Origin of the sequence: Streptomyces sp. CC224B, from assembly GCF_030010595.1 — a bacterium.
GTDB classification, from domain to species: Bacteria; Actinomycetota; Actinomycetes; order Streptomycetales; family Streptomycetaceae; genus Streptomyces; species Streptomyces longispororuber.
The window spans coordinates 57,672-115,342 of the sequence record NZ_JASCXL010000002.1 but is presented as its reverse complement, the minus strand read 5'-3'; the positions used below and the strand labels follow the sequence as shown (position 1 = coordinate 115,342).

Sequence of the window (57,671 nt, the reverse complement as noted above, 5' to 3'; positions counted from 1 at the left end):
TTGGGTTGCGGGGTGACCAGCCAACGGTCGAGGTTGAGCACGAACAGCATCCAGATGACCGTCGGGACCAGGGCCACCGCGGAAACCCTGCCCAGCGCCTCGGTGGCGAAGTTCCACATGGAGAACGCCGCGATGACGGAGGTACCGAGCACCACTCCGCCGAGGGCCGTGTACTTGCTTCGCTCGTACCCGACCCTGGCCAGCAGTTCCTCGTCGACACCGGTCAGGGTGCGCAGCCGCCGCGCGGCGTCGAAGTGGAACGGTCGGCGGGTCGTAGGGGTGTGGATTCCGGCATTCCTGGGGCGGGCAGTCGGCTCGCTCACGCCGGTGCGGGCCGGCTGCCCGTCGTCGTAGGGGTGGTCACCGGGCCCGTCCTTTGGAGTGCGGGCGGCGGTCCCGTCCACGGGAGTGCGGGCCGCGGCCCGGCTCCTCGCCGTGCGCGGCGCCGCGTCTCCGCCGCCTTGGCCGCCCCCCGTACCGGAAGCCCTCACCTGGTCCGTCAAGAAGTCAGTCAACGAGATCGTCCTCGTCCTTGACGAAGTCACCCCGCGAGTCACGCCCACCGTCCCGGCCCGGTTCCCCGAAGCGGGAGCGCGCCGGGCCCGGCTCCACCATGCGGGTGGTGCCCGCGGCGCTTTCGGTGTCCGATCCGGACCGACCGCCCATCTCCCGCAGGACCTGCTCGAAAATCGGGTGGTAGTCGACGTACTCGCTTCCGGCCATCTGCCGGAGCAGTGTCAGCAGCATGTCGCGGCGCATCTGCGCCTCCGCCGTCTCCCGCGCCTGGGCGTGGGCCCGGTCCGCCGTCTCGGCGGCGTGGCGGCGTGTCGACTCCTCGTCGGCGATCCGGTGGATGCGGTCCGCCGCCTCGCTGACGTCGATCTCCTTGCGGGCGATCCCGAAGGCGTCCACGTGGTCGGACCCCTGGGAGAGGAGTTCCGCGATCCGCAGCGCGTCCTGGGTCTCGAAGTCGCGCTGTCCCCGCTGCAGTTCCCAGGAGCGCCGCTCGTCGCGCAGTCTCTGCTCCCAGTCCCGCAGGTCGTCCGACGCGTGCACCTCGGCGCTGACGAACTCCACGCTCATGCCCGCGACCCGCGGCGGCACGATCGCGCTGTAGGCGGTCATACGGTGACTGGCCTCGGTGCGTACCGCGTTGACCTCCTCCACGCGGTGCCCGGCGCTCACCCGCGGCAGATCACCGTCGCCCATCAGATACGCGCGCAGCGCGACGGTCACGTCGATGATCCCCTGCCGGGCGATGACGGCCGGGTCGGTCACCTGGCAGGTGAAGGACGCCCGCAACGTGAAGTTGTCCGCCTCGCTCACCGACGGCAGGGTGCGCTCGACCTCGACCAGGCGCGCCCGGGTGTCGACCAGGCTGACCGAGGAGGCGTCGAGTACGTCGGGGTGGGACGGGTCGAACACCATGCCTTCGGGGAACGAGCGGTAGTTGCCGCCCACCCTGAAGACGTACACGGCTCCGGGCGGCAGTTGCGGCACGTCGTCCCGGCGGCGGCGTCTGGACCACCAGGTGCCCTGGACCGTGGCCAGGACGTGCTCGGCGATGACCGGGTAGTTCACTTGCTTCGGCCTCCTCGGGCGGTTGTGCGGGTAGGCGGACGGGTGAAGGACGCGGGCACGTGCCGGGAGTCCGCCGGCGGTCGGCCGCGCAGCGATCCGAGCAGCACTCGCGCCAGTTGGCGGGTGCCGGGGATCGCGAAGTCGGGGTGCTTGAGGGCGACGGTCAGGCGGTGGCTGAGCGCGGCCCACTGGTGTCGGCTCATGGCGCCGCGCATGGACTCGCCGAGTTCGCGTACGGCGCCGGTGACGGAGGGGTCGTCCCGCAACTGCACCAGCGTCCGGCACAGGGCGCTGACCGCTCGGCTCCGGTTGGCGCTGTGCAGGACGTCCGCCCACAGGACCCCGAGGTGACGGGCGCTGTCCGGGACGGTACGCAGAAGGGCCGCGGTGACGGGTTCGGCGGTCTCCAGCCGGGTGGCCTCAAGGAGATGGACAGCCGTGCGCAGCGCGACGGACCGCTCCCTGGAACGAGGCGCCTCCTGGGCGAGCACGGTGCGGACGAACCGCAGAATGATCACCGCGCTGCGCGGGTCGTGTTCGGCGTTCTGCAGCAGCAGGGCCAGCGAACGACGGGCCGAGAAGGCGATCCGCTCCCCCCGGAGCGTGAGGGCCCAGAGCGAGTTGAGCGCCTGCAGCCGGTAGAGGGAGCCGAGGCGGCCCGTCAGCGCCATGGCCGCCGTGACGGCACGGTTCGGGCCGCTGCGCTCGGTCCAGCCCAGGACGATGGTCAGCGCCTGTGGTGCGAGGTGCTCGACGTCGCACATGAACTGCAACGTCAGCGCGGCCGTCACCCGCTGGTTGGTGAGGCCGTCGGACCACGCCTTCAGCATGTACTCGTCGACCTCGACGAGCGCGTGCCGTCCGAGGATCGCGACGCCGCGGGCCACCTCCATACGCGTGTCCAGGTCGCCCGCCAGGGCCAGGTCGGCCAGCCACCGGCGCAGCGGGTACCAGAGCTCGTAGCCGTACAGGTCGTGCAGCTCCGCGATGACGAACTCGCGGACACGGGGTTCGGTGAAGACCAGGCACCGCTCGCTGCGCCCCTCGTCCCCGCCCGGCCCCGGGCGGTACTCGGTCGTCACGAGCCCCACCGCCCGCTCCTTCCACCTGGCCCGGGACTGCTGGGCCACCGCACCGCCCGGCACGGGCCCGGCCTCCTCGTCCGGTTCCGCGGCCGGTGCCTCGCCGGTCCGCTCCCAGTCGCGCACGTGGCCGGTGAGCGCGGCGCACTCCTTCTCGAACGTCCGCTCCGGTATGCCCTCCAGGAAGGCCAGGGCCGCGAGCGGGATCAGGTCGTCCGCGGACGGCCGCTTGCGGAACAGCTCCCGCACCAGGTCCCGGCACCGGTCGCGGAGGGTCTCCAAAGCCTTCTCCGCGCCCTGCTCGCTCAGGGCCACGGCCGCAGCCACCACGTCCGCCGGCCGCTGCCGCTCGCCGATCCGCGCCAGGAGCTCCCTCTCGGCGTCCGGTGCCGGTTCGACGTACGGCAGCTTCTCCCGGCAGTGCGCGAACAGTTCCACGGGGTCCGGGGCCTGCCACAGCACGCAGTGGTCCCGCAGTGCCAGCCGCCGCCGGGTCGTGTCACCCGCCGTGATGACCAGGTACGACCCTTTGCGGCGCAGGCGTTCACTCAGCCGCCGGATCTCGTAGGCCTGGACGGCCTGCTGGGCCAGTTCGCCGACGTAGTCGAGGATGACGTACCCCTGACCCGGCTTCAGGTCCCGCGACGCGGCCAGTTCGGCGAGCGCGTTGGCGGGCGACAGGCTGCGCAGCTTGGCCCCCTCGCCCAGGATCTCCCTGAGCAGAGCGAGGGAGCCGGCTCCCCGGCCCCGGTTCTCCTGGCCGATCAGGACGACGAGGGCGTCCTCGCGCAGCTTGCGGAGCGCCTCGTCGAAACAGGGCCGCGGCGGGACGTAGAAGCGCAGGGCGCGGTCCGTCTCCTCGGGCTCGATGCTGCCGGGGGCGAGGCCCGGAGACGACGTGCCACCGAAGCCGAAGGCCGCTCCCGAGGCGTCGACGACACCGTAGAAGTTGTTGTTGACCAGTTGGTGGACACGGCGCAGGTCGTCGTAGCCCCGGTCGTCCTCCTCGCGTTCGTCCGGCTCCGGCCGCGGCTCGGACGCCGTGCCGGGGCCCACGTCCGGGGCTCGGGCCCCATCCCCGGCTTCCGGTACGCCGTCGGGCGCCTCGGGTACGGGCGTCTCGTCGTACCCGTCAGCGGTGGGTACGGGCGGGACGGCCGGCCCGATGTCCTGGTCCGGGTCAGCCACCGGCGCTCCCGAAGCCGAAGACGGCGCCCCGGGCGTCCACGGCGCCGGCGACGTTGGTGACGTTGATGTTCTCGGCGCTGTACGCGTTGCTGATCCCGACCCTGTCGGTTCCGCCCGCGGCCGGCCCCCGCCGGCCGGCCGCGGGCTCCCCCGGTGCCGGGACCGCGGGGCTCCCCGTGTCCGCGGTCCCGGGTTCTTGTGGAGCGGCGGTCGCCGTGCCGTGCGCGGGCACGTGCAACCACGCCGTCGCCTCGTACTCCTTCACCTGGACGGCGACGCGGGTGAAGTCCCCGGGACTCATCGCGGTGTGGCCGCCCGCGACCGTGGAGCGGTAGACGTCGTCGGACAGCAGCACCGCCAGGTCGGCTCCGGGGTGCGCCGCCAGCGCCTCGTACAGGGGTGGCGCGTTCAGCAGGCGCGCCGTGGCCACCACGGCCGTGCCGGCGAAGCCGTTGTCGGCCAGCTCCACCAGTCCCTGGTGGAGCGCGGCCCGTAGGCGCATGCGAGCCTGCGGGACGCGCTGGGCGTTGTACTCGCGCAGTTCGGCGACGAGATGGCGGACGTAGTCGTCGACCAGACGGGGTTCCCCGCCGTCGAGGGGCCGCACCGCCAGTTGTTCGTCGCCCTTGCACTGGATCTGCCATTGCGTGCGGTCCATGCCCGCGCGCCTGGCGGCGCGGTCGAGAAGCCGCGGCAGGTCGTGCTGGATTTCTGACTGCCTACGGTCGTTGTTGCTCCCATAGGCCTGTGCGTCCACGGCTATGCAGGTGCAGGGATGGAAATCAGGCCACGCAGCCAACTGATCTTTCCTCTCCGAGCGGACAGGGGGCGGAGTACGCCCGCGAAGTGCTGCCCGAGAGGCTAGGAGAGAGTTCCCGAGGTGATTCCGTATCAGTACGGGTTGTCGGCGACGACTCTGGCGAATTCGAAGAGTTTCGGAACGTCACAGATGGTGATGTTTCTGTAGCTGCGTTCCACGAGGCCCTGCGCCGTCAGCTCGGCCAGCTTCTTCTCGGCCGTGTTGAGCTTGAGTCCGGCCAACGACGCGAGTTCCCTCTGGGTCAGCGTCACGCCGAGGTCGCACCGCCTGCCGTCGCCGTCCGGGGCGGGCTGGGCGTAGGCCTGGCACAGCTCGGCGAGGACCCGGGCCAGCCGGGTCAGCGAGTCGTAGGCCTGGAAGTCGATGCGACGCCGGTTGGCCCAGCGGAGCCGGGCGCAGAGCATGTGGAGGATGGCTCGCATGGCGTCCGGGTGGCGGGAGAGGAAGGTCTCCAGTGTCCGCATCTGGATGATCCGCGCGGTCACGTCACCGCATGCGATCACTGTGCCGGACCGGGGGCGCTCCTCGAAGGCCGCCATCTCTCCGACCAGGTCACCGGCTATACGGACGGCGAGCAGCATCTCGTAGCCGCACTCCGCGCTGGCGACGACCTTCACGACACCGCCCGTGAGCAGCAGGACGTGCCGGCTCTCGTCGCCCTGCTGGAGCAGGGCCCGGTTCGGCGGGTAGGTCATCGGGGTGCCCTGGTGCAGGAGTTCCTCCCGTGTCGCGGGCTGCAACCGGCCGAGAAATGAGGACGGCGGCCACACGCGTTTCATCAGCACCCCCAGGCTTGCTCCCCACGGCGCGGCGCGCCCTGCGAGCCGACCATGGTGGCGCCGGGTCGGGTACCGGAGAACAGACGGGACCGGATGTGGCCTGTTTCGCTGCCTCTCGGCCGGAGTTGACCGAATACGCATGACGCGGAGAGTTCCTGGGAACGTTGTGTCGTCTCTCGTCGTCTCGCGTCGTCTCTCGTTTCCGGCGCAGTTCCACGGGGTGGAGAGGCATGGGTCGAGGGGTGGGCCGGTGGCCGTTCGCGCCGCGCGTCGGGGCGGTGCCGGTCCCTCCCCTCGTGAGGACCGGTACCGGCCGACGCGGGCGGCGGCCCGTGCTCCCGGAGGAGCGCGGGCGGTCCGTGCCCCGGGAGCGCGGACGACCCGCCCCGGGGAGCCCGTGTCCCAGGGAGCCCCGTGTCCCAGGAACCCCGGGCAGCCCGAGCCCCGGAAGCCCCGGGAGACGCGGGCAGCCCGTCCCAGGCGGGAGCACGGACAAGCCCCAGCCCGTGCGGGCACCAGGTGGAGGTGGCCCGGAGCCGCGCCGTGGGGGTGCGGTCCGGGCCTGGCCGGTCTTGGGGGATCGCCGGGTGCGCGCGAGGAGGGGTGCCTCGCCGCCACTGCGTCACTCCGGCGAAAACCAGCCGAGAAGGCGCGGGGTCGGCAGCCGCCTCTCCGGGCCTCGGCCCGGCGGCCTGCTCCGACACCGCTCGGTGCCATCGCTACTGCGCCGCGATCCTGCCATTCTTGGGCTGCCGCGAGGAGGTTCCGGGGTCGTCCAGCCCTCGTCCCCGCAGGTCAGGCAGATAGAGTGAGTTTTCCGGTCCGGACGGTCAGGCTCGGCGGCAGGGAGGGGAGGAGGCCTTGAGCTCCGACTCAGGGGCACGCACAGCCTTCGCGGAACGACTCGCCCTGCTGTACCAGGAAGCCGGCAACCCTCCCCTCAAGCGCGTGTCCGACTCGGTCGCGCGGCTGCAGCGCGCCGACGAGCGCGGGCGGCCCGTGCGCGTCTCCGCCCAGCGGATCAGCGACTGGCGGCGGGCCAAGAACGTGCCCGCCCAGTTCGCCGCCCTCGCCGCGGTCCTGCACGTCCTGATCCCCGAGGCGCGGCGCGAGCGGCCGGTGCCCGTCTCCACCGGCCTGTACGACCTCACCCACTGGCAGCGCCTGTGGGCCAGCGCCGTCGCCGACCCCGTCGGCGACACCGCCGCCGCGCCCCCGGACGGCGAGGAGCGGTCCGCCGACGCGGCCGCCGCGCCCACCGTGTGTCCGTACCGCGGCCTCGCCTCGTACCGCAGGCAGGACGCCCAGTGGTTCTTCGGCCGGGAGCGGAGCACCGAGGCCCTCGTCGCCCAGCTCCGCGCGGCCGGCAGGACCGGTGGCCTGGTCATGCTCGTGGGCGCCTCCGGCGCGGGGAAGTCCTCGCTGCTGCACGCCGGTCTGGTGCCCGCCCTGCAGAGCGGCGCCCTCGGCGACGACCTCCCGGTCGGGCCGGTGGTCCCCCTCGTCCCCGGCACCGAGCCCGTCGCGGAGCTGGCGCGGCTCATACCCGGGCTCGATCACCCGACTCCCCCGTCCCGTAGCTCCCCCGCGGACCGCGTGCGGGAGGCCGTCGCCGCCTGGGCGGGGCGGGTGGCGCCGGCCGGGGGGCGGCCCGTCGTCATCGTGGACCAGTTCGAGGAGGCGTTCACCCTCTGCCCGGACGAGGCCGAGCGGCGGGACTTCGTACAGCTGCTGCACGCCCTGTGCTCGCCCGGCGAGGCGGGCGCGTCCGCCTCCGCGCTCGTCGTCCTCGGGGTGCGCGCCGACTTCTACGAGGCCTGCCTCGGGTACCCGGAGCTGGCCGACGCGCTGCAGCACCGGCACATGGTGCTCGGGCCGCTGACCACCGCCGAGCTGCGGCAGGCGGTGACCGGGCCCGCCAAGGCCGTGGGGCTCGAACTGGAGCCGGGGCTCGCGGAGCTCATCGTCCGGGAGGTGAGCACGGACGAGCCCCGCGGCGCCCACGACGCGGGCGTGCTGCCGCTCCTGTCGCACGCGCTGCTCGCCACCTGGCAGCGGCGCAAGACCGGCAAGCTCACGGTGGCGGGCTACCGCGCGGCCGGCGGCATCCAGGGCGCGGTGGCCGCGACCGCCGAGCGCGCCTGGTCCGGGCTCGACCCGGCGGCCCGCGCGGCCGCCCGGCTGCTGCTGCTCCGCCTGGTCCGGCTCGGCGAGGACACCCACGCCACCCGCCGGCGCGGCACCCGGCGCCAGCTCGCGGAGGAGTCGGCGAACCCCGGCAAGACCGAGGAGTCGCTGGAGGCCCTGGTCCGGGCCCGCCTGGTGACGCTCGACGCGGACACCGTGGAGATCACCCACGAGGCCCTGCTGCACGCCTGGCCCCGGCTGCGGGACTGGATCGACGAGGGCCGCAGCGACCACCTGCTCCGCCAGCGCCTGGAGGAGGACAGCCGGACCTGGGAGGACTCCGGCCGCGACCCGTCCCTGCTCTACCGCGGCTCCCGCCTCGAACAGGCCCGCGCCTGGGCCGAGTCCGCCGACGCCACCCTGCTGACGCGGGGCGCGGCGCAGTTCCTGGCCGCGTCGGCCGGGCTGCGCAGGCGCACGCTGTGGATCAGCCGGGGCGCAGTGGCGGCGCTGGTCGTGCTCGCGCTGCTCGCCGTCGTCTCGGCGGTGGTGGCGGGGCAGCAGCGCAACGACGCGGTGTCGGAGCGCAACGACGCGGTGTTCGCGCAGGTGGTCGCCGAGGCCGATCGGGCCGAGGACACCGACCCGTCCCTGTCCGCCCAGCTCGCGCTGGTGGCGCACCGGCTGCGGCCCCGGGACGAGGGCACGCGCAACCGCCTGGTCTCCATCGTGAACGCGCCCCTGGCCACGCCGCTGCTCGGCCACACCGGCGCCGTCTACCTCACCTCGTTCCGCCCGGACGGACAGCTGCTGGCCTCCGCCAGCTACGACCGGACCGTCCGGCTGTGGGACGTGTCCGACCCCGGCCGCCCCAAGCCCCTCGGCAAGGCGCTGACCGGCCACCGGAGCTGGGTGAGCACCGCCGTGTTCAGCCCGGACGGCACCCTGCTCGCCAGCGCCTCCGACGACGGCACCGTACGGCTGTGGGACGTGCGCGACCCGCGCCGGCCGCGGCCGCTTGGCGCGCCGGTGCCCGGTCGCGGCGGCACCGTCTACCTGCTGGCCTTCTCCCCGGACGGGCGGACGCTGGTCTCCGCCAACGACAACCACACCGTAGGGCTGTGGAACGTGGCCGACCCGCGCCGCCCGCGGGCGCTCGGCGCCCTGAAGGGCCATACGGCCGCGGTGCGTTCGGTGGCGTTCCGGCCCGACGGGCGGACGCTCGCGGCCGGGGGCGACGACGGCACCATCCGGCTGTGGGACATGGCGGACCGGGACCGCCCGCGCCCGGCCGGCACCGTGCTGAGAGGCCACAAGAGCACCGTGCACTCCGTGGACTTCAGCCCCGACGGCCGGACGCTCGCCAGCGGCGGCGTCGACAACACCATCCGGCTCTGGAACGTCGCCGACCCCCGCCGCGGCAGGCCCCTCGGCTCGCCGCTCACCGGGCACACCGGCCCCCTGTGGTCGGTGGACTTCAACGCGGCCGGGACGATGCTGGCGGCCGCCAGCGCCGACTCCACGGCGAGTCTGTGGAACGTCAGCGACCCGGCGCGCCCCTCGCAGGTCGGCGAGCACCTGACCGGCGGCAGCGGCGAGATGTACGCCCTCGGCTTCAGCCCCGACGGGAGGACGCTCGCCACCGGGAGCGGCGACGCCAAGGTGCGCCTGTGGTCCATCCCGACGTCGGACATGATCGGCCGGACCGGTACGTTCCGCCCCGACGGGAAGGTGCTGGCCACGGCCGGGCGCGACGACCGGGTCCGGCTGTGGGACGTGCGGCGGCCCAACCGGCCGGTGGCGATCGGGCGTTCGTTCAAGCCGGGCGAGGAGTACGTCCGTACGCTGGTGTTCTCGCCCGACGGGCGCACGCTCGCGGTGCTGACCGGGGACCGCACGGTGCGGCTGTGGAACGTCTCCGACCCGGCGCGCCCGGTCCCGTACGGGAGGTCCGTGACGCTGCGGACGCGGTTCGCGGCGGCGCTGGCCTTCAGTCCGGACGGGCGCACGCTGGCCACTCCCTACGTCGACCGGACGGTGCAGCTCTGGGACGTGCGCGACTTCTCCCGCGTCCGCCGCCTCGGCACCCCGCTCACCGGCCACAAGGGCTACGTCAACTCCCTCGCCTTCGCCGCGGACGGCGCCACCCTCGCCAGCGGCAGCTCCGACGGCACGGTCCGGCTGTGGGACGTGGCGGACCCGGCGCGCCCCGGCCGGCGGGGCGCGCCCCTCGAGGGGCACCTCGGGCCGGTCAACAAGCTGGCCTACGGGCCGGACGGCCGCACCCTGGCCAGTGGCAGCGACGACGGCACGGTCCGGCTCTGGCGGGTGGGCGGCCCGCCCGGCGGGGCCCGTTTCGAGGCGTCCCTGACGGGTCACACGGACGCGATCGTGTCGCTGACGTTCAGCCAGGACGGCCGCACCCTGGCGACCGGCAGCCACGACAACACCGTCCGGCTCTGGGACGTCGCCCACGCCGCCAGGGCCTCGCCCATCGGGCAGTCGATGAGCCCCAATGCCAAGACGGGCGGGTTTTTGTCGTTCAGCCCGCAAAGCCACATGCTCGGCGTCGCCAGCGGCACCGATACCGTCCGGCTGTGGAACTTGGACGCCAAGGCGGCGATTCGGCGTATCTGCTCGACCACGCGCGGTGTTCTGATACGCAAGAACTGGCGTGAATATATGCCACGCCTCCCCTACGCGCCCCCGTGCGAGAAGTGACCCCTATGGGATACGCCCCGTCCGGCCGGCCCGCCGGGCCCGTTCGGCCCGTACGTGATCCCGGTCACAACTCTCCCGTTGAGCCAGGCAGTTCGCTTGTGGCGCGGGCGGCCTTGGTACGGTGGGGCAGAGCCCGATCGCTGGTGCATCCCCCGTCGCCAGCGATCGGGCCGTTCCATGTGCCGAAAAGGCCGTTTCGCCACACACATACCGGCTGGTCGGGCAATATCGCGGCCCCCTCGGCGAACCCGTCGGCGACCCCATCGGTGACCCTCTCGACGAACCCCCTGGCGAACCCCTCGGCGAACCCGCCCGGATTACCGCCGGGGAAACCGGTCCGAAACTCCGGGAAGCGGCCCGACTTTCCTCCGAGGCAAAAACGGAACGGGGAAACGCGGTGAGCGCCGCGCGCCGGCGCGTCGTCGTGGTCACGGCCGTGCACGCGCCCTCCGCCCGCTATCTGCCGGACGCCTATGCGTCCCTGTGCCGGCAGGAGTTACCGCGGGGCTGGCAGTGGCACTGGGTGGTCCAGGAGGACGGGCAGGGCGACGAGGTCCGCCGCCACGTGCCCCGGGACAGCCGGGTGACCTTCCTCCAGGGCCGGGCGGGCGGCCCCGGCGTGGCCCGCACCATGGCCCTCGCCCACGCCGACGGCGCGTACGTGAAGGTCCTGGACGCCGACGACCAGCTCACGCCGGGCGCGCTCGCCCGCGACCTGGCGGCGCTGGAGGGCGACCCGACTCTCGGCTGGGCGACGTCGCGGGTGCTCGACCTGCTGCCCGACGGGTCGACGGCCGGCTTCCCCGGCGACCCCTGCCACGGCCCGGTCGAGCGCGAGACCCTGCTGCGCTGCTGGAAGGCGAACGGCTACCGCGCCCCGGTGCACCCGGCGACGCTGTGCGTGCGCCGCGAGCTGCTCGTGGCCGTCGGCGGCTGGATGGCGCTGCCCGCCTCGGAGGACACCGGCCTGCTCCTGGCCCTCAACATGGTGGCGCGCGGCTGGTTCTCCGCCGAGGCCGGGCTGCTCTACCGCAAGTGGGAGGGCCAGGTCACCGGCCAGGCCGCGCACACCGACACCGCGGAGCGCACCGCGCGCATGGCCGTGGTGGAGTCCCGGGCCCGGGCCCTGGCGGACCTGCGGTGGCACTACCCGGGCCACCTCGGCTGATCGGGGCCACCTCGGCTGATCCGGATCGCCCCGGCTGACCCCGGTCACCTCGGCTGACCCCGGCCGGGCCCCGGAGCACCGCCCGGGTGCGGCCGCGTCACCCCAGCGTCTCTGCGTCCACCCGCGAGAAGACCAGGTCGCTCTCGCCGCGCACGGGTTCGCGCCAGCGGACCGGCACGCACCGCGCGTGGCGGACGGCCGCCGGGTAGCTGCCGGGCGCGTAGTCGTTGGCCAGGCGGTACGTGTGGAAGCCGTGCGCGCGCATCGTCGCCAGGAGCTCGTCGACGCTGTCGCCGAGCCGCGCCATCCGGTCCGGGGTGACCTCCACGGCGATCTCCACGTCCGGCCGCAGCCGGCCGAGGGCGGGGGCGAGGCCGCGGACGACGCCGCCCTCGGCGCCCTCGACGTCCACCTTGATCACCCGGGCACGGGCCAGTTCGCCGGGCTCCAGGAGGTCGGGCAGCGGGACGGCGCGCGTCTCGAAGCGGGACTCCACCGGCCCGTCCCACGGGACGACGCTGTTCGCGCCGCGGTTGCACGCGCTGGCCAGGACGAAGGTGAGCGTCTCGGGGCGGTCGGAGACGGCGGCGTTGACCGCGCGGAGGTTGGCGCAGCCGTTGAGCTCCCGGTGGCGAAGCACCTGCCGGTGGAGGTCGGGCGAGGCCTCGACGGCGACCACCCGGCCCGCCGGGCCGACCAGGCGCGAGGCGAGCACGCTGAGGTAGCCGATGTTCGCGCCGACGTCCACGAAGACGTCGCCGGGGCGCAGCCGGTCGCGGAGCCAGCGCGTCAGGTGCGGCTCCCAGACGCCGAAGAGGTAGATGTAGCGCTGGATGAGGTCCTGGGTGTCGACGGCGAACCGGGCGCCGAAGACCGTCTCGACGACCCTGCGGCGCGGGTGGTCCCGCAGCCAGGGGTTGAGGAACCGGGTGGCGAGCACGGCCTTGCCGAGGGTGCCGGGGGCGTCGCGCACGTACCGCCGGCCCAGCGTGGCCAGGGCCCCTGTCACCGCGCCGCCCATCCGCTCCCCGCCCCCTCCGCCTCGCGTGCGCGGACCGCGGCGCCGGGGCCCGGCGGGAACCGGGGGCCCGGGTCAGGCGGTGGCCGCGGCCGTCCGGTCCCGGTCGAACGGCAGGTCCAGCATACGAATCGCGTTGCCGCGGAGCAGCTTGTACGCCACCTCGTCCGGCAGCCCGGCCACGTGCTCGGCGGCCACCTGCTTGGTGTGCGGCCAGGTCGAGTCGACGTGCGGGTAGTCGGTCTCGAAGGTGGCGTTGTCCACGCCGACGGTGTCGATGGCCTCGATGCCGTGCTTGTCGCGGAAGAAGCAGCAGAAGACCTGCCGGTAGTAGTACGTCGACGGCGGCTCGGGGATCAGGTCCCGCACCCCGCCCCAGGCGCGGTGCTCCTCCCACACGTCGTCGGCGCGCTCAAGGGCGTACGGAATCCAGCCCATCTGCCCCTCGCTGTACGCCAGTTTCAGCCGCGGGAAGCGCACCAGGACCCCGGAGAACAGGAAGTCCGTCATCGACGCCATGGCGTTGTTGAAGGAGAGCGTGGCCTGCACGGCCGGCGGGGCGTCGGGCGAGGCGGCGGGCATCTGGGAGCTGCTGCCGATGTGCATGTTCACGACGGTGCCCGTCTCCTCGCACGCGGCGAAGAACGGGTCCCAGTACCCGCAGTGGATGGACGGCAGCCCCAGGTACGTCGGGATCTCGGAGAACGTCACCGCCCGCACGCCGCGCGCGGCGTTGCGCCGGATCTCCGCGACGGCCAGCTCCACGTCCCACAGCGGGACGAGGCACAGCGGGATCAGCCGCCCGCCGCTGTCCCCGCACCACTCCTCGACCATCCAGTCGTTGTACGCCCGCACGCAGGCAAGGGCGACCTCCTTGTCCTCGGCCTCGGCGAACGTCTGCCCGCAGAAGCGCGGGAACGTCGGGAAGCACAGCGAGGCCTCGACGTGGTTGAGGTCCATGTCCGCCAGGCGCGCCTTCGGGTCCCAGCAGCCGGGCCGCATCTGCTCGCGGGTGATGCCGTCGAGGGTCATCTCGTCGCGCGAGAACCCCACGGCCGCGATGATCCGCTTGTACGGGAAGACCTCCCCCTCGTACCGCCACCAGTCGGTGACCTGGCCCTCGGGGTCGGTGGTGAAGCGGTACTTCCCGCCGACGTAGCGGAGTTCGCCGATGCCCGCGGTGAAGGGCTGGGGGCCCTTCTCGCGGTACTTCCTCGGCAGCCAGGTCGCGAAGAGGTGCGCCGGTTCGATCACGTGGTCGTCGACGCTGATGACCCTGGGGATGTCGCTGGTGCCGGACTCCGTGCCGCTCATGCCGCACCTCCTGCCGCCCGCCGGGTGCCCGGGGCCGCGCCCCGCCCGTATCTGACGAACCGTCAGATGGAGCGTAGGGCGCGGCCGTCAGGACGGCAAGCGGTGCGGGGGCGGGTCAGGACTCGTCGGCCTCCAGGTCGCCCTCGGTCTCCAGGTAGACCTCGCGCAGGGCCTCGAGGACGGCCGGGTCGGGCTTCTCCCACATGCCCCGGGACTCCGCCTCGAGCAGGCGCTCGGCGATGCCGTGCAGGGCCCAGGGGTTGGCCTCCTGGAGGAACTCCCGGTTGGCCGGGTCCAGGACGTAGGCCTCCGTGAGCTTGTCGTACATCCAGTCGGCGACGACCCCGGTGGTGGCGTCGTAGCCGAAGAGGTAGTCGACGGTGGCGGCCAGCTCGAAGGCGCCCTTGTAGCCGTGGCGGCGCATCGCCTCGATCCACTTGGGGTTCACCACGCGGGCGCGGAAGACGCGGCTGGTCTCCTCGACGAGGGTGCGGGTGCGGACCGTCTCCGGGCGGGTGGAGTCGCCGATGTACGCCTCGGGGGCCTTGCCGCCGCGCAGCGCCTTCACCGTGGCGACCATGCCGCCGTGGTACTGGAAGTAGTCGTCGGAGTCGGCGATGTCGTGCTCGCGGGTGTCGGTGTTCTTGGCCGCGACCGCGATGCGCTTGTACGCCGTCTCCATCTCGGTACGGGCCGAGCGGCCCTCCAGGCCGCGGCCGTAGGCGTAGCCGCCCCAGACCGTGTAGACCTCGGCGAGGTCCGCGTCCGTGCGCCAGTCCTTGGAGTCGATGAGCTGGAGCAGGCCCGCGCCGTACGTGCCGGGGCGGGAGCCGAAGATGCGGGTGGTGGCGCGGCGCTCGTCGCCGTGCTCGGCGAGGTCGGCCTGGACGTGGGCCCGGACGTGGTTGGCCTCGGCGGGCTCCTCCAGCGAGGCCGCGAGGCGCACCGCGTCGTCCAGGAGGCCGATCGTGTGCGGGAACGCGTCGCGGAAGAAGCCGGAGATGCGCAGCGTCACGTCGATGCGCGGCCGGCCCAGCTCCTCGTACGGGATCGGCTCCAGGCCCGTGACACGGCGGGAGGCGTCGTCCCAGACCGGGCGGACGCCGAGCAGCGCCAGGGCCTCGGCCACGTCGTCGCCCGCGGTGCGCATCGCGCTGGTGCCCCACAGGGACAGGCCGACCGAGGCGGGCCACTCCCCGTTGTCCCGGCGGTAGCGCTCCAGGAGGGAGTCGGCGAGGGCCTGGCCCGTCTCCCAGGCGAGGCGGGACGGCACGGCCTTGGGGTCGACGGAGTAGAAGTTGCGGCCCGTCGGCAGGACGTTGACCAGGCCGCGCAGCGGGGAGCCGGAGGGGCCCGCCGGGACGAAGCCGCCGTTCAGGGCGTGCACGGCGTGGTCGAGCTCGGCCGTGGTCGCCGCCAGGCGCCGCACCACCTCGCGGGCGGCGAACTCCAGGACCGCCGCGACCTGCTCGCGCCGGTCCCCGGCGACCGACGCCACCGCCGCCGGTACGGCCGCCAGGTCCCAGTCCGCGTCCTCCATGGCCGTCACCAGCGCGCGGGCCTGCTCCTCGGCGGCGTCGGCCGTGGTGCGCGTGGCCGCCGACTCGTCCAGGCCGAGGGCCTCGCGCAGGCCGGGCAGGGCGGTGGTGCCGCCCCAGATCTGGCGGGCGCGCAGGATGGCGAGGACGAGGTTGACGCGGTCCGCGCCGCCCGGCGGGGTGCCGAGGACGTGCAGGCCGTCGCGGATCTGGGCGTCCTTGACCTCGCACAGCCAGCCGTCGACGTGCAGCAGGAAGTCGTCGAAGCCGTCGTCGTCGGGCCGGTCCTCCAGGCCGAGGTCGTGGTCGAGCCGCGCGGCCTGGATGAGGGTCCAGATCTGCGCGCGGATCGCCGGGAGCTTCGCCGGGTCCATCGAGCTGATCTGCGCGTACTCGTCCAGGAGCTGCTCCAGGCGCGCGATGTCGCCGTAGGAGTCGGCGCGCGCCATGGGCGGTACGAGGTGGTCGACGAGCGTGGCGTGCACGCGGCGCTTGGCCTGGGTGCCCTCGCCCGGGTCGTTGACCAGGAACGGGTAGACGAGCGGGACGTCGCCGAGGGCGGCGTCGGGCGCGCAGGCGGCGGACAGGCCCGCGTTCTTGCCGGGCAGCCACTCCAGGTTGCCGTGCTTGCCCAGGTGGACCATCGCGTCGGCGCCGAAGCCGCCGTCGGCGGCCGGGGCCGCGATCCAGCGGTAGGCCGCCAGGTAGTGGTGCGAGGGCGGCAGGTCCGGGTCGTGGTAGATCGCGATGGGGTTCTCGCCGAAGCCGCGCGGCGGCTGGATGAGGATCAGCAGGTTCCCGTACCGCAGGGCGGCGAGGACGATGTCGCCCTCCGGGTTGGCGCTGCGGTCGACGAACATCTCGCCGGGCGGCGGGCCCCAGTGCTCCTCGACGGCCGTGCGCAGCTCCTCGGGCAGCGTGGCGTACCAGCGCTTGTAGTCGGCGGCCGGGATGCGCACCGGGTTCTTCGCGAGCTGCTCCTCGGTGAGCCAGTCCTGGTCGTGGCCGCCCGCGTCGATGAGCGCGCGGATCAGCTCGTCGCCGTCCCCGGAGACGAGCCCGGGGATCTCGGCGTCCCCGAAGTCGTAGCCCTCCTCCCGCAGGCGGCGGAGCAGCGCCACCGCGCTCGCGGGGGTGTCCAGGCCGACGGCGTTGCCGATGCGGGAGTGCTTGGTCGGGTACGCGGAGAGGACCAGGGCGAGGCGCTTGTCGGCGGCCGGGATGTGCTTGAGGCGCGCGTGGCGTACGGCGATCCCGGCGACGCGGGCCGCGCGCTCGGGGTCGGCGACGTACGCGGGCAGGCCGTCCGCGTCGATCTCCTTGAAGGAGAACGGCACGGTGATCAGGCGGCCGTCGAACTCCGGCACGGCGATCTGGCTGGCCGCGTCCAGCGGCGAGACGCCCTCGTCGTTGTCCTCCCAGTCGGCGCGCGAGCCGGTCAGGCACAGCGCCTGGAGGATCGGCACGTCCAGGGCGGCGAGCGCCCCCGCGTCCCAGGACTCGTCGTCGCCACCTGCCGAAGCCTCTGCGGGCTTGGTGCCGCCCGCCGCGAGGACCGTGGTGACGATGGCGTCGGCGGCGCGCAGCTCCTCGATCAGCTCGGGCTCGGGGGCGCGCAGCGAGGCCACGTACAGCGGCAGCGGCCGTCCGCCCGCCGCCTCGACGGCGTCGCACAGGGCGTGCACGAAGGCGGTGTTGCCGCTCATGTGGTGGGCGCGGTAGTAGAGCACGGCGACGACCGGGCCCTCGCCCGCCGGGGCGGTGCGCTCCAGCGGGCCCCAGGTCGGCGCGGGCGCGGGCGCCTCGAAGCCGTGGCCGGTGAGCAGGACGGTGTCGGAGAGGAAGCGGGCGAGCTGCTCCAGGTTGGCGGGGCCGCCGTGCGCGAGGTAGGCGTGCGCCTCGGCGGCGATGCCGACGGGGACCGTGGAGGCCGCCATGAGCTGGGCGTCCGGGGCCTGTTCACCGGTGAGGACGACGACCGGCCGGCCGTCGGCGAGCAGCAGGTCCAGGCCCTCCTGCCAGGCGCGGATGCCGCCCAGGAGGCGGACGACGACCAGGTCGACGCCGTCGAGGAGGCCGGGCAGGTCGTCCAGCGGCAGCCGGGAGGGGTTCGCGAAGCGGTAGGCCACCGGGCCTTCGGCGGCCCGGGCGCTGAGCAGATCGGTGTCGGACGTCGACAGGAGCAGGATGCGGGGCCCGGATGAATGCTGCATGCGGCATCGGCCTTCCTCGGGGTGTCCGCGCCCCGGGTGGTGTGTGGGGTCTCCCCCGCCCGGCCGGAGCCGGGCGTTGCGGGGAAGGGAGTTCCTGGCTCACCCGGACCCTTGCGGGGCCGGGCTCACAGTGGCGGGACCGCGCCGGATTCGCACCGGGCTTCCTCCCCTGTCGCCGTCCTGGCGATGGCGGATCGGGTGATCCACCGTTGAGCATATTAGGGGCCGGGCCGAGGAGGGCAGGGCGTGCGCCCGCCCCCGGCGCACTCCGGCCCCCCGCCGCGCTCCGGACCCCCGCCGCGCCCCGGCCCCCCGCCGCGCCCCGGACCCCCCGCGCGCTCGGACCCCCGCCGCGCTCCGGACCCCCGGTGCACTCCGGCCCCCCGCCGCGCTCCGGACCCCGGCCCGCTCGGTACGTCTCGCGCCGCCGCGCCGGTCCCACACCGCCGCGCCGTACGGGCCCCGCGCCCCGGCGGCGTACGGACCGCGCCACGGCCCGGCGTACCGACGATGTGATGGTCGGTATGCTCGCCGCCATGTCCACGGCTCCCCTCCGCACGTCCCCGCAGGCCACAGCGGCCCCACGGGACCGCGGCGACGCCTGCCCGGGCAGCCTGCGGCTGCACGCGGCCGACGACGGGGCGCTGGCCCGCGTCCGGGTCCCCGGCGGCGTGCTGAGCGCCGGGCAGGCCGAGGCGCTGGCCGGGGCGGCCCACCGCCTGGGCGACGGCGACCTGCACCTGACCTCGCGCGGCAACGTGCAGCTCCGCGGCCTCGGGGACGGTTGTGGCGCGGATCTCGCCGCGCTGCTCGGCGCCGCCGGGCTGCTGCCCTCCGCCGCGCACGAGCGGGTGCGCAACGTCGTCGCGTCGCCGCTGTCCGGCCTCGACGGCCGCGGCCTATACGACGTGCGGCCCTGGCTCACCGCGCTCGACGCGGCGCTGTGCGCGAGCGCGGCGGCGCGGGAGCTGTCGGGCCGGTTCCTGTTCGCGCTCGACGACGGGCGCGGCGACGTGGCGGCGCTCGACGCCGACGTCACGGTACGGGCCGCCGCGGACGGCCGCGCCGTACTGAGCCTGGACGGCGCTGGCCCGGCCCTCCGGGTGCCCGCGGCCGACGCGCCCCGGGCCGCGCTCCTGGCCGCCGAGGCGTTCGCGCACTGCGTGCGGGCGAGCGGGGCGGGGGCCTGGCGGGTGGCCGAACTCGCTTCTGGCCCCGGGGAGTTGCTGCGCGAGGTGCGGCGACGGCTGGCGGCCGAGGGCATCGCGTACGAGGAGTGCGACCGGGGCGGGGCGGCCGAGGAAACCGTGGCCGAGGCCACTCCCGCCGCCGGAGCCGGGGGCACCCCCGAAGCCGAAGCCGCAGCCGCCGCGAGCCTCTCCCGCACCCCCCGGCCCCCGGGCCCGGGCCCGCCCCTCGGAATCGTCGGCTCCGCCCTGTCCGTGCACGCCCCCCTCGGGCGCCTCACCCTCCCCCAGTGGCGCGAGCTGATCCGCACCGCCGCCGCCCTCGGCCCCGGTGAGCTGCGGCTGACGCCGTGGCGCGGGGTCGTCGTGCCCGTCCCGGGGGCGGAGCAGGACCGCGCGGCCGAGGCGCTCGCCCGCCTCGCCGCCACCGGCCTCGTCACCGGCCCCGCCTCGCCCTGGCCGCGCGTCGGCGCCTGCGCCGGCCGCCCCGGCTGCGCCAAGTCCCGCGCCGACGTACGGGCCGACGCGGCCCGCACCCTCGCCGCCGCGAGCGGCGCCGGCCTGCCGCTGTACTGGTCCGGGTGCGAGCGGCGCTGCGGACACCCCCGGGGCGACCGCGTCGACCTGGTCGCCGCGCCCGGCGGCGGCTACCACCTGACCGCCGTCCGCCAGGGCCGGGCGAGCGACCCCGTCCCCCTGGCCGACCCCACCCGCCTCGCCACCGCCCTGGCGGCGATTGGCCCCGTATGACGACCGAGAGCAGCGAGAACAAGACCGTGACCACCTACGAGTACGAGAAGGACGGCGCGGCCATCTACCGCCGGTCCTTCGCCACGATCCGCGCGGAGGCCGACCTCGTGGCGCTGCCCGCCGACGTCAGCCAGGTCGCGGTCCGGATGATCCACGCCTGCGGGATGGTCGACCTCGTACGGGACCTCGGTTACACGCCCGCCGTGGTGGGCCGTGCCCGCGAGGCCCTGCGCGCCGGGGCGCCGATCTTCTGCGACGTCCAGATGGTGGCCAGCGGGGTGACCCGCAAGCGGCTGCCCGCCGCCAACGACGTGCTGTGCACCCTCTCCGACCCGGCCGTCCCCGAGCTCGCGGCGAAGCTCGGCACCACGCGCACGGCCGCCGCGCTCGAACTGTGGCGGGACCGCCTGGAGGGCTCGGTGGTCGCCGTCGGCAACGCGCCGACCGCCCTGTTCCGGCTCCTGGAGATGATCGACGAGGGGGCTCCCCGGCCCGCCGCCGTCATCGGCGTCCCGGTCGGCTTCGTCGGCGCCGTCGAGTCCAAGGACGCGCTCGCCGCGCACCCCTCCGGCCTCGACCACCTGGTCGTGCGCGGCCGCCGCGGGGGCAGTGCCCTCGCCGCCGCCGCGCTCAACGCGATCGCGAGTGAGGAAGAGTGAGCGGCACGGTGAACAACGGGCCGAGCGGCAAGCTGTACGGCGTCGGGCTCGGCCCCGGCGACCCGTCGCTGATGACCGTCCGCGCCGTCGAGGTCATCGCCGGGGCGGACGTGGTGGCGTACCACAGCGCCCGGCACGGCCGGTCCATCGCGCGCTCGATCGCGTCGGAGCACCTGCGGCCCGACCACATCGAGGAGCCGCTGGTCTACCCGGTCACCACGGAGACCACCGACCACCCCGGCGGCTACCAGGGCGCCATGGACGACTTCTACGCCGAGGCCGCCGCCCGGCTCGCCGCGCACCTCGACGCGGGGCGCACCGTCGCGGTGCTCGCGGAGGGCGACCCGCTCTTCTACGGCTCGTACATGCACATGCACAAGCGGCTCGCCGACCGCTACGACACCGAGGTGATCCCCGGTGTCACGTCGGTGTCCGCCGCGGCCGCCCGCCTCGGCACGCCGCTCGCGGAGGGCGAGGAGGTGCTGACGATCCTGCCGGGCACCCTGCCCGAGGAGGAGCTGACGGCCCGGCTCGCCGCGACCGACGCCGCGGTGGTGATGAAGCTGGGCCGCACCTTCCCCAAGGTGCGGCGCGCCTTCGACCGCGCGGAGCGCCTGGACGAGGCCCGGTACGTCGAGCGCGCCACCATGGCCGGGGAGCGCCTGGGCGAACTGGCGGAGGTGGCCGAGGACTCGGTGCCGTACTTCTCGGTGGCGGTGCTGCCGAGCCGGGTGGCCGCGCTGCCGGTGCCGGACCGGGAGCCCGCGACCGCGGAAGAGGACCAGGACGAGGGCGGGGCCCCGGCGCGCGGCGAGGTCGTCGTGGTCGGGACCGGGCCCGCCGGGCCGCTGTGGCTGACGCCGGAGACGCGGGGCGCGCTGGCCGCCGCAGACGACCTGGTCGGCTACACCACGTACCTGGACCGGGTGCCGGTCCGCCCCGGCCAGCGCCGGCACGGCTCGGACAACCGGGTCGAGGCCGAGCGCGCCGAGTTCGCGCTCCAGCTCGCCCGGCGGGGGCGGCGCGTCGCGGTCGTCTCGGGCGGCGACCCGGGCGTCTTCGCGATGGCCACGGCCGTCCTGGAGGCCGCGTCGGAGGACGCGTACGCGGACGTGCCCGTGCGGGTGCTGCCGGGCGTGACCGCCGCCAACGCGGCCGCCGCCCGCGCGGGCGCCCCGCTCGGCCACGACTACGCGACGATCTCCCTGTCCGACCGGCTCAAGCCGTGGGAGGTCATCGCCGAGCGGCTGCGCGCGGCGGCCGCCGCCGACCTGGTGCTCGCCCTGTACAACCCCGGCTCGCACAGCCGCACCTGGCAGGTCGGCAAGGCCCGCGAGCTGCTCCTGGAGCACCGGGCGCCGGACACCCCCGTCGTGGTCGCGCGGGACGTGGGCGGCTCCGGCGAGCGCGTGCGGACCGTGCGCCTCGCGGACCTCGACCCGGCCGAGGTCGACATGCGCACGATCCTGCTGGTCGGCTCGTCGCAGACGCGGGCCGTACGGCGCGGGGGCGGCGCGGACGGCGCGGCCTCCGGGACCGGCGAAACGATTGTCTGGACGCCGCGCCGCTACCCGGAGGCGTAGCGGCCCTCAGAGGCGGTCCGTGACCCAGCGGGCCGCCTCGGCGGGACCGGCCACCTCGGGCACGCCCTCCGGCACCGGCGGCCTGCGCACCACGACCACGGGGACCCCCGCCTCGCGGGCGGCCGTCAGCTTCGGCGCGGTGGCCGCTCCCCCGCTGTCCTTGGTGACGAGGACGTCGACGCGGTGGCGGCGCAGCAGCTCCCGCTCGCCGTCGAGGGTGAAGGGCCCGCGGTCGAGCAGCACCTCCATGCGGGGCGGGTGCGGCGGCTGGGGCGCGTCCACGGACCGGACCAGGAACCACTGCTCGGCGAGCCCGGCGAACGCGGCCAGGCCCATGCGCCCGGTCGTCAGGAACACCCGCTCGCCGAGGCCGGGCAGCAGCTGTGCCGCCTCCGCCAGGGACCCGGCGTCGTGCCAGACGTCCCCCGCGACCGGGACCCACCCGGGACGGCGCAGCGCGAGCAGGGGAACATGGGCGTCGGCGGCGGCCCGCGCCGCGTGGAAACTGATCGTCCCGGCGAAGGGGTGCGTGGCGTCGATGACCGCGTCCACCTGGTGCTCCCGCAGCCACGCGGCGAGCCCCTCGGCCCCGCCGAAGCCGCCGACGCGGACCTCGCCCGGCGGCAGCCGGGGGCTGGCGACGCGCCCGGCGAGTGAGCTGGTCAGGTCCAGGCCGGGGGTACCGTGCAGCAGTCCGGCCAGGTGGCGGGCCTCCGTGGTGCCGCCGAGTATCAGTACGCGCATGGAAGTCCGGGTCCGTTCATGAGCAGTGAGGTGCGAGGCGCCGGCGAGGCGAAGGGCGGCCGCGGCGCCCAACTCAAGCACACCGGCCTGCGGCACGGGTGGACCACCGGGGCCTGCGCGACGGCCGCCACCACGGCCGCGTACACCGCGCTGCTCACCGGCGGCTTCCCCGACCCGGTGACGATCACGCTGCCCAAGGGGCAGACGCCGGCGTTCGCCCTGGCGGTCGAGGAGCTGGCGGAGGGCCGGGCGACGGCGGGGGTCGTGAAGGACGCGGGCGACGACCCGGACGTCACGCACGGCGCGCTCGTCCGGGCCACGGTACGGCGGCTGCCCCCGGGGTCCGGGGTCGTCTTCCGGGCCGGTCCCGGCGTCGGCACCGTCACGCGCCCCGGCCTGCCGCTGCCGGTCGGCGAACCGGCCATCAACCCCGTGCCGCGGCAGATGATGCGCGACCACGTCGCCCGGGTCGCGGCGGAGCACGGCGGCAGCGGCGACGTCGAGGTCACGGTCTCCGTCGACCACGGCGAGGAGCTGGCCCGCTCCACCTGGAACCCCCGGCTCGGCATCCTCGGCGGCCTCTCCATCCTCGGCACCACCGGGATCGTGGTGCCGTACTCCTGCTCGGCGTGGATCGACTCGATCCGGCGGGGCGTGGACGTGGCCCGGGCGGCGGGCCGCACGCACGTCGCCGGGTGCACGGGCTCCACCTCCGAGCGGACGGTCGTCGCCGCGTACGGCCTGCCCGAGGACGCCCTGCTCGACATGGGCGACTTCGCGGGCGCCGTCCTGAAATACGTCCGCCGCCACCCGGTCGAGCGCCTGACCATCTGCGGCGGCTTCGCCAAGCTCTCCAAGCTCGCCGCGGGCCACCTCGACCTGCACTCCGCCCGCTCCCAGGTCGACAAGGGCTTCCTGGCCGCACTGGCCCGCCGCGGCGGCGCGTCCGAGCCCCTGGCCGCCCGGATCGCCGAGGCCAACACCGGCCTGGCCGCCCTCCAGCTCTGCACGGCGGCCGGCGTCCCCCTGGGCGACCTGGTCGCCACCACGGCCCGCGACGAGGCCCTGAAGGTCCTCCGCGGCGCCCCCGTCACGGTCGACGTCATCTGCATCGACCGCGCGGGAACGATCGTGGGCAGATCAGCCCCGGCCGCAGGTGACCGGGCCCGCCCGGAAGGATCCAGCCCGTCCGGCGTTTGAGGACGAGCGCGGAGCGCGACGAACCCGCCGCGGCGCGGCGGGAAAGGGCGGGCGGGTGGGAGAACCAAGCCCGTCCGGCGCTTGAGGACAGGCAGGCCGCAGGCCGCGACCCCGGCCACACCCGGGCCCAGCCCCGCAGAACCCCGGCCCACCCCGGCAGGGCCTAGCGCTCGCGCCCCGGCGAGTACAGATGGCTGTCACGGAACTGCGTAGCTCCCAGCGTCCGCCCCACCATGATCACAGCGGTCCGCAGCACCCCCGCCTCCTTCACCTGCCCGGCGATCCCGCCCAACGTCCCGCGCAGCACCAGCTCCTCGGGCCGCGAGGCGTACGCCACGACCGCGGCCGGGCAGTCGGCGCCGTAGTGCGGCAGCAGCTCCTCCACCACGCGGTCCACGTACCGCACGGCGAGGTGCAGCACGAGGAGCGCCCCGCTGCGGCCGAGCGTGGCGAGGTCCTCGCCCTCGGGCATGGGGGTGGCCTGCTGCGCGACGCGGGTGAGGACGACGGTCTGGCCGACGGTCGGCACGGTCAGCTCCCGCTTCAGGGCCGCGGCCGCCGCGGCGAAGGCGGGCACGCCCGGTACCACCTCGTACGGCACGCCCGCCGCGTCGAGGCGCCGCATCTGCTCGGCCACGGCGCTGAAGACGGACGGGTCGCCGGAGTGCAGCCGGGCGACGTCGTGCCCTTCCTCGTGGGCCCGGACCAGCTCGGCGGTGATCTGGTCCAGGTCGAGCCGCGCGGTGTCGACCAGGCGCGCGTCGGGCGGGCACTCGGCGAGCAGGTCGCGCGGCACCAGGCTGCCCGCGTACAGGCAGACCCGGCAGGCGGCGAGGGTGCGGGCGCCGCGCACCGTGATCAGGTCGGCGGCGCCGGGCCCGGCGCCGATGAAGTACACGGTCATGTGTCCGCTCCTGCTGTGTCTTCCGTACCGGCGGCACGGACCGCATCGGCGGTACGAGCGGTACGGACTGTCCGGGGGGTCTTCTCCACGGCCCACTGAGTGACCGGCATGGCCTGCCGCCAGCCCGTGAACCCGCCCACGGGCACGGCGTGGGCGACGGCGAGCCGCACCAGGTCGCCGCCGTGGCGGCGGTAGGCGTCGGCGAGGAGCGCCTCGGACTCCAGGGTCACGGTGTTGGCGACCAGGCGCCCGCCGTCGGGCAGCGCCTGCCAGCAGGTGTCGAGGAGGCCGGGCGCGGTGAGCCCGCCGCCGATGAACACGGCGTCGGGCCGCGGCAGTCCGCCGAGCGCGGCGGGCGCGGCGCCGGTGACGACGCGCAGGCCCGGTACACCGAGCCGGTCGGCGTTGCGGCGGATGCGCTCGGCGCGCACGGGGTCCCGCTCGACGGTGACGGCCCGGCACGAGGGGTGGGTGCGCAGCCACTCGACGGCGATGGAGCCGGAGCCGCCGCCGATGTCCCACAGGAGCTCGCCGGGGGCGGGGGCGAGCGCGCCGAGGGTGGCGGCGCGCACGTGGCGCTTGGTGAGCTGCCCGTCGTGCTCGTACGCCGTGTCGGGCAACCCCGGTACGGCGCCGAGCCGCAGGGCGCCGGGATCACGGCGGCACTCGACGGCGACGACATTGAGGGGATCGCCGGGGGCCTGGTCGAAGCCGTCGGCGGTGACGGCGTCACCGACGCGCTCACGCGGACCACCGAGCTGCTCAAGCACCCGCAGACGACTGGGCCCGAACCCGCGGTCGCGCAGCAGGGCGGCGACCTCGCCCGGGGTGGCGGCGCCCGCGCTGAGCACGAGCAGGCGGCGCCGGTCGTGCAGGGCGGCGGCGAGCCGCGCGGGCGCCCGCCCGACGAGCGTGACCACCTCGACGTCCTCCACGGGCCAGCCGAGCCGGGCGCAGGCGTAGGACACCGAGGAGGGGTGCGGCAGCACGCGCACGGCGCCGGGCCCCAGCTCCTCGGTGAGGGCGCGCCCGATGCCGTAGAACATGGGGTCGCCGCTGGCGAGCACGGCGATCCGCCGCCCCGCGTGCGCGGCGAGCAGCCCGGCCACCGCGGGCCGCAGCGGCGAGGGCCACACGACCCGCTCCCCGCGGCACTCCCCCGGCACCAGCGCCAACTGCCGCGCCCCGCCGATCACCACCTCGGCCCCCCGCACCACGTCCCGCCCGGCCTCGGCGATCCCACCCCACCCGTCGGCCCCGACCCCCACAACGGTCACGACGACGGTCGACACGGCAGACTCGGCGGTCACGGCTCGGTACCTCGGGGGTGGGGTCGTGGGTTCGGGTGCGGGGTTCGGGGGGCGCGGTTTTCGGGGTGCGGTTCGGGGGCGGGCGACGTTGGCGCACTTTACTGGGCGAAGGAGGGGCCACCCGCCCTCGGGTGCACGTCAACGGGTTTCCCGCTCAGACCGCCGAGGCGGATCCCGTGGCGCGGACGCTGCCCAGCCACAGCAGGTCCCGAGCTCTGGTCATGGCGACGAAGAGCTGTCGGCGGAAGAGCTGCTGCCGCTCGGGAGCCGTCTCGGGAGGGCCGGAGCGGGTCGCGAGGGCTTCGTCGTGGCGCGGCAGGTAGACGTGCTTGAACTCGAGCCCTTTGGCGCGTTGGTAGCTGCCGAGCTTGACGGCCTCCACGGGCCTGCCGTCGTAGTGCTCGAGCAGGCACACCGGAAGGCCCGCCTGGGTGAGAAGGCGCTGGTAGTGGGCGATGGCCCGCCTGGACGGGCAGAGCACGGCCGCGTCGCCGAACCCGCCGGCCGACCACCCGCGGACCGCTTCCACCAGCTTCTGGTCGTGCTCGGCGGCGGTGGCATGCGCGGAACGCACCACCTTGCCGTCGTGGTACGTCAGCTCGACGTCGCGCCGCCCGGAGGTGGTGAGGCCGTCGATGTCCTCGAAGGCGTCATCGGCCACCACGGCGAGCGCGGCCTCCAGGATCGGCTCGGAGTTGCGGTAGTTGACGCGCAGCACCTGCCCCCGGCCTCCTCTGACGTCGATACCGGCGTCGCTCAGCCGAAAGCCTCCGGGGTACACCGCCTGCTGGCCGTCGCCGATGAGCAGCAGACCGTTGGGGGCGTCGCCGACCAAGGCGTGCAGCAGGCGCACACCGACCAGCGACAGGTCCTGGACCTCGTCCACGACCACCGCCGCGTACGGGGAGGGAGCCTTCCGCCGCTCGCTCTCCGCCACCTCCAGGGCCATGGTGAGCACGTCGCTGAAGTCGTGCACCCCGCGCTCGTTCCGCAGCCGCTCGTACGTCTCGTACAGGGTCCATACGGCCTCGCGGTGCACACGGCGCAGCGCGGCGCCGCGCCGTACCCGGCGGACCACGGCGTACTCGTCGAAGGAGGTGATGCCACGCCCCTTGATGACGTGATCGATCTCCTCGTGCCAGTACAACGGCACGGGGTCGATCTCCGCGAGCGGGCTGTCGCGTCCCGTGTGCGTCCACGCCAGGCTGAACGCCGTCTCCGCCTTCTCCTTGTTGAGGCGGACGGCGACACCGCGCTCGCGGAGGAATTCCTGCGCCCACTGGTGCAGGCTGCGGAAGTCCACCCGGGCGGCCACGGCCGGGGACATGGTCCGCAGGAAGGTGCTCTGCACGCGGGGCAGGTTCTTGGCGTACGTGACGTACAGGACGCGGCCGCTGCCGCGTTGTGCGAGGTGTGCCGCCCTGTGGAGGCCGACCACGGTCTTGCCGGTGCCCGCCGGTCCGCTGATCCGGGCAGGGCCCGACCAGTTGCGCCGGACCAGTGCCGCCTGGTCCGGGTGCAGGAACGTCATCCACCTCTCGATGGGCGCCTTCATGACGTCCGCCAGAGCCGCGTCCCGCAGCGCATCGACGTCGAAGAGCCCGCCGTCGTCCGCCTCCGGGGGCGCCTCGGCCTTCTTGTCCGCCTCGTTCGTCCCGTTCGCCTTGTTCGCCCTGCTCGCCTTGTTCGTCTCCGCGACAAACGACCCCTCGTACTGCGGGAAGGCGTGCTCCAGGAGGTCTCCGACGGCGCGGACGCCCTCCGGCAGCAGCCGCCGCGGCTCGTTCAGCAGCATGGGGCCGACCTCCCGCTCGCCCAGCAGCCGCACCCGGCCGAGCGACGCTTCCACCCGCTGGCCGGCGAACACCATCAGCGGGCGGACAGCGATCGGGGACAGGCCCAGGGCGGAGAGCGCCTTCTCGGCGGTCCTGGTCATCCCCAGCAGCTTCTGCACATGCGCGTCCCGCTGCTCACCGTCGGCATGAAGGTGCCCGTCGGTGACTCTGGGTACGGCACGCCAGTTCTTCACATCGAGGACGAAGACACCCCCGGGCCCGACCAGCAGCATGTCCACGTTTGCCGCGCGGGTGCCCGGCCAGCGTCGGTCGACGAGCAACCGCCAGCCGCGCTCCGTGAGAACCAGGAGCTGCGCGGCGACCCGGCGTTCCCCCTCGCTCGCGGCCTCCCAGCGCCGGGCCTCCCGCCGCGCGGCCTGCCACTGCTCCCGTAAGAGCCGCTCCTGCCTCCTGGCCTCCTGCGCTCGACGCGACGCCGAACCACCAGCCCCCATGTCCGCCCCCTTGTACGCGAAAAACGATCGTAGGGCGCCACTCCGGGATCCGGGAGACCGCCATCAGGTCATGTCCTCTTTGCAGACCTGAAGACGCACATGGAGCTGGTGGGCTGGCTCAAGGCCGCGTACGGCCTGGGGCACGGGCACGCGAGCGCGCTCGTCGCGCACACACTCGCCGAAGACCGGGCGTCGTGAGCAGCGCCGCCGCGGCGCACGCGGCGGCGGTGAGGGCGAGGCCTGCCGCGGCCGGGTTCAGCCAGTCGGGGACGCCCGCGGTGTACGTGCCGTCGCCCGCGACGCGGCAGCCGAGGCGCAGGGGGACGTACGTGGCCTCGTAGCCGTCGAGGCGCGGGGCGCGGGCGGCGCCCACGGCCGCCCGGCAGGCCTGGTCGTGCTCGGTGAGGTCGAGGCCGAGGAGGCGTACGGCGCCATAGGCGTGGAGCGCGGCCGTGCCCGCCGCCAGGAGGGCCGCGGCGGCGCGCAGGGACGCCGTGAGACGCGAGATCGCGGGGACGGGTGCGGGGGGTGTCGGGGCGCGGCGGGTGGGGCGGGGCGCGGACGTCCACGCGTAGGCCAGTGCGGCCGTCACCGCGACGAGGGCGATCAGGACGATGCCCATCAGGGAGACGACGTTGTGCTCGGCCACGGTGCCCGTGGTCTCCGGTGCCATGCGCTGTGCCTCGTTCCGTCGTCCCGGGACGGTACCAGGGCCCCTTCCTCGTGCCGGTCCCGCTTCGTCGGCGGCCGTCGGTGTCCCTAGGGTGAACGCATGTCGAATACGCAGGTTCCCGCGGCATCGGAGCCCGGCGGCGCGACGAGCGAGGTGCCGTCCTTTCCGCCGGTCGGCGAGCGGCCGTTCAGCGCCGGGGAGGCGGAGGCCGCCGCGCGGATGTTCAAGGCCCTGGGGGACCCGGTGCGGTTGCGGCTGTTCTCGCTGATCGCCTCGCACGAGGGCGGTGAGGCCTGCGTGTGCGACATCTCCGACGTCGGGGTCGCGCAGCCGACCGTCTCCCACCACCTGAAGAAGCTCAAGGAGGCGGGGCTGCTCACCTCCGAGCGCCGCGGCACGTGGGTGTACTACCGCGTCGAGGGGCCCGTACTCGCCGCCGCGGCCCGGCTGCTGGGCCACTTCGGCTGACGACGCGCGCCAACCGTTCCGCGCGGCGGTCCGTTGGTGCCACCATGCTCACTCCGGACGTACGGGATCACGGGGCGGGGCGGGAGGCGCGGATGGCTGAGGTGTTTCTGCGGCGGTTGTCGCGGTGGCAGGCGGAGCAGCAGCGCGAGAACGTGGCGAGCGTGTACGCGGCGTGCCACGGGCGGGACCGGGCGGAGTTCCTCGAGCGCTTCGAACGCGAGGTGCAGGAGCGGGACTTCGACATGGTCGTCGCCGACTCGGCGGGCGGCCTCGTCGGCTGCCTGTACGGCTACCGGGCCGCGCCCGAGGCCCCGGCGTACGCGGGCTTCGTGGCGGCCCTGCACGCCGCCGCGCCCGAGGCGGCCGCGGGGGCGGCGGCCGGCCGGCTCTTCCTGCTGGCGGAGCTGATGGTGCTGCCCGGGCACCGGCACCGGGGCACGGCCACCCGCATGCGGGACCTGATCCTGTCCCGGCACCGGACGGACGTCGTGGTCACCACCCTGGCCGCGCCGGGCGACGGGACGGGGCGCGAGGTGCTGCGGGCGTGGTCGTGCACGCGGCTCGGCGAGTTCGCGGCGCCGCCCGGGGAGGCGTGGCTGCACCCCGCGGAGCGGTGAGTCCGCGGTGTCCCCGGGGTGTCCCTGTGGGGCAGGGCCTGCCTGTCTCGGCGCGTACACGCCGAGAGTTATCCACAGGCTGGGGACCTCGGCGGCGCGGAACCGGTCGGGCCAGGCACTATGGGGCCATGAGTGAGACGGGAACGCAGGTGGACGCAGGGGCCGGTCGCGACGCGGGGGGCGGTCGTGACGCGGGGGCCGGACGTGGTGCGGGGGGCGCCGGGATGCCCGACTGGGAGAAGCGCTTCCGCGCGCCGCGCGTCTCCCTGCCGGACTGGGCGGAGGACGCCCCCGACCGCTCCCTGTTCGTGTCGAACGCGACGGGTACGTACGAGCTGTACGCGTGGGACCGCGCGACGGGCACCCAGCGCCAGGTCACGAACCGGGCGAACGGCACGACGGACGGCCTGCTCTCCCCCGACGGCCGGTGGATCTGGTGGTTCGACGACAAGGACGGCGACGAGTTCGGGGTGTGGCGGCGCCAGCCCTTCACCGGGCCCGACGACCCCGACGGCGAGGGCGTCGACGAGGTCGCCGTGCCCGGGCTCGCGCCCTCGTACCCGGCGGGTCTCGTCCTCGGCCGGGACGGCCGCACGGTCGTGGTGGGCCGCTCCACGGACGAGGACGGCTCGACGATCCACGTCGTGCGCCCGGACGCGGCCCCCGGCGAGGCGCCCGCCGAGATCTACCGCCACCGCGAGTCCGCGGGCGTCGGCGACCTCTCGTACGACGGCACGCTGATCGCCGTCGAGCACACGGAGCACGGCGACGCGATGCACTCCGCGCTGCGCGTGCTGCGCCTGGACGGCTCGGTGGTCGCCGAGCTCGACGACACCAAGGGCGGCACGGAGGAGCTGGGCCTGGAAGTCCTCGGCTTCGCCCCGGTGGACGGCGACACCCGGCTGCTCGTGGGCCACCAGCGCCGGGGCCGCTGGGAGCCGATGGTGTGGGACGTGGCCACGGGCGAGGAGACGGACCTGGACCTCGACCTGCCGGGCGACGTGTCGGCGGAGTGGTATCCGGACGGCTCGGCGCTGCTGGTCGCGCACAGCTTCGAGGCCCGCGGCGACCTGTGGCGGTACGACCTGGGCAGCCGGGAGCTGACCCGCGTGGAGACCCCGCGCGGCTCGGTGTCCGGTGCCACGGCCCGCCCGGACGGCACCGTGGAGTACATGTGGTCGTCGGCCGCCGAGCCGCCCGTCCTGCGCTCCACGTCCGGCCGGGTGGTCCTGGACCCGCCCGGCATGAAGGCGCCAGGCTCGGTGCCGGTGGAGGACGTCTGGGTGGAGGGGCCCGGCGGCCGTATCCACGCCCTGGTGCAGAAGCCCGCCGGGACCACCGGGCCGCTCCCCACCGTCTTCGAGGTCCACGGCGGCCCCACCTGGCACGACAGCGACGCCTTCATGGCGGGCCCCGCCGCCTGGGTGGACCACGGGTACGCGGTGGTGCGGGTGAACTACCGCGGCTCGACGGGGTACGGCCGCGCGTGGACCGACGCCCTCAAGCACCGCGTCGGCCTCATCGAGCTGGAGGACATCGCGGCGGTGCGCGAGTGGGCCGTGACCAGCGGCCTCGCGGACCCGGACCGGCTGGTCCTGTCCGGCGGCTCCTGGGGCGGCTACCTCACCCTGCTCGGCCTCGGCACCCAGCCGGACGCCTGGGCGGTGGGGCTCGCCGCGGTGCCCGTCGCGGACTACGTGACGGCGTACCACGACGAGATGGAGGCGCTGAAGGCGCTGGACCGCACGCTGTTCGGGGGGACGCCGGAGGAGGTGCCGGAGCGGTTCGCGGCGTCGTCGCCGCTGACGTATGTGGACGCGGTGAAGGCGCCGGTCTACATCTCGGCGGGGGTGAATGATCCTCGGTGTCCTATCCGGCAGGTGGAGAACTATGTCGACCGGCTGGTGGCGCGGGGGGCGGTGCATGAGGTGTACCGGTACGAGGCCGGGCACGGGTCGCTCGTCGTGGACGAGCGGATCAAGCAGGTGGGGCTTGAGCTGGACTTCGCCCGCCGGCACCTGGGCTGACCCCTCGCGGGACGCCCCAGCCCCACCCCTCCCCGAAACCGGGGGCTGACCGCCCCCGGGCCCCCGCCCTTTCGTCTGGGGCTCCGCCCCTCTCCCCCACAACGGCGCTCCGCGCCTCGTCCTCAAACGCCGGACGGGCTGGTAGTTTCCCGCGACTCGCCGTCGTCGACTGCCCGCCGGCCGCCGACGGCGCGCGGCGGACCGTCTCAGCCCGTCCGGCGATTGAGGACGAGGCCGCCAGGCCGATGGAAGGGCGGGTGGGTGGGGAACACACCGGCACCCGACGACGGCGCGCAGCGGACCATCCCAGCCCGTCCGGCGATTGAGGACGAGGCCGGAGGCCGATGAGGGGCGGGTGGGTGGGAGAAGGCCCGGGCCCCGGGAGATGGCTGCGGCGCGGCGCCCCGTACCGTGGAGGGCGTGTACCGGTTCCTCCTCACCCCCCGCTGGTGGGGGATCAACGTCTTCGTCGCGCTGGCGATCCCCGTCTGCCTCTTCATGGGCTCCTGGCAGCTCAGCCGCTTCGAGGACCGCGTGCAGGACCACGAGGACGCGAAGCGGCAGGCCACCGTCGACACCAGCGGGAAGGCGCGGCCGCTGGACGCGCTCCTGCCGGTGGACCGGGAGACCTCCGGCGAGCGGACGTCGGCCACGGGCCGTTACGGCAAGCAACTCCTCGTCCCGGACCGTACCTTGGACGGCAGGCGCGGTTACTACGTCCTGACCATGCTGCACACCACGGCCGGCAAGTCGCTGCCCGTGGTCCGCGGCTGGCTGCCGGGCGACGCCGACGCGCGGCGGGCGCCCGCGCCGCCGCGGGGCGAGGTCACGGTGACCGGCGCGCTCCAGGCCTCGGAGAGCCCCAGCTCGGACGGCGTCCGCACGGCGGGCGGCCTGCCCGCCGGCCAGGTCGGCATGATCAGCGCGGCGTCGCTGGTGAACCTGGTCCCGGACGACGTGTACAACGCGTGGGTGACGCTGGAGCGGGGCACGGACGGCCTCAAGCCGGTTCCGGCGGCCGCGCCGGAGGACTCGGGCCTGGACATGAAGGCGTTCCAGAACCTGGGCTACACGGGCGAGTGGTTCGTGTTCGCGGGGTTCGTGGTGTTCATGTGGTTCCGGCTGTTCCGCCGTGAGCGGGAGGCCGCCCGGGACGAGGAGCTGGGCCTGATGCAGGCCGAGGCCGAGGACGCGCAGTCCCCCCAGCCCTCCGCGACCTGAGCACCCGCGCCGCCCCGCCACGGCACCACTGCACCCCCGCGCCGCCGCACCACGGCACGACCGCGCCACGGCGCTACCGCGCTGCCGCCGCCGCTACTGCGCGGGCAGCACTCCCGTCTTGTACACCGTGCCGGAGCAGGCGTTCGGGACCGTCGCGGCCGCCGACGGGGCGCCCGGCTCCGCCGTGAGGGAGAGCGCGACGCTGCCGTCCTTGGTGCCGTCCTCGGGGACGAGCTGGGTGGTCACGCCGCCCTCGCCGCCCGCGCCCTCCGTGCCGGAGCCGCCGGTGCCGCCGCCGTCGGACGGGGACGGGTTCGGCGAGGGCTCGCCGCCGTCGGAGGGGCAGGCCGCCGAGGGCACCCAGGCGAAGCGCACCTCGTACGCGGCGCCGGGCTTCAGGACCAGTGAGGTGGTCTCCTGGGCGGGGTCGGGCAGGCCGGTCGCGGCGTCGCCCGCGGTGTGGTCGACGACGTTCACGGCGGCGGGGTCGGCCGCGCCCTGGGCGGTGGCGGCGACGGCGCCCGGGCTCGCCACGGTGCAGCTGCTGCCGGAGACGTTGGCGATCCGGAAGGTGCCGTAGACCTTGCCTTCGGCGTCGGCGGGCGCGACGGAGCCGGAGGCGTCGCCGAGCTGGGCGGCGTCGCAGGCCGGGGAGCTGGCGGCGTCGGTGTCCTGGTCGCCCGGCTCGGTGCCGCCGCCGGTGGCACCGCCCCTGCCGGTCTCGCCCTTGCCCTTGCCGTCCTTCTCCTTGCCCTTGTGGTCCTTCTCCTTGCCGCCCTTCTTGTCCTTCTTGTCCTTCTCGTCGTCCTTGGTGTCCTTGCCGGGGCGCTCGGCGCCCTTGCGGGTCTCGCCGGTGCTGCCCTGGCTCTCCTGGCTCTTGCCCGCGCCCGCGATGGACGGCCGCGCGTCGGAGTCGCCGGAGGAGCGGGTGACGTGCACCAGGGCCGGGACGGCCGTGACCGCGAAGAGGACGACGGCGGCGGCCCCGGCGAGCGCCTGGCGCTTGCGGGCCCGGCGCGCGGGCACCGCGTGCCGCAGCTTGTCCAGGGCGGAGTCGGCCGGCTCGATGTCCTGGACGGCGGAGCGCAGCAGCCGCCGCAGCGCCAGCTCGTCGTCGGCGAGGCCCGTCGGCTCACCGAGGTCGTCGGGGGTGCCGAGGTCTCCGAAACCGCCGGAGCCAGGACCGGGGCCCCGGTTCGCGCCGCCGTCGAGGGCGGTCAGCCGCCCCAGCCCGCGCAGCCGCTCCGCGAGGCCGCCGTCCGGCCCGTCCGACTCGGCCTGCCGACCCGCCCCGCCTGTCCCGCCTGTCTCATCCGACCCGTCCGCCCGGTCGGACCTGTTCGACCTGTTCGACCTGCTCGACCAACTCGGCCCGTCCGACCGGTCCGGCTTCCTCAGCCCCTCCGACCGGTCCGGCTTCCTCAGCCCGTCGGGTCCGTCGTCCTGCCCGCCCTGCCCGTGCTTCACCGTGTCGTTCCCAGCGTCGTGCTCACCGCGCTCACCGCGCGCGGCTCCGTGCTCGCCGTGCTCGTCCCGTGCGCCGCGCCCGGCGCGGTCCGTACCGTCCTCCCGCTCGGCGCGGCCCATACCCTGCTCGCGCTCCACGCGCGCGTCGCGTTCCTTGTCGCCCGTTCCGCCCGTTCCGCCCGTGCCGCCTGTTCCGCCCGTTCCGCTCATGCCGGGGCCTCCATGGCGACCCGCAGGGCGGCGATGCCGCGCGAGCCGTACGCCTTGACCGAGCCGAGCGATATGCCGAGCGTCTCGGCGACCTGGGCCTCGGTCATGTCGGCGAAGTACCGCAGGACGAGGACCTCGCGCTGGCGGCGCTGGAGGCCGCGCATGGCCTTGATCAGCTCGTCGCGCTCCAGTTGGTCGTACGCGCCCTCCTCGGCGCTCGCCATGTCGGGCATCGGCTTGGTCAGGAGCTTCAGGCCGAGGATGCGGCGGCGCAGCGCGGACCGGGAGAGGTTCACCACGGTCTGGCGGAGGTACGCGAGGGTCTTCTCGGGGTCGCGGACGCGCTTGCGCGCGGAGTGCACGCGGATGAACGCCTCCTGCACGACGTCCTCGCAGGACGCGGTGTCGTCGAGGAGCAGGGCGGCGAGGCCGAGCAGCGAACGGTAGTGCGCGCGGTAGGTCTCGGTGAGGTGGTCGACGGTGGTGCCCGCGGTCACGGCCACCTCATCGCCCTCGCGCTGCGTCGGAATGCGGGCGGGCCGCGTCGCGGGCATGGGGGCGATCACCGGCATGCCGCCGGGTACGCGAGGTCGGCGGGACGGGCGCAGTGCCGCCGTGCCGCTCGCGGTGAATTCGAGTACCTCTGCCACGCCTGTTGGACACGCTTCCCCCCGTCAGGGTTGTACGCGTCAGGCATGGCGTTCGGCATCGCGTGTGCGGCGTGCCTCACATGCACCGCTTTTCGCGGTGCGTCGATAGCCCCCATGCGTACCAGCTCTTCCCCTAAGCCCCATTTGTCTGCCGCAGCGTTCCGGGCCGCCCACCGGAGGGGCGACGGCGAAGACGCGGGCGCCGCCCTCGCGGTTGCAACGGGCGGAAGCCGAATCTTCGAACGCGCGGACGCCCCAGTTCAAGCGGTCTGGACCATCAGATAGGACACAGAACTTACACAGTTCCTACAGGCAGCTCCGCTTCGGGGAGCCTTTCGGGCAGCTCACCCTGCCCCCGGGACCAACCCGGCCGACGGCCGGTGCAGTTGCTGGTTCAGGCGCCCGGGAACTCGCCCGCCACCAACTCGGCGATCTGCACCGTGTTGAGGGCGGCGCCCTTGCGCAAATTGTCCCCGCACACGAAGAGTTCGAGTGCGGCGGGGTCGTCCAGGGCGCGCCGCAGCCGTCCGACCCAGGTGGGGTCGGTACCGACGGCGTCGGCCGGGGTGGGGAACTCCCCGGCGGCGGGGTCGTCGAAGAGCACGACGCCGGGGGCGGTGGCGAGGATCTCGCGGGCGCGGTCGACGGTCACCTCGCCCTCGAAGCGCGCGTGGACGGTGAGCGAGTGGGTGGTGACGACGGGCACGCGCACGCACGTGGCCGCGACCTTCAGGCCGGGCAGGCCGAGGATCTTCCGCGACTCGTCGCGGATCTTCATCTCCTCCGAGGACCAGCCGTCCTCGCGCACGGCCCCCACCCAGGGGACGACGTTCAGCGCGACGGGCTCCGGGAAGGGCCCGGTGTCGTCGCCGACGGCGCGGCGCAGGTCGCCGGGCCCGGTGCCGAGTTCGCTGCCCGCGACGAGCTGGATCTGCCGGCGCAGCGTGGCGACGCCGTCCCGCCCGGCCCCGCTGACCGCCTGGTACGAGGAGACGACCAGCTCCCGCAGGCCGAACTCGGCGTGCAGCGCCCCGAGCGCGACGATCATCGAGAGGGTCGTGCAGTTGGGGTTGGCGACGATGCCGCGCGGCCGCAGCCGGGCCGCGTGCGGGTTCACTTCCGGTACGACGAGGGGGACGTCGGGGTCCATCCGGAAGGCGGCGGAGTTGTCGACCACGACGACCCCGCGCGAGGCGGCCACGGGCGCCCACTGCGCCGCGACCTCGTCCGGCAGGTCGAACATGGCGACGTCGACGCCGTCGAAGACGTCCTCGTCCAGCGCGTGGACCTCGACCTCCTCCCCGCGCACGGCCAGCTTGCGGCCGGCCGAGCGCGGGGAGGCGACGAGTCTGATCTCGCCCCAGATGTCGGCGTGCTGCGACAGGATCTGGAGCATCACCGAGCCGACGGCCCCGGTCGCCCCGACGACCGCGAGCGTCGGCTTGCGGTTCATCGCCCGGTGCCTCCATAGACCACGGCTTCGTCCGAGTCGGAGTCGAGGCCGAAGGCGGTGTGCACGGCGCGCACGGCCTCGTTGACGTCCTCGGCGCGGGTGACGACCGAGATGCGGATCTCGGAGGTCGAGATGAGCTCGATGTTCACCCCGGCGTCGGTCAGCGCCTCGAAGAACGTGGCGGTGACGCCCGGGTTCGTCTTCATGCCCGCGCCGACCAGGGAGATCTTCGCGATCTGGTCGTCGTAGCGCAGCGAGTCGAAGCCGACGCGCTCCTTCGTCTTCTCCAGGGCGTCGATGGCCTTGCGGCCCTCGGCCTTGGGCAGGGTGAAGGAGATGTCGGTCAGGCCCGTGGAGGCGGCCGACACGTTCTGGACGATCATGTCCAGGTTGATCTCGGCGTCGGCGACGGCGCGGAAGATCGCGGCGGCCTCGCCCGGCTTGTCGGGTACGCCCACGACCGTCACCTTGGCCTCGGACGTGTCGTGCGCGACACCAGAGATGATCGCCTGCTCCACCTTGCGGTCCCCTTGCGGTTCGTTGCTGACCCAGGTGCCCTGCAGTCCGCTGAAGGACGAGCGCACGTGGATCGGGATGTTGTAGCGACGCGCGTACTCCACACAGCGGTGGAGCAGCACCTTGGACCCGGAGCTGGCCAGCTCCAGCATGTCCCCGAAGCTGATCCAGTCGATCTTCCGGGCCTTCTTCACCACGCGCGGGTCGGCGGTGAACACGCCGTCCACGTCGGTGTAGATCTCGCACACCTCGGCGTCGAGGGCCGCGGCGAGGGCGACAGCGGTGGTGTCGGAGCCACCGCGCCCGAGGGTCGTGATGTCCTTCTTGTCCTGGCTGACACCCTGGAAGCCCGCGACGATGGCGATGTTGCCCTCGTCGAGCGCGGTCCGGATGCGGCCCGGCGTGACATCGATGATCCGCGCCTTGTTGTGGACCGAGTCGGTGATGACACCGGCCTGGCTGCCGGTGAACGACTGGGCCTCGTGGCCCAGGTTTTTGATCGCCATGGCCAGCAGGGCCATGGAGATCCGCTCTCCGGCGGTCAGCAGCATGTCGAATTCACGCCCGGCAGGGATCGGCGACACCTGCCCGGCAAGATCGATCAACTCATCCGTCGTGTCACCCATCGCCGACACCACGACGACCACCTGGTGGCCGTTCTTCTTGGCGTCGACGATGCGCTTGGCGACCCGCTTGATGCCTTCGGCATCGGCAACGGAGGAGCCTCCGTACTTCTGCACGACAAGGCCCACGTGCGCTCCTCGCTCAGTGAAGTTTCTTCCCGCGCTCCGGCGGTCAGCTCAGTCTAACGAGCGGCCGAATCCGCCCCCGGCGGTATCAGATCGTGAGATGTCCCGCTCACAAAGTGATCAACTTCGGGGGCTGCCCGTCCTGCGGCCGCTCCGGGGACACCCCTGCCCGCAGGCGCCACCGACCACTCCGGAAAGTGGGACGGGTCACACCCCCACGCCTCCCCAGCGGCCGGCCTCAGCCCGCGTACTCCTTGAGCCGACCGGCGCGTGCCGGGTGCTCATCCGCGCTGCTTGGGTGCGTAGCCCGACGCGTGGCGGATCTCGTCGACGTATCGCGTCACGTCCACGACCGGAGCGGGGGTTCGCGGGCGCGGGACCGCGAGGAAGGTGTCCGGGACCGCGCGGGGGGCGACGTACGCCCCCTCGGCCTCGCTGTCCGCCAGGCACTCCGCGCGGCAGTCGGCGCACAGCCCGTTCACCAGCTCCGTCGTGGTCTCGGGCTCCTCGCAGAGCCCGCACACGAACACCGCGCGGGTCACGCGGGCGCGCAGCCGGGTCTTGGCCGGGGCCTTGGGCAGCTTGGGGGGCATCTTGGTCTCCAATCGGGTACGGGTGAGGCCGCCCGGGTTCGTGACGGCCTCGGGCAGGCCGGTGGTCAGGGCCCGGGTGATGTCGGCCGGGGTCGCGCCCCGCGCCAGCCACTCGGCGGCCAGCGGCTCCAGCGCCCGGCAGTCCCGCTCGGACAGCGCGAGCCGCCGGTCCGCCGCGCGCAGCCCCGCGAGGGCCTGGCGCGCCGCACCGCCCTCCGGTCCGGGCTCGGGCTCGGGCTCGGCGCGGGTTTCGGTGTCGTCGTCCTCCACGCGGGACAGACCCGGCGCGTACTGGTCCGTCACGTCCCGCCCGTGCCGCTCCCGCACGAACTCGGCCCACCAGGCGGGGGACTTGGCCTCCCGCGACCAGTACGTCCTGGTCACCCAGCGCATGGAGGTGTCCTCGAGCGTGAGGTGTTCCCTGACCCAGCGCAGGTGCCCCGCCTCGGCCAGGCGCCCCATCGACGTACGCACGGCTTGCTGGCCGTACCGGGGGTGCTCGGCGGCGATGGCCTTGTGCCCCATGGCCGCACCGACGGGGAGGTGGTCGATGAAGGCCGCGATCTCCGCGTCACGCTGGAGCAGGTGTGCGAAGTCGGCTTCGCTGTGCGGGGGTTCGTCACTCGCGTGACGCTTCCCGTAACCCGTTTTGGCCATCGGGTGGGACGGGGAGGGCAGGGCGGCATTAAGCTGGGCGTAAGCCACGTTCGAATCCTTCACTTCGACACGTCGGACTAGGCCTCGGCACCGGTGTTTGCGGCACCGGCCGGGGCCGTTTCTTTGCCGCGAACCTAGGGCGGTTTTACGTTCCGAAGCAAGCTGACTACGAAACGTCACCCTCGTGGGTGACGTGGGGCTCAACTCCCGTAGTGGCTCGGTTGGTTGGGTTCAGGACGTGACCGACCAACCCATGGAAGAGGCTCGGGTCCCGGGGCTCAAGTCCCGGGCCGACCAGCAGAGACGCTCCGACCAGGAAGAGCCAGTTGACCCCGCACTCTCTCGCGTTCTACGTGGACGTGATCACCACCGGGACCATGCTCGGCGCCAGGCCTACGGACAGTCCCGAGCAGGTCACCGCGATCCTGGGCTCCGACTTCGCCGAGAACTCCTTCGACGCCCACAGCATGTGGCGCGACTACGGAATGGTCGAGTTCTTCTGGGGCCGGGAATCGCCCGGCCACCCCTGGGTGGGCCACCACTTCACCCTGCACGTGCATCGGCTCTCGTACGGAGGTGGCGGCATCGCCAACAGGGCGCTGCGCGAGCAGTACGGCCGCTTCGGCCGCCACCTCCGCTTCGACAGACTGGAGCGGCTGCTGGCGAAGCGCGGTGTGCGCATGGAGCACGTCCCGGACGCCAACGCCCCGGCCTTCTCCCTGCACTGGCAGCCTGCTTCCGAGGTGTCCGTCCTGGCGTTCCGGGCGCATGAAGAAGGGGAGCGCCGGCGCCGCGGCGAACGCATCGGTGATGTGTACGCCATCTCTTCGTCGATGAGCGCCGAGCACGTGGCATGGAACAGAGCCCGCTACGGCGTGCACCGCAGCGGCCCCGCGCTCACGGCTTCGTCGCCTTCGACTCGGTGAACCAGGGCCCTGGTGCGGAAGTCGCCCCTGGTGACGGGCTCGCATTACTTCAGAGGTAATGGCCTCCGGCCTGCCCGTGTCGGCAGGATCGGCGATCTCTCCGCGTCGGCAGGACGCGGGCCAGGACGGAGGGGTCTGCCATGTCCACAGCCGCACCTACGAACACGCGCACCGTGGTGGAAGAGCTGCTGCGCAGGATCGGTGAGGGCGACCCCGAGCGCGTCGCCGAGCTGTACGCCGAGCAGGGCGACTGGAAGCTGGGCTGGCCGGAGGCCGAGCACGGCCGTGCCGCCACGCCGTGGATCCGTCACCGGTCGACCCGGGCCGACGCGGCCGCCCACTACCGCGAGCTGGCCGAGCACCACGTGCCGGAGCAGGTGGCGACCGAGGTCGAGCGCATCCTCATCGACGGGAACGACGCGGTCGTGCTGGGCGAGATCCGCCAGACCGCCCGGCCCACCGGGCGGGCGTATCGGGCGCGGTTCGCCCTGCACCTCACCGTTGAAGACGGCCTGGTCACCCGGCACCACGTCTACGAGGACAGCCTCGCCGTCGCCCAGGCGTTCGAGCCGGAGGTGCGGTGAAGGGCTCCGGTCAAGCCTCGGGCCCCACTGCGGAGACAAAGGCGCTCCAGGCGCGCCCGGAGACGAACAGCCGGGGCCCGGCGGGGCACTTCGAGTTGTTTCGTCGGCCGCTGCGCTGGTACAGCGAGCCGACGCCGGCGGCCCCGTTCGTGGATCCGCGCGGACTGCGGGCGGCGCTGGGCGGCTGGGACGTGGCCGAAAGCGAATTGGTCTGCTTTAGGACGATTCTGCGAAACAAGTCCCCACTGGGTGCGGTCTTGGGAGGCTTGTCGCACCCCCGCCGACGGCCGTGCAGCGGCACGGTCCGGCGGGGGCGTGCGCATGCCGAGTCGTCGACCGAGGGGAACTCCGATGGCGAACGAGCTCAAGTACGGCGAACAGATCCACCTGCAGAACGGCTACAACGGCTGGCAGGGCGGCTACCTCGACACCAACGGGCACAGCGGTGCCTCGGGAGCCAAGTACCAGGTCTCCACCGCCGACAGCCCCGCGCGCGGCAAGGGGACCGGGACCTGGGAGATCCTCTCCGCCTCCGGCAAGGCCGCCGGCCAGCCCGTCGTCAGCGGTGACCTGGTGTACCTGCGCAACCTCTACGGCGGCGACGGCGGCTACCTCGACACCAACGGGCACGCCTCCGACAGCCAGAAGGCCGCGGGCGCCAAGTACGACGTGTCCACCTCGCAGGGCAGGGACCGCGCGGCCGGCACCGGGCGGTGGCGGATCTTCGCCAGGACCTCCAGCCCCGCCGACGGCACCGTCCGGCCGGGCGACGTCGTCCACCTGTGGAACACCTACGGCGACAACGGCGGCTTCCTGGAGACCAACCACACCAGCTCGGCGAGCGGCGCCAAGTACGACCTGTGCACCAACGCCTACTACAACCGCAGCTCCGACGTCGCCGACTGGAAGATCCACCGGGCCCAGGCCTGACACCGGTGGGTCCGGTCCCCGGCAGCCACCGGGGGCCGGACCACCGCTACTGCACGGGGCGCAGCCCCAGCGGGCCCGCGATCTCCTCGGCCATGACCCGGCCGGCGGCCTCTTCGAGGGTCTCGTCGGTGAGGTCCTGGTCGGTGTCCAGGCCGTCGAGGTCCTCAAGGGGCTGGTTCAGCCGGACGTGGGCGACCAGCGACTGGAGGGCGCGCAGGGCGGCGGACGCCGTGGAGCCCCAGTTGGAGAAGTAGGAGAACTGCCACCACCACAGGGCCTCGGTGGTGCGGCCCGCGCGGTAGTGGGCCAGGCCGTGGCGCAGGTCCGTGACGACGTCGGCGAGGTCGTCGGAGATGCGGCAGGCGACCGGGGCCTTGCGGGGCTCGTAAGGGTCGAAGACCTCGGAGTACACGTCGATCGGGTCCAGGAGGACGGCCAGGCGCTCGCGCAGCTCGTCCACGTCGCCCTCCGGCCCGAGGTCGGGCTCGTAGCGCTCGTCGGGGACGATGTCCTCGTGGGCCCCGAGACGGCCGCCCGCGAGGAGGAGCTGGGAGACCTCAAGGAGCAGGAAGGGCACCGCCGAGTCGGGCTCGGCGCCCCGCGCGACCTCCGTGACGGCCACGATGAAGCTCTCGACCTGGTCGGAGATCTGCACCGCGAAGTCGTCCGGGTCCTGCGACGCGGCGTGCACCAGCGTCTTGGGCTCGGGCCCGGCGCCCCCGGCGGAGCCCGGCGACGACGTCGGCTTCGGCTTCGGCTCAGGTGACTTAGACATCGCTGACTTAGACATCTAGGAGTCGTCTCCCCTCGAAAGCGCGGCCCAGGGTGACCTCGTCCGCGTATTCCAGATCTCCCCCGACAGGGAGTCCGCTGGCCAGCCGGGTGACCTTCAGGCCCATCGGCTTGATCATGCGCGCCAGGTACGTCGCCGTCGCCTCGCCCTCCAGGTTCGGGTCCGTGGCGAGGATCAGCTCCGTGACCGTGCCGTCGGCGAGGCGCGCGAGCAGCTCCCGTATGCGCAGATCATCCGGGCCGACGCCCTCGATGGGGCTGATCGCCCCGCCGAGCACGTGGTACCGGCCCCGGAACTCGCGGGTCCGCTCGATCGCCACGACGTCCTTGGGCTCCTCGACCACACAGATGACCGAGGGGTCGCGGCGGGCGTCACGGCAGATGTTGCACAGCTCCTCCTGCGCGACGTTGCCGCACGTCGCGCAGAAGCGGACCTTCTCCTTCACCTCCAGCAGGGCGTGCGCGAGACGGCGCACGTCCGTCGGCTCCGCCTGGAGGATGTGGAAGGCGATCCGCTGCGCGCTCTTGGGACCGACGCCGGGCAGCCTGCCCAGCTCGTCGATGAGGTCCTGGACCACGCCTTCGTACAACGGACTGCCTTTCCGCGGGTTCTCTCCGGGGTCCCGGGCTTTTGGGGACCGGTGTCCCGGTCGTCCTCGGGAGTCCCAGTCTCCTGGTGATCCGGTCCGCCGGGGTCAGTGTTCGGGGGTCGGGGGGCTATGACACGTACCGTAGTTGGCCGTCGGCCGACTTTGAAGGTAACGGCCGGGACGGGGAACCGGGGACGGCCGGCCCGGGGGCCGCTCAGCCGGGGACGGTCAGAACGGCAGGCCGGGGATGCCGCCGCCGCCCAGGCCCTGCGCGAGCGGGCCGAGCTTCTGCTGCTGGAGCGCCTGGGCGTTCTCGTTCGCCGCGTGCACGGCGGCCACGACCAGGTCCGCGAGGGTCTCCGTGTCCTCGGGGTCGACCGCCTTGGGGTCGATCACCAGGGCACGCAGCTCACCGGAACCGGTGACCGTCGCCTTGACGAGGCCGCCGCCCGCCTGGCCGTCGACCTCGGTCTGCGCCAGCTCCTCCTGCGCCTTCGCGAGGTCCTGCTGCATCTTCTGGGCCTGCTGGAGCAACTGCTGCATGTTGGGCTGTCCACCACCGGGGATCACGATCAGCTCCTGGTGTGTCGGTCGAGTGCGTACGTACGACGTGCTTGCGGGCGGGTTGACGCCTGCCACGAGCCTACGTGGTCGCGGGTGCCCGCGCCCCGGCACTCCCGAGGGCACTCTTTCGGGTGAGAAACGCGGCGCTCCTATACCCGATCAAGAGACCCTTCCAGGCGGCAAAGCCGTGAAAACGACCGCATACCCACCCATTGGGCGGTAGGACTGGACGCCGCACAGAGGCACCGTCCATTACGTTGCGTCACTTATGCGGGACTTATGCGGAAGCCGAGGGAGTGCCGGGTGAGCCACCACCAGCCGGATATGCAGCCTGAGGGGGTGCCCCATGAGGGGCAGGAGGCCGGGGCGGGGGCATCGGGCACACCGTGTACGGCGAGTGACGGAGCCGGCGGCGAGCTGGGCCCGCGGGTGTTCCCCACGGGCGACTGGGGCGATCCCGCCGCGCGCCTCGACGAGCTGTACCGGTGGGTGGAGCGGGGTGCGCTCGACACCGCGGCGTGGTATTTGCGCGACCGCGTCCGCAAGCGGCGCGGGGCCCGGCTGCTGCGGTGCGGCGCGGCGCTCGGCGCCCTCGGCGGCGGGACGCTGCCGCTGCTCGACCTCGCGGGGGCGGTGACGGGCGGGGCCAGCTGGGGGTTCGTCTCGCTGCTCGCCGGGGTGGCGTGCGTGGGGTGCGACCGGTACTTCGGGTTCACGTCCGGGTGGATGCGGGACGTGGCCACCGCGCAGGCCGTGCAGCGGCGGCTGCAGGCGCTGCAGTTCGACTGGGCGTCGGAGAGCGTGCGGGAGGTGCTGGGGCCGACGGAGGGGACCGCCAGTGAGGCGGCGGAGCGGTGTCTGGGGGTGCTGCGGAGGTTTTCCGAGGACGTGACGGAGCTGGTGCGGGCGGAGACGGTGGACTGGATGGTGGAGTTCCGTGCGCGGGGCGCTGCGCTGGCTGTGCAGGGGGGGGGGGCGGGGGGCTGTCCTGCCCCCGGCCGGGAGCCCGGGGTTGTCCCTGGGCGGTTTCCCCTGCCGCCCGGGGCGCGGCCCAATATGCCTCGGCAGCGGCCTCCTGAGCCTCGGTGAGGTTTCGGGCCTGGCTTGGGTTTGTGCTGCCTCTGTTTGCCGCTGGGCGGCGCCTTGGCGGCCTGGTTTTACGGCTGGGCGGCACCTAGGTGCTGTGCCCACCCGTCCCGCCCTGCGGGACGATTGCCCACAGCGAGGGGGGCGTGCCCACAGCGGGGGGGCGTGCCCCCAGCGGAGGGGGGCGTGCCCACAGCGGGTGAGGCGGGTGCCCACAGCGGGGTGGGGCGGGTGCCCACAGCGGGTGGGGCGGGTGTGCGCCACCGGGCGGGTGGGGCCCGGCCGGGAGGGGACGGTTGGTCAGCTGTAGATGATCATTGAGCCTTGGGCGAGGCTTCGGGTGGTGGCTGCGTGGAGGCCGAGCCAGACGTGGCGCTCGCGGGCGTACGGGCTGGCGTCGTGCGGGGGCGGCGGGGCCGGTTCCTCCAGGGTCGTGGGGGACTGGGGCGGCGCGGGGGGCTGGGGCGGATTCGCGGGGTCTATGCCGATGGCCGGGGCCACGAACTCCAGCTCCCGCAGAAGCGCCTGCGAGGAGCCCAGCGGGCCCCCGCCCGCGAGCAGCTCGTCGTTGGCGAGCGGTGCCGGGAAGTCCACGGGCACGTACGCCCCCGCGTGGTCGTAGTGCCACACCAGGTGCGACTGCTGGGCCGTCGCGTCGAACATCTCCAGGAGCTGTTCGTAGTCCCCGCCCAGCTCGTCCACCGGCGTGACCTCCAGGCCGCAGACGCGCAGCAGGTACGCGCGCCGCAGGAAGTGCAGCGCGTCGTAGTCGAACCCCGCGACGGGCGCCACGTCACCGGAGAGGCCGGGCATGTACGCGTAGACGGGGACCGGCGGCAGTCCCGCCTCGGTCAGCGCCTTGTCGTACGTGGCGAGTTCCTCGGCGAAGGGGTTGTCGGGGCTGTGGCACAGCACGTCGACAAGCGGGACGAGCCACAAGTCGCAGGCCAAGAAATGCTCCTCGGGTCAGAACGTCGAACGTCGGACGACGCGGGTTCGGACGGGGTCGGGTGGGGGGTTGGATCGAGCGGGTCGGTAGGGGCGTCGGGTTGCGTTGTCGGGGGCGCGTGCGACGGCGCACGCGCCCGCTACGGTGCGTGTTGTTCCCGCAGCGTAGTGGCAGCCGCGCCGCTCAGGCTCCCCCTCGTACGTCCCAGATCCACACCCCGTCTACCCACTTTCCGCGCTGTTCAAGGAGATCGTCCAGGGTCGTGCGCAGCGCCGCGTCGGCGGGCTGCGGGGCCAGGACGACGACGCCCGCGTTCCAGAACCGCAGGTCCTCGCGGACGGCCCGGCGCCAGGCGTCCGTGGCCCGCACGGCACGGCCGGTGCCCCGGATGTCGCGCAGGAGGGTGGAGGTGTTGCGGGGCGGGGCGCCGTAGATGCCGATCCGGTCCGGGCCCCAGGGCCCGTTGAAGTAGCCGCCGGGGAGGCGGAAGCCCAGGCCGGCGGTGGTCTGCCAGTGCAGCGCCTCCGCGTAGCCGGGGTCCGGGAGCGGCACCGGGACGAGGGTCTCGCCCGCGGCCGTGTCCACGTACCGCCGCCAGGTGCCGTCGGCGACGAACGCCGGGACGTCGATCCGGTCCACGGCCTTCAGCGGCAGCGGCACGATGGGCAGCAGGGCCGCGGCGACCGCGCCCAGGCCCGCGTACCGTACGACGAGCCGACCGCGGCCCGGCGCGGTCCGGCCGGGCGCCCGCTCCTCCCGCGTCACCCGGTGTCCGTCCGTCACCAGGTGCTCGATCGCGAGGGCCACCAGCATGCCGAGCACCGGCGCGCACACCATCGCCACGCGCCCCTCGATGACGGACTCGAACAGCGGCCGGTCGGCGAGGAGCGCCCATGGGCCCGGCAGCACCACGTCCGTCAGCGGAATGCGGAACTTCGGTCCCAGCGAGAGCAGCGCCGCCGCGACCGCCGTGACCGCGAGGGCCTTCACCACCGGGCGCCGCCACAGCCACACCACGACCGCCAGGGCGAGGACGACGAGCGGCCAGCCGTAGAAGGCGTTCTGCTCGGTGGGGTTCATCGACAGCGCGGCGGCGGTGTCCGCGTCGCCCGCCAGCGAGCGCTCGGCGAAGGAGAGCAGGGCGAGCGGGCTGTTGCCCGCGTCGTCGCCGTGCAGCACGCTCTTGTAGCTCTGCGGCCCGAAGAACTGCCACCACAGGGGGAACGCGACCAGCGGCAGGCACACCCCGAGTCCGATCCCGACGCCCCGCGTCAGGGGGCGCCAGGCGGCCCGCGCCACGTCCCGTCGTACGACCGCGTACGCGACGGTGAACAGCACCATGCCGAGGGCCGCGAGCAGCAGCGGCTCCTCGCCGAGGAAGATCTGGTACGTCGCGAACAGGCCGAGGACCACCCCGTCCCGGACGACGTGACGGCCCTCGCACAGCCGCAGCGCCCGGTCGACGATCAGCGGGATCATGAACAGGACGATGAAGTTCGGGTGCGCGTGCGCGTGGCTGACCATCGGCGGCGCGAAGGCGGCGAGCGCCGCGCCGGTCGCCGCGGCGCCCCGGTGGCGTACGAGACGTCGGCGCAGCAGCCAGTACCAGGCGGTCGCGGTGGCGGCGAGGCCCAGCGTCATCGCCACGTTCAGGCTGACCGCCGGTCCGAACGCCCAGGTCACGGGGGCGAGGGGGACGGAGAGGCCGAGCATGACCGTGTTGGCCATGAGGTTCACGCCGTCCGGCGCGTTCTGGAGGGTCGTGAACAGGGGGTTGTCGAAGTGGCTGACGTTGCGGGCGGTGACGGCGAAGAACCACTCCCACTGGTTCTGGTCCTGGAGGGCGTGGGGCAGGTAGCGGTGGTCCGGTGAGATCCAGCGGCGCGCGTAGAGGGCGGTCGAGGCGGCCAGGAAGAGGAACGCGACGAGCAGGTCGGCCGGGCGCAGCGCGCGGGCCCGCAGGGCGGTCAGCTCGGCGAGGACGCGGGCGTAGTCGGCGGGCCGCACCTTCGAGCCCTCCTGGTGCGACCAGCGCACCGGCACCTCCGCGACCGGCCAGCCCTGGGACCGGAAGTGGTGCAGTATCTCGACGTCTATGCCCCAGCCACGCAGGCGGGACGCGGCGAACGCCGCGCGGGCGCGGTCGCCGTCGAACAGCTTGAACCCGCACTGGGTGTCGCGGATCCCGGGGACGGCGACCGTACGTATCAGGAAGTTCCCGCCCCGGCCGAGCAGCTCGCGCAGCCGGTGCTGGTGCACGCCGATCGTCGCGCCGGGCCGGGCGCGGGAGCCGACCGCCGCCGCGTGGCCCTCGGCGAGCGCCTTCTCCAGGGCCTCCAGCTCCTCTATGGGCGCGGCGAGGTCCGCGTCCGTGACCAGGACGCGGCGGCCGTAGGAGGCGAGGACGCCCTGGCGCAGGGCGTGGCCCTTGCCGCGGTTCGCGCCGCCGCGGACGAGCTGGACGCGGGGGTCGGCGGCGGCGGCCTCGGCGGCGATGTCCGCCGTGCGGTCGGTGGACCCGTCGTCGACGACGATCAGCTCCCAGGCCGGGGGCCCGCCCGGGGCGTCGAGGTAGGCGCGGACGGCTTCCAGGGTGGGGCCGAGGCGGTGTTCCTCGTTGTAGGCGGGGATGACGACGCTGAGGTCCACGCCGGTCATTCGGCTGCTCGCTGGGGGGTGGGGTGGGGGTTCTCGCCGTGGTTGAGGTGCCGGACGTCCTGTTCCTCGGCGGCGTCCTCGGCCGCCAGCGCTTCCACCAGCCGCAGGGAGTGGGCGTTGTACTCCGCGACGATCGTGTGCGCCGTACACGCGTCGTGGCGTGCGAGGGCGTCGACCAGTTCGGTGTGGCGTGACCACAGGCGGCCGCGCAGGTGGCCGGCGCGCTCGGCCTCGCGGCGCAGGTGCGGGACCGCGCACACCCAGGACTGGACGCGCAGGCGGTGCAGGAAGTCGGCCAGGTACGGGTTGCCGAAGAGGGCGCTCAGCTCGCGCCAGAAGCGCAGGTCGTAGCCGATGAGGACGGTGAGGTCGCCGGCGGCGGCCGCGCGGGAGGCCTCCTCGCCGCGGCGGCGCACGGACACGAAGCCGGACGGCGGTACGGGCTCCCGGTCCGGCGCCGTGGCCAGCTCGCGGAAGATGCCGTCCGCTATGAGGCCGCGCGCCTGGAGCATGCCGCGGTAGTCGGCGAGCGAGTGCTGGTGCACGCGGAAGCCGCGGTGCTGCACGGAGTCCAGGAGGCCGTGGGCGGTGAGGTTCACCAGGGCCTCGCGGACCGGGGTCGCGGAGACGCCGTACTGGTCGGCTATCTCCTTCACCGTGAACTCCTGGCCCGGCACGAGGCGGCCCGCGAGAATCTCGTCGCGCAGGGCGTCGGCGATCTGCTGGCGCAGGGTGCTGCGGATGACGGCCGGGCCGTCGGCTCCGGGCATGGTTGGTGGCCTCCCCCTGCGTGGTCGTGTGCGGCTTCGCCGGACGCGTGGTGGTGTCGTCGCTTACGAGCACGTCAGACTACGCGGTCGGGGTTCCGCCCCGGGGGGCGCGGGGCCGCCCGGCCGTGGGCGGGTGGGGCTGTCGTCGCGCCCCCTGCCCTCGTCCAGGCTTGGTCCCACCCACCCGCCCCCACCCTGCTGGGCAGGCAGGCCTGGGAGCAGCGGAGCATCGGTTGGGGCTGGGGCTGCCGCAGGGCCGACCCCGCCCACCGGCCCCCGCCAAGGTGGAAAGCGGGGTTCGGCTACCGGACCGGGCCTGGGAGCAACAGCCTCAGCGCTCCGCGCCAGGGCCCGGCCGACCGGGCGGGAGGCACACCCGAGCACGACCACCACAGCACTGCCCGCCGGGACCGGACGGGCAAGGCACGGATGGTGTCGGTACGCCAGAGGAAGGAAGGCCCGTCCACGGGGAGGAGGCGCTCCGCGGTGAGGACGGGCCGACGGGGCCGGGTGGCCACGGGCGGGAAGAAAGGGGCTGACCACGGCGGGGAAGCGCTCTGCGCCGGGGCCGGGTGGTCATGGGTGGGTGAGTGGGAGAAGACCCCGGCGGCGGAGCAGGCTTCACGTCGGGGCCGGACCGACAAAGCCGCGTGGCCACGGGCAGGCAGGTGGGAGAAAGCCCCAACGGCGGCAGAGCAGCGCTCCGCGCCGGGACCGGACCGACGACACCAGGTGGTCACGGGCGGGCAAGTGGGAGAAAGCTCCGGTGGTGGGGCAGTGCTGCGCGTCAGGGCTGGACCGACAAAGCCGGGTGGCCACGGGTGGGCGGGTGGGAAGGAAAGGGCTGGCCACGGCGGGGAAGCGCTCCGCGTCGGGGCTGGGCCGGCGAAGCAGGGTGGTCATGGGCGGGCGGGTGGGAGAAAGCCCCGACGGCGGCGGGGCAGTGCTGCGCGTCGGGGCCGGACCGACGCAGCCGGGTGGTCATGGGCGGGTGGGTGGGAGAAGGCCCCGACGGCGGCGGGGCAGTGCTGCGCGTCGGGGCCGGGCCGGCGGGCCGCGGAGTCGCGGGCGGGCGGGTGGTGAGGCTCCGCAGGGCGCGGGCCTGCGGGGTGCGGGCCTGCGGGGTGGGGCCCCCGGGGGCCCCGGGGGGTGGGGCCCTGGGGGTGGGGTTATGCGGTGTGGGCGTCGGCCGCGTCCAGGGCTCGGTCCAGGGCCGCGAGGCCAGCCTTCGCCTCGGACTCCGTCACCGTGCACGCGGGCACCACATGCGTACGGTTCATGTTCACGAACGGCCACACCCCGTTCGCCTTCGCGGCAGCGGCGAACGCGGCCATGGGCGCGTTGGCCTCCCCGGTCGCGTTGTAGGGGACGAGCGGCTCGCGCGTCTCGCGGTCGCGTACCAGTTCCAGGGCCCAGAACATGCCGAGCCCCCGCACCTCGCCCACGCTCGGGTGGTGCTCGGCCAGCTCGCGCAGGCCGGGGCCGACGACCTCGGCGCCGATCCGCGCCGCGTTCTCGACGACCCCCTCGTCCTCCATGACGTTGATGGTGGCGACGGCGGCGGCGCAGGCCAGCGGGTGGCCGGAGTAGGTGAGGCCGCCCGGGTAGGGCCGCCGGGCGAAGGTCTCGGCTATGGCGCCGGAGATGGCGACGCCGCCGAGCGGCACGTACCCGGAGTTGACGCCCTTGGCGAAGGTCAGCAGGTCCGGTACGACGCCGTCGTAGTGGTCCACGGCGAACCACTTGCCGGTACGGCCGAAGCCCGCCATCACCTCGTCCAGGATGAGGACGATGCCGTGCCGGTCGCACAGCTCGTGGACGCCCGCGAGGTAGCCGGGCGGCGGCGGCATGATCCCGGCCGTGCCGGGGACCGTCTCCAGGATGACCGCGGCGATCGTTGCCGGGCCCTCGAAGGCGATGGTGTCCTCCAGGTGTTGGAGGGCGCGCTCGCACTCCTGGGTCTCGTTCTCGGAGTAGAACGGCGACCGGTACAGGAACGGCGCCCAGAAGTGCACGACCCCCGCCGAACCGCTGTCGTTCGGCCAGCGGCGCGGGTCGCCGGTGAGGTTGATCGCGGCGGCGGTGGCGCCGTGGTACGAGCGGTACGCGGCGAGCACCTTGGGACGGCCCGTGTGCAGCCGGGCCATGCGGGTGGCGTTCTCGACGGCCTCGGCGCCGCCGTTGGTGAAGAAGATCTTGTCCAGGTCGCCCGGGGTGCGCTCGGCGATGAGCCGGGCCGCCTCCGAACGCGCCTCGATCGCGAACGCCGGCGCGAACGTGGCGAGGCTCGCGGCCTGCTCCTGGATCGCGGCGACGACCTTGGGGTGCTGGTAGCCGATGTTCGTGTAGACGAGGCCGCTGGTGAGGTCGAGGTAGCGGTTGCCCTCGTAGTCCCAGAAGTACGAGCCGTCGGCGCCGGCCACCGCGAGCGGCGTGATCAGCTCCTGCGCCGACCAGGAGTGGAAGACGTGCGCGCGGTCGATCGCGGCGACCGCGGCGCCGAGCTCGGGGTCGGGCTGAGGCCCCCGCCGGAGGTGGGGCCGGGGGTCGGACTGAGGGGTCAGAGGGGTCATGGGGGCGAGGGTAGGCGGCGGTGGTGCGGGCGGGGCATGGGCGGGATGTCTGGCGACCGCCGCATAACCCGACAACCTGTCGGGCCCGCCGCCCAGCGGTCCTTCGCGAAGTGCGTCCACCCGTCCCCGCCGTGCCCGGTCGGCCCGGCGCCGGCCGCCAGGCCGGACCATGTACCTCACGCGTAGAACGAACGCTCTACCCAGAGGAGGAACAGGTGCCCGGCCCGGCTCCAGCGGAGGCAGGAGGGTGCATGCAGTGGGGTCAGTCGTCCGGGGCGGGGCGGGCCCGGGGGCCGGTGGGGTCGCAGGTGATGGCGTACGACAGGTCGTCGTCCGCCGCCGCCTCGTCGCTCGGCTCCGCCTCCAGGCGGACCACGCGCCCCGGGCCCCGTACGACGTCCTCGTCGAAGTGGTAGCCGTCCGCCGGGCTCCAGGAGACCAGGTACGCCGTCCCGTCCGGGCGGCACTCCACCGTCGCCGTGCCCCCGGTGAAGCGGACCGTGGAGCGCGCGGCCGGCGGAGGAGTGGGCGGGTGCGTCGGCCGGGTCGTGCCGTGCTGCGGGCCCGGTGTCGCCGAGGGCCCCGGTGTGGCGGACCGCGCCGGGGGCGGAGACGTCCGTGTGGGCCCGGCCCCCGGTGGCGTCGTCGGTCCGGCCGACCGTGCGGGCGGCGGGGCTGTCCGGGTGGGCGGCGGGGCTGTCCGGGTGGGCTCGGCGGCCAGCGCCCTGCGCACCGCCCCCTCGTCCAGCGGGCGGCTGTGCGCCGTGCCCCCGCTGTCCGCACTGGCGAGCTGCCACGCGCCCAGCGCCCCGGCCGCCGTGCCCACGGCGACCCACGCGGCCGTCCCCGCGGCTCCCCACCTCTTGCCGCTCCACCACTTGCCCGCGGCGCCTGGCCTCATGACACCCGTCCCACCCTTCGCCGTTCGAGCCGTTCGAGCCGTTCGAGCCGTTCCAGCCGTTCCAGCCGTTCGAGCCGTTCAGGCCGCTCCGGTCCCCACCCTCTCCGGGCCTTCCCTAACGTCCGGTTAAGGCCCCGGTTAAAGCTCCGCAAGGACCTGGTCCCGGCGTGAACCAGGAGTGAAGTCCGCGCGAACCCCTGGCTACCGTGGCCCCATGGCCCATCTTCTCGTCGTGGAGGACGATCCCCAGTTGCGCGGTGCCCTGCTGCGGGCCCTGCGGGACAAGGGGCACGCCGTCGCGACGGCGCCCACCGGCATGGCGGGGCTCGACGCGGCCGTCACGCGGCGGCCGGACCTCGTCGTCCTGGACCTGGGGCTGCCGGACGTGGACGGGGCCCAGGTGTTGCGGATGCTGCGGGCCGTCAGCGACGTACCGGTCATCGTCGCGACCGCGCGCGACGAGGAGCCGGAGATGGTGGCGGCCCTGGGCGACGGGGCGGACGACTACATCGTGAAGCCGTTCGGGGCGGCCCAGTTGGACGCCCGCGTGAAGGCGGTCCTGCGCCGCCTCGGCGCGGCTGCGGCCGAGGAGCCGCTGCGCGTGGGCGGGCTCACCGTGGACCCCGCCGCCCGCGAGGTGACGCTGGACGGCGCCGCCGTCGACCTCACCCCGCGCGAGTTCGACCTGCTCGCCCACCTGGCCCGGCGCGCGGGCCAGGTGGTGTCGCGGCGCGAGCTCCTCGCCGAGGTCTGGCACCAGCCGCTCGGCGGCGCCGACAAGACGGTCGACGTCCATCTGTCCTGGCTGCGCCGGAAACTGGGCGAGACCGCCCAGGCCCCGCGCTACCTCCACACCGTCCGCACGGTGGGCGTCAAACTCGCCGCCCCGGACGCACCCCCTGCCCCCACCGCCACCGCCACCGCCACCGCCCGCGCAGGGACCGCCGATTCCGCTACCCCCGGCGAACCACCCGCTCCCCCTGAGCGGCCCGAGCAATCCGAACGACCCGAGCAGCCCGAACGGCACGCGCCCGAGCAGCCCGAGCAGCCCGCGCCCGAGCGGCATTGACGGGCGGACCCCGTGCGCCGCCGCCTCCTGCTCCTCACCGCCGCCACCACCGCCCTCGTCCTCACCGCGCTGCTCGTCCCGCTCACCCTGCTCACCCGCAGCCACGCCGCCGACCGCGCCACCGCCGAGGCCACCGCGCGCGCCCAGTGGGTGGCCCACGCCATCGGGCCCGCGCTGGCCTCCAGGAAGGAGCGGGCCACCGCCGAGCAGACCGTCGAGAGCGTCAACGGGCCCGGGCTGCCCCGGGCGTCGCTGGTCCTGGGCGACGGGACCGCCCTCGGGCCGGGGCCCGCCGCCGTCACCGACGCCGTGCGGCTCGCCCGCACCGGGCGGGCCTTCACCTACGAGCCCTCCTCCGGCGGGCGGCAGGTCCTCGTCCCCGTCCACGGCGCCGCCGACGGCACGGCGGTGGTGCAAGTGACGCTCACCGACCGGCAGTTGTACGCCGGTACGCTCGCCTCCTGGCTCGTGCTCGCCGGCATCGGCGTCGGGCTCGTCCTCCTCGGGCTGCTGCTCGCCGACCGGCTCGGGGCCCGCCTCGTGGGCGCCACGCGGAGCCTGGCCCGCACCGCCGACCGGCTCGCCGCCGGGGACCTGTCGGCCCGCGCCGCCCCGGACGGGCCCCCGGAGCTCCGCCTCGTCGCCGCCGAGCTGAACCGGCTCGCCGCCCGCATCGACGACCTGCTCACCGCCGAACGCGTCACCGCCCGCGAGAACGCCGCCGACCTCGCCCACCGGCTGCGCACCCCGGTGGCCGCCCTGCGCCTGGACGCCGAGACCCTGCGCGACCCGGAGGAGGCGCGGCGCATCGCCGCGGACGTGGACGCGCTGGAGCGCAGCGTCGACGACGTGATCCGCAAGGCGCGCCGGCCGCTGAGCGCCTCCCCGGCCGCGGACCTGGCGGCCGTCGCCCGCGAACGCGCCGCGTTCTGGCTGCCGCTGGCCGAGGACCAGGGGCGCCGCAGCGAGGCCGTCACCCCCGGCCACCCCGGGCCCGCGCCCGTACCCGTCCCGGTGCCCGTCCCGTACGACGAACTCGGCGCCTGCCTGGACGCGTTGATCGGCAACGTCCTCGACCACACGCCCCAGGGCACCTCCTACCGCGTCACCGTCGACACCGCTCCCGGGCCCGGCGGGCACGCCCGGCTGACCGTCACCGACGACGGGCCCGGATTCCCCGCCCCGGACCCGGCGACCGCCACCGCCCGGGGCGCCAGCGGCGGCGGCTCCACCGGGCTCGGCCTGGACATCGCCCGGCGTACGGCCGAGGACGCGGGCGGCACCTTCGCCGTGGAGCACGGTCCGACCCGGGTCGTCCTCACGTTTCCCCGCCTGGAGCCGGGCCCGTGACCCGCGGGAACGCGACCCGTACCGCCCGCGCCCACCGGTTGACCCCCAGCTCCGGCCGCACGGCCGCGAGGCCGCCGCAGTACTTGGTGAACTCCGCGGCCCGCAGCCCGTACCGGTGCAGGACGCGGTCCGCCTCCGTGAGCTTGCCGCGCGTCTTCGTCTCGACCAGGACGAGTCCGCTGTCGGCCGCCGCCGTCCGGCCCGTCGCCACGTCCCGTACGACGAGCGCGGCGTCGCAGGTGATCCGCTGGCCGTCGGCCACGAACGTCGCGCGGCGGTAGTCGGTGACCAGCGAGGGCCGCAGCGCTCGCGGCGCCTCGATGCCGTACGCGCCGCGCAGCACCCCGGCCAGGAAGCCGCGCCGGGCGCCGTCCAGCGCGTGCTCCTCGCCCCGCATGCGCTGGCGGTGCTTGACGGTCTCGCCGCGCCCGGTCTTCAGCTTGACCTCGAACTGCCGCTCCCCGCTGTCCTGGTAGACCCGCTCCCGGATGCGGTAGCGCAGCCTGCGGCCCTGGCGGTGGTCGTGGAACGTGCCGAGGTCCGGGGTGTCGTAGTACGTCGATACGTAGCCGAAGCTGCGGCGGCCGTTGATGCTCAGGGCGCGGAACGGGCCGCCGCGGCGGCGCGGGTCGGTGAGCAGCGCGGCGAAGTCCTCGAAGACCTCGACGGGCACCAGGTAGCTGTGGTCGTAGCGGGCGAGCAGCTCCGCGCGGGCGTTCAGCTCGGCGAGCGAGACGGGGTGGGCGGCGAGCGCGGCGCGGCTGAGGGCACGCAGGGCAGGGTTCACGCGAGCTCCTTGCTGAGGCGTGGGGCCGGTCGTGACGTCTTCCGTACGAACGACCGGGACGGCCGCACGGGTTCCGGCTGCCGGAAGCGGACTTCCAGGACCATGAGGTCGCGTACGTAGTCCACCTCGTGCACGGTCCAGCCGAGCGGCTCGCCGAGCCGGTGCCGCAGTTCGGCGCACAGGGCGCCCTCCTCGCGGTACACGGCGTCGAGGGTCACGACGGCGCGGCGGTCGCGGGCGTACAGGCGCGGGTGGTCGGCCACGTACATCACCAGCAGCAGCACGGCCGCGAGGCCCCCCGCCATCGGCAGCGACAGGCCGGGGAGCCCGCACAGGAGCCCCAGGACGAGCGTCGTGAAGTAGTACGCGACCTCCTGGTGGCGCACCGCGTCGGAGCGGAGCCGCACGATCGACAGCACCCCGAACAGCCCGAACCCGAGCGCGAGGCCGCCGCCCTTCGCCTCCGAGAGGGCCGCGACGACGGAGAACAGGGCGACGTTCAGGGCCAGGTACGCGGGCACCAGCTCGCGCCTGCGGTGGCGCGGATAGAACACGGCGAAGGTCAGCAGCGCGACGGCCGCGAGGTCGAGCCCCAGGTGGGCGGCGAGGGTCTGAAGGTCCATGGCCCGGACGCTAGGGAGGCGGGGGTTAAGGGGACTTCCCGTGCGCGTTAAAGCCCCCGGGCCCGCCCGGGTGGGACAGCCGCCCTCCGCCGCCCGGCGCTCACCGCCCGCTCGCAAGCATTGACAACACACTGTCGTATTGACAGCATGCTTACATCAGCCCCGGGCCGCCCGGGGCGGCACCGGCTCCCGGAGGTCCTCATGAGCAAGGCCGTCCACCTCGCCGTCTACGACACGCTCGCCGACTGGGAGACCGGGTACGCGACCGCGTACCTCGCCCGCACCGGCCACACCGTGCGCACCGTCGCCCTCACCGCCGACCCGGTCACCAGCGTCGGCGGCGTCCGCGTCCAGCCCGACCTCACGCTCGACGCGCTGCGCCCCGAGGACAGCGAGCTGCTGATCCTGCCGGGTGCCGACCTGTGGGACACCGGTCGGAGCCTCGCGCCGTTCGCCCGCGCCGCCCGCGCCTTCCTCGACGCGGGCGTGCCCGTGGCCGCGATCTGCGGCGCCACGGCGGGCCTCGCCCGCGAGGGGCTGCTCGACGACCGCGCCCACACCAGCGCCGTACCGATGTACCTGGACGCGACGGGGTACGGGGGCGCGGCGCGATACGTCGAATCCGACGCCGTCACGGACGGGGACCTGATCACGGCGGGCCCCACCGAGCCGGTCGCGTTCGCGCGCGAGGTCCTCAAGCGGATGGGCGCCTTCGAGGGCGAGCGGCTCGACGCCTGGTACCGGCTGTTCCACGACTCGGACCCGGCCGCGTACGAGACGCTGAACGCATGAGCCCCACGACGAACGGCGCCCGCACCACGGAACAGGAGCCCGCTGCCGGGCCCGAGCCGAGTGTCCGCGCCGCCCAGGAGTTGCTCAGCCGCACCGCGCTCGGTGTCTTCCGGCTCAACGGCCAGTTCCTCGCGGTATCCGAGGAGCTGGCCAGGCCCGCCGGGCTCACCGCCGCCTGGTGGCAGGTGCTCGGCGCCGTCCTGCGCGAGCCGCTGCCCGTGGCCGGCGTCGCCCGCGCCATGGGCATCAC

General features: G+C 74.2%; 44 protein-coding genes, 2 pseudogenes and 1 riboswitch (2 of these 47 cut by a window edge). Of the genes and pseudogenes, 19 read left to right on the top strand and 27 right to left on the bottom strand.

Annotated elements, in window-relative coordinates:
• The 5 genes from QK440_RS01645 to QK440_RS01625 form a co-directional block, all read right to left on the bottom strand.
• Positions 1–323, bottom strand: partial view of a DUF4407 domain-containing protein gene (locus QK440_RS01645; protein ID WP_282791105.1) — the 5' portion only. 1,012 nt of this gene lie to the left of the window's left edge; the window shows 323 of its 1,335 coding nt (coding positions 1–323); the start codon lies at positions 321–323; its stop codon lies off the left edge, out of view.
• 184 nt (positions 324–507) lie between these two features.
• Positions 508–1,581, bottom strand: a complete 1,074-nt coding sequence (locus QK440_RS01640; RefSeq protein WP_282791104.1) for a hypothetical protein — start codon at positions 1,579–1,581, stop codon at positions 508–510.
• Complete coding sequence (locus QK440_RS01635; RefSeq protein ID WP_282791103.1) at positions 1,578–3,851, bottom strand: hypothetical protein; 2,274 nt, start codon at positions 3,849–3,851, stop codon at positions 1,578–1,580. Before QK440_RS01635 ends, QK440_RS01640 begins: the two co-directional genes overlap by 4 nt.
• Positions 3,844–4,509 (bottom strand): hypothetical protein, encoded by a 666-nt coding sequence (locus tag QK440_RS01630; protein WP_282791102.1) that lies wholly within the window; start codon positions 4,507–4,509, stop codon positions 3,844–3,846. Before QK440_RS01630 ends, QK440_RS01635 begins: the two co-directional genes overlap by 8 nt.
• A gap of 233 nt (positions 4,510–4,742) precedes the next feature.
• Complete coding sequence (locus QK440_RS01625) at positions 4,743–5,450, bottom strand: Crp/Fnr family transcriptional regulator (protein WP_282791101.1); 708 nt, start codon at positions 5,448–5,450, stop codon at positions 4,743–4,745.
• 861 nt (positions 5,451–6,311) lie between these two features.
• Here QK440_RS01625 and QK440_RS01620 point away from each other — a divergent pair.
• Together QK440_RS01620 and QK440_RS01615 are read left to right on the top strand one after the other, a co-directional pair.
• Positions 6,312–10,298, top strand: coding sequence for a WD40 repeat domain-containing protein (locus tag QK440_RS01620; RefSeq protein ID WP_282791100.1), 3,987 nt, complete (start codon positions 6,312–6,314; stop codon positions 10,296–10,298).
• Positions 10,299–10,695: 397 nt separating this feature from the next.
• Complete coding sequence (locus QK440_RS01615) at positions 10,696–11,466, top strand: glycosyltransferase (protein WP_282791099.1); 771 nt, start codon at positions 10,696–10,698, stop codon at positions 11,464–11,466.
• A gap of 97 nt (positions 11,467–11,563) precedes the next feature.
• Here QK440_RS01615 and QK440_RS01610 read toward each other — a convergent pair whose 3' ends face one another.
• From QK440_RS01610 to cobN, 3 genes are all read right to left on the bottom strand, one after another.
• Positions 11,564–12,487: an FkbM family methyltransferase gene (locus QK440_RS01610; RefSeq protein ID WP_282791098.1), complete on the bottom strand. Its 924-nt coding sequence runs from the start codon at positions 12,485–12,487 to the stop codon at positions 11,564–11,566.
• Between the two features lie 72 nt (positions 12,488–12,559).
• Entirely contained in the window at positions 12,560–13,798 is a 1,239-nt protein-coding gene (locus tag QK440_RS01605; RefSeq protein ID WP_282791097.1) for an amidohydrolase family protein, read from the bottom strand.
• A 115-nt stretch (positions 13,799–13,913) separates the two neighbouring features.
• Positions 13,914–17,549 carry a cobaltochelatase subunit CobN gene (cobN, locus tag QK440_RS01600; protein ID WP_282791096.1) on the bottom strand — a complete coding sequence of 1,212 codons (3,636 nt, stop codon included), beginning with the start codon at positions 17,547–17,549 and terminating at the stop codon, positions 13,914–13,916.
• Positions 17,550–17,637: 88 nt separating this feature from the next.
• A riboswitch (cobalamin riboswitch) is annotated at positions 17,638–17,716 on the bottom strand.
• 369 nt (positions 17,717–18,085) lie between these two features.
• On the opposite strand from cobN, the gene cobG reads away from it, so the two are divergent.
• Genes cobG through QK440_RS01585 form a run of 3 tightly spaced genes read left to right on the top strand, consistent with a single transcriptional unit; the run spans position 18,086 to position 21,728 of the window.
• Positions 18,086–19,486, top strand: coding sequence for a precorrin-3B synthase (gene cobG, locus QK440_RS01595; protein ID WP_282791095.1), 1,401 nt, complete (start codon positions 18,086–18,088; stop codon positions 19,484–19,486).
• Positions 19,483–20,145: a precorrin-8X methylmutase gene (locus QK440_RS01590; RefSeq protein WP_282791094.1), complete on the top strand. Its 663-nt coding sequence runs from the start codon at positions 19,483–19,485 to the stop codon at positions 20,143–20,145. Before cobG ends, QK440_RS01590 begins: the two co-directional genes overlap by 4 nt.
• Positions 20,142–21,728: a precorrin-2 C(20)-methyltransferase gene (locus QK440_RS01585; protein WP_282791093.1), complete on the top strand. Its 1,587-nt coding sequence runs from the start codon at positions 20,142–20,144 to the stop codon at positions 21,726–21,728. The genes QK440_RS01590 and QK440_RS01585 overlap by 4 nt, the downstream gene beginning before the upstream one ends.
• Positions 21,729–21,734: 6 nt before the next feature.
• Here the strand turns inward: QK440_RS01585 and QK440_RS01580 are convergent, their stop codons facing one another.
• A complete protein-coding gene (locus tag QK440_RS01580; protein ID WP_282791092.1) occupies positions 21,735–22,472 on the bottom strand; it encodes a cobalt-precorrin-6A reductase in 738 nt (245 codons plus the stop codon).
• 18 nt (positions 22,473–22,490) lie between these two features.
• Between QK440_RS01580 and QK440_RS01575 the strand changes: the two genes are divergently transcribed.
• On the top strand, positions 22,491–23,672 hold the full coding sequence (locus QK440_RS01575) for a cobalt-precorrin-5B (C(1))-methyltransferase (RefSeq protein WP_282791091.1): 1,182 nt from the start codon (positions 22,491–22,493) through the stop codon (positions 23,670–23,672).
• Between the two features lie 163 nt (positions 23,673–23,835).
• On the opposite strand, the gene cobM is transcribed toward QK440_RS01575, so the two are convergent.
• The 3 genes from cobM to QK440_RS01560 form a co-directional block, all read right to left on the bottom strand.
• Complete coding sequence (cobM, locus tag QK440_RS01570; RefSeq protein WP_282791090.1) at positions 23,836–24,576, bottom strand: precorrin-4 C(11)-methyltransferase; 741 nt, start codon at positions 24,574–24,576, stop codon at positions 23,836–23,838.
• Positions 24,573–25,886, bottom strand: a complete 1,314-nt coding sequence (gene cbiE, locus QK440_RS01565) for a precorrin-6y C5,15-methyltransferase (decarboxylating) subunit CbiE (RefSeq protein WP_282791089.1) — start codon at positions 25,884–25,886, stop codon at positions 24,573–24,575. The genes cobM and cbiE overlap by 4 nt, the downstream gene beginning before the upstream one ends.
• A 154-nt stretch (positions 25,887–26,040) precedes the next feature.
• The gene (locus QK440_RS01560; RefSeq protein WP_282791088.1) at positions 26,041–28,176 is read right to left on the bottom strand and encodes a UvrD-helicase domain-containing protein; all 2,136 of its coding nucleotides are present in this window, start codon (positions 28,174–28,176) and stop codon (positions 26,041–26,043) included.
• Positions 28,177–28,272: 96 nt separating this feature from the next.
• Between QK440_RS01560 and QK440_RS01555 the strand changes: the two are divergent.
• The 5 genes and pseudogenes from QK440_RS01555 to QK440_RS01535 form a co-directional block, all read left to right on the top strand.
• A pseudogene (locus tag QK440_RS01555) lies at positions 28,273–28,374 on the top strand (DUF4287 domain-containing protein); the annotation flags it as partial.
• Between the two features lie 574 nt (positions 28,375–28,948).
• Positions 28,949–29,317 carry a metalloregulator ArsR/SmtB family transcription factor gene (locus QK440_RS01550; protein ID WP_282791087.1) on the top strand — a complete coding sequence of 123 codons (369 nt, stop codon included), beginning with the start codon at positions 28,949–28,951 and terminating at the stop codon, positions 29,315–29,317.
• 92 nt (positions 29,318–29,409) lie between these two features.
• Positions 29,410–29,934, top strand: a complete 525-nt coding sequence (locus QK440_RS01545; RefSeq protein WP_282791086.1) for a hypothetical protein — start codon at positions 29,410–29,412, stop codon at positions 29,932–29,934.
• Between the two features lie 224 nt (positions 29,935–30,158).
• On the top strand, positions 30,159–31,961 hold the full coding sequence (locus QK440_RS01540) for a prolyl oligopeptidase family serine peptidase (protein ID WP_282791085.1): 1,803 nt from the start codon (positions 30,159–30,161) through the stop codon (positions 31,959–31,961).
• Positions 31,962–32,381: 420 nt separating this feature from the next.
• Positions 32,382–33,182, top strand: a complete 801-nt coding sequence (locus tag QK440_RS01535) for an SURF1 family protein (RefSeq protein ID WP_282791084.1) — start codon at positions 32,382–32,384, stop codon at positions 33,180–33,182.
• 93 nt (positions 33,183–33,275) lie between these two features.
• Here QK440_RS01535 and QK440_RS01530 read toward each other — a convergent pair whose 3' ends face one another.
• The 5 genes from QK440_RS01530 to QK440_RS01510 form a co-directional block, all read right to left on the bottom strand.
• Positions 33,276–34,859 carry a hypothetical protein gene (locus tag QK440_RS01530; protein ID WP_282791083.1) on the bottom strand — a complete coding sequence of 528 codons (1,584 nt, stop codon included), beginning with the start codon at positions 34,857–34,859 and terminating at the stop codon, positions 33,276–33,278.
• Positions 34,856–35,431, bottom strand: coding sequence for a SigE family RNA polymerase sigma factor (locus tag QK440_RS01525; protein WP_349239258.1), 576 nt, complete (start codon positions 35,429–35,431; stop codon positions 34,856–34,858). The genes QK440_RS01530 and QK440_RS01525 overlap by 4 nt, the downstream gene beginning before the upstream one ends.
• 472 nt (positions 35,432–35,903) lie before the next feature.
• Positions 35,904–36,962: an aspartate-semialdehyde dehydrogenase gene (locus tag QK440_RS01520; RefSeq protein ID WP_282791081.1), complete on the bottom strand. Its 1,059-nt coding sequence runs from the start codon at positions 36,960–36,962 to the stop codon at positions 35,904–35,906.
• Complete coding sequence (locus QK440_RS01515; protein ID WP_282791080.1) at positions 36,959–38,230, bottom strand: aspartate kinase; 1,272 nt, start codon at positions 38,228–38,230, stop codon at positions 36,959–36,961. The genes QK440_RS01520 and QK440_RS01515 overlap by 4 nt, the downstream gene beginning before the upstream one ends.
• Positions 38,231–38,508: 278 nt before the next feature.
• Positions 38,509–39,525, bottom strand: coding sequence for a hypothetical protein (locus QK440_RS01510; protein ID WP_349239256.1), 1,017 nt, complete (start codon positions 39,523–39,525; stop codon positions 38,509–38,511).
• Between the two features lie 278 nt (positions 39,526–39,803).
• Between QK440_RS01510 and QK440_RS01505 the strand changes: the two genes are divergently transcribed.
• The 3 genes from QK440_RS01505 (at position 39,804) to QK440_RS01495 (ending at position 41,917) form a co-directional block, all read left to right on the top strand.
• A complete protein-coding gene (locus QK440_RS01505) occupies positions 39,804–40,403 on the top strand; it encodes a hypothetical protein (protein ID WP_282791079.1) in 600 nt (199 codons plus the stop codon).
• Between the two features lie 140 nt (positions 40,404–40,543).
• Complete coding sequence (locus QK440_RS01500) at positions 40,544–40,987, top strand: nuclear transport factor 2 family protein (RefSeq protein ID WP_282791078.1); 444 nt, start codon at positions 40,544–40,546, stop codon at positions 40,985–40,987.
• A gap of 351 nt (positions 40,988–41,338) precedes the next feature.
• Complete coding sequence (locus tag QK440_RS01495) at positions 41,339–41,917, top strand: hypothetical protein (RefSeq protein ID WP_282791077.1); 579 nt, start codon at positions 41,339–41,341, stop codon at positions 41,915–41,917.
• A gap of 46 nt (positions 41,918–41,963) precedes the next feature.
• Here QK440_RS01495 and QK440_RS01490 read toward each other — a convergent pair whose 3' ends face one another.
• From QK440_RS01490 to QK440_RS01480, 3 genes are all read right to left on the bottom strand, one after another.
• The gene (locus QK440_RS01490; protein WP_282791076.1) at positions 41,964–42,692 is read right to left on the bottom strand and encodes a DUF5063 domain-containing protein; all 729 of its coding nucleotides are present in this window, start codon (positions 42,690–42,692) and stop codon (positions 41,964–41,966) included.
• Between the two features lie 7 nt (positions 42,693–42,699).
• Positions 42,700–43,299 carry a recombination mediator RecR gene (recR, locus tag QK440_RS01485; protein WP_030682774.1) on the bottom strand — a complete coding sequence of 200 codons (600 nt, stop codon included), beginning with the start codon at positions 43,297–43,299 and terminating at the stop codon, positions 42,700–42,702.
• Between the two features lie 228 nt (positions 43,300–43,527).
• The gene (locus QK440_RS01480; RefSeq protein WP_282791075.1) at positions 43,528–43,869 is read right to left on the bottom strand and encodes a YbaB/EbfC family nucleoid-associated protein; all 342 of its coding nucleotides are present in this window, start codon (positions 43,867–43,869) and stop codon (positions 43,528–43,530) included.
• A gap of 273 nt (positions 43,870–44,142) precedes the next feature.
• On the opposite strand from QK440_RS01480, the gene QK440_RS01475 reads away from it, so the two are divergent.
• Positions 44,143–44,952 (top strand): SLATT domain-containing protein, encoded by an 810-nt coding sequence (locus tag QK440_RS01475; RefSeq protein WP_282791074.1) that lies wholly within the window; start codon positions 44,143–44,145, stop codon positions 44,950–44,952.
• Positions 44,953–45,249: 297 nt separating this feature from the next.
• On the opposite strand, the gene QK440_RS01470 is transcribed toward QK440_RS01475, so the two are convergent.
• From QK440_RS01470 to QK440_RS01450, 5 genes are all read right to left on the bottom strand, one after another.
• Complete coding sequence (locus QK440_RS01470; protein WP_282791073.1) at positions 45,250–45,900, bottom strand: hypothetical protein; 651 nt, start codon at positions 45,898–45,900, stop codon at positions 45,250–45,252.
• A gap of 181 nt (positions 45,901–46,081) precedes the next feature.
• Positions 46,082–48,556 (bottom strand): dolichyl-phosphate beta-glucosyltransferase, encoded by a 2,475-nt coding sequence (locus QK440_RS01465; RefSeq protein WP_282791072.1) that lies wholly within the window; start codon positions 48,554–48,556, stop codon positions 46,082–46,084.
• Positions 48,553–49,326 carry a GntR family transcriptional regulator gene (locus tag QK440_RS01460; protein ID WP_282791071.1) on the bottom strand — a complete coding sequence of 258 codons (774 nt, stop codon included), beginning with the start codon at positions 49,324–49,326 and terminating at the stop codon, positions 48,553–48,555. Before QK440_RS01460 ends, QK440_RS01465 begins: the two co-directional genes overlap by 4 nt.
• Before the next feature lie 1,169 nt (positions 49,327–50,495).
• The gene (locus tag QK440_RS01455; protein ID WP_282791070.1) at positions 50,496–51,899 is read right to left on the bottom strand and encodes an aspartate aminotransferase family protein; all 1,404 of its coding nucleotides are present in this window, start codon (positions 51,897–51,899) and stop codon (positions 50,496–50,498) included.
• A 262-nt stretch (positions 51,900–52,161) separates the two neighbouring features.
• Positions 52,162–52,800 carry a hypothetical protein gene (locus QK440_RS01450; protein WP_282791069.1) on the bottom strand — a complete coding sequence of 213 codons (639 nt, stop codon included), beginning with the start codon at positions 52,798–52,800 and terminating at the stop codon, positions 52,162–52,164.
• A 214-nt stretch (positions 52,801–53,014) separates the two neighbouring features.
• On the opposite strand from QK440_RS01450, the pseudogene QK440_RS01445 reads away from it, so the two are divergent.
• Positions 53,015–53,689, top strand: a pseudogene (locus QK440_RS01445) (response regulator transcription factor); the annotation flags it as partial.
• A gap of 192 nt (positions 53,690–53,881) precedes the next feature.
• Entirely contained in the window at positions 53,882–55,219 is a 1,338-nt protein-coding gene (locus QK440_RS01440) for a HAMP domain-containing sensor histidine kinase (RefSeq protein WP_282791068.1), read from the top strand.
• Here the strand turns inward: QK440_RS01440 and QK440_RS01435 are convergent.
• Both QK440_RS01435 and QK440_RS01430 read right to left on the bottom strand, forming a co-directional pair.
• Entirely contained in the window at positions 55,188–56,006 is an 819-nt protein-coding gene (locus QK440_RS01435) for a VTC domain-containing protein (RefSeq protein ID WP_282791067.1), read from the bottom strand. The two genes, QK440_RS01440 and QK440_RS01435, sit on opposite strands and share 32 nt — an antisense overlap.
• On the bottom strand, positions 56,003–56,629 hold the full coding sequence (locus QK440_RS01430) for a DUF4956 domain-containing protein (RefSeq protein WP_282791066.1): 627 nt from the start codon (positions 56,627–56,629) through the stop codon (positions 56,003–56,005). Before QK440_RS01430 ends, QK440_RS01435 begins: the two co-directional genes overlap by 4 nt.
• A 201-nt stretch (positions 56,630–56,830) precedes the next feature.
• Between QK440_RS01430 and QK440_RS01425 the strand changes: the two genes are divergently transcribed.
• Positions 56,831–57,421 carry a DJ-1/PfpI family protein gene (locus QK440_RS01425; protein WP_282791065.1) on the top strand — a complete coding sequence of 197 codons (591 nt, stop codon included), beginning with the start codon at positions 56,831–56,833 and terminating at the stop codon, positions 57,419–57,421.
• A protein-coding gene (locus QK440_RS01420) for a MarR family transcriptional regulator (RefSeq protein WP_282791064.1) crosses the window boundary here: on the top strand, positions 57,418–57,671 show its beginning. 262 nt of this gene lie beyond the right edge of the window; the window shows 254 of its 516 coding nt (coding positions 1–254); its start codon is at positions 57,418–57,420; its stop codon lies off the right edge, out of view. The genes QK440_RS01425 and QK440_RS01420 overlap by 4 nt, the downstream gene beginning before the upstream one ends.

Coding starts and splice junctions, on each gene's coding strand:
- QK440_RS01630 (WP_282791102.1), bottom strand. CDS start 4,509: ATGGACCGCACGCAATGGCAGATCCAGTGCAAGGGCGACGAACAACTG.
- QK440_RS01625 (WP_282791101.1), bottom strand. CDS start 5,450: ATGAAACGCGTGTGGCCGCCGTCCTCATTTCTCGGCCGGTTGCAGCCC.
- QK440_RS01610 (WP_282791098.1), bottom strand. CDS start 12,487: ATGGGCGGCGCGGTGACAGGGGCCCTGGCCACGCTGGGCCGGCGGTAC.
- QK440_RS01605 (WP_282791097.1), bottom strand. CDS start 13,798: ATGAGCGGCACGGAGTCCGGCACCAGCGACATCCCCAGGGTCATCAGC.
- cobN (WP_282791096.1), bottom strand. CDS start 17,549: ATGCAGCATTCATCCGGGCCCCGCATCCTGCTCCTGTCGACGTCCGAC.
- cobG (WP_282791095.1), top strand. CDS start 18,086: ATGTCCACGGCTCCCCTCCGCACGTCCCCGCAGGCCACAGCGGCCCCA.
- QK440_RS01590 (WP_282791094.1), top strand. CDS start 19,483: ATGACGACCGAGAGCAGCGAGAACAAGACCGTGACCACCTACGAGTAC.
- QK440_RS01580 (WP_282791092.1), bottom strand. CDS start 22,472: ATGCGCGTACTGATACTCGGCGGCACCACGGAGGCCCGCCACCTGGCC.
- QK440_RS01575 (WP_282791091.1), top strand. CDS start 22,491: ATGAGCAGTGAGGTGCGAGGCGCCGGCGAGGCGAAGGGCGGCCGCGGC.
- cobM (WP_282791090.1), bottom strand. CDS start 24,576: ATGACCGTGTACTTCATCGGCGCCGGGCCCGGCGCCGCCGACCTGATC.
- QK440_RS01560 (WP_282791088.1), bottom strand. CDS start 28,176: ATGGGGGCTGGTGGTTCGGCGTCGCGTCGAGCGCAGGAGGCCAGGAGG.
- QK440_RS01550 (WP_282791087.1), top strand. CDS start 28,949: ATGTCGAATACGCAGGTTCCCGCGGCATCGGAGCCCGGCGGCGCGACG.
- QK440_RS01545 (WP_282791086.1), top strand. CDS start 29,410: ATGGCTGAGGTGTTTCTGCGGCGGTTGTCGCGGTGGCAGGCGGAGCAG.
- QK440_RS01540 (WP_282791085.1), top strand. CDS start 30,159: ATGCCCGACTGGGAGAAGCGCTTCCGCGCGCCGCGCGTCTCCCTGCCG.
- QK440_RS01530 (WP_282791083.1), bottom strand. CDS start 34,859: ATGAGCGGAACGGGCGGAACAGGCGGCACGGGCGGAACGGGCGGAACG.
- QK440_RS01525 (WP_349239258.1), bottom strand. CDS start 35,431: ATGCCGGTGATCGCCCCCATGCCCGCGACGCGGCCCGCCCGCATTCCG.
- QK440_RS01520 (WP_282791081.1), bottom strand. CDS start 36,962: ATGAACCGCAAGCCGACGCTCGCGGTCGTCGGGGCGACCGGGGCCGTC.
- QK440_RS01500 (WP_282791078.1), top strand. CDS start 40,544: ATGTCCACAGCCGCACCTACGAACACGCGCACCGTGGTGGAAGAGCTG.
- QK440_RS01495 (WP_282791077.1), top strand. CDS start 41,339: ATGGCGAACGAGCTCAAGTACGGCGAACAGATCCACCTGCAGAACGGC.
- QK440_RS01490 (WP_282791076.1), bottom strand. CDS start 42,692: ATGTCTAAGTCACCTGAGCCGAAGCCGAAGCCGACGTCGTCGCCGGGC.
- QK440_RS01475 (WP_282791074.1), top strand. CDS start 44,143: ATGCGGAAGCCGAGGGAGTGCCGGGTGAGCCACCACCAGCCGGATATG.
- QK440_RS01465 (WP_282791072.1), bottom strand. CDS start 48,556: ATGACCGGCGTGGACCTCAGCGTCGTCATCCCCGCCTACAACGAGGAA.
- QK440_RS01460 (WP_282791071.1), bottom strand. CDS start 49,326: ATGCCCGGAGCCGACGGCCCGGCCGTCATCCGCAGCACCCTGCGCCAG.
- QK440_RS01455 (WP_282791070.1), bottom strand. CDS start 51,899: ATGACCCCTCTGACCCCTCAGTCCGACCCCCGGCCCCACCTCCGGCGG.
- QK440_RS01450 (WP_282791069.1), bottom strand. CDS start 52,800: ATGAGGCCAGGCGCCGCGGGCAAGTGGTGGAGCGGCAAGAGGTGGGGA.
- QK440_RS01430 (WP_282791066.1), bottom strand. CDS start 56,629: ATGGACCTTCAGACCCTCGCCGCCCACCTGGGGCTCGACCTCGCGGCC.
- QK440_RS01425 (WP_282791065.1), top strand. CDS start 56,831: ATGAGCAAGGCCGTCCACCTCGCCGTCTACGACACGCTCGCCGACTGG.